Annotated in this window: 46 protein-coding genes (2 of these 46 running past the window's edge); 25 read left to right on the top strand and 21 right to left on the bottom strand. The window is 45.3% G+C overall.

Going from position 1 to position 57671, the window contains the following annotated elements; genetic code table 11:
* Window positions 1-984 carry the 3' portion of a trans-sulfuration enzyme family protein gene (locus tag AC07NA_RS16745; RefSeq protein ID WP_494898748.1) on the top strand. The gene continues 180 nt to the left of window position 1, outside the view, so 984 of the gene's 1164 nt are visible here — the last part of the coding sequence; its start codon lies off the left edge, out of view; it ends in the stop codon at window positions 982-984.
* A 183-nt stretch (window positions 985-1167) separates the two neighbouring features.
* Here the strand turns inward: AC07NA_RS16745 and AC07NA_RS16740 are convergent, their stop codons facing one another.
* On the bottom strand, window positions 1168-2556 hold the full coding sequence (locus AC07NA_RS16740) for an MFS transporter (RefSeq protein WP_494898747.1): 1389 nt from the start codon (window positions 2554-2556) through the stop codon (window positions 1168-1170).
* A 125-nt stretch (window positions 2557-2681) separates the two neighbouring features.
* Between AC07NA_RS16740 and AC07NA_RS16735 the strand changes: the two genes are divergently transcribed.
* Window positions 2682-3173 carry an Lrp/AsnC family transcriptional regulator gene (locus tag AC07NA_RS16735; protein ID WP_494898746.1) on the top strand — a complete coding sequence of 164 codons (492 nt, stop codon included), beginning with the start codon at window positions 2682-2684 and terminating at the stop codon, window positions 3171-3173.
* Here the strand turns inward: AC07NA_RS16735 and AC07NA_RS16730 are convergent, their stop codons facing one another.
* From AC07NA_RS16730 to AC07NA_RS16710, 5 genes are all read right to left on the bottom strand, one after another.
* Complete coding sequence (locus AC07NA_RS16730; RefSeq protein ID WP_494898745.1) at window positions 3174-3632, bottom strand: GNAT family N-acetyltransferase; 459 nt, start codon at window positions 3630-3632, stop codon at window positions 3174-3176.
* 188 nt (window positions 3633-3820) lie between these two features.
* Window positions 3821-6532 carry a PQQ-dependent sugar dehydrogenase gene (locus AC07NA_RS16725; protein ID WP_494898744.1) on the bottom strand — a complete coding sequence of 904 codons (2712 nt, stop codon included), beginning with the start codon at window positions 6530-6532 and terminating at the stop codon, window positions 3821-3823.
* A gap of 168 nt (window positions 6533-6700) precedes the next feature.
* Window positions 6701-7045 carry a hypothetical protein gene (locus AC07NA_RS16720; RefSeq protein ID WP_494898743.1) on the bottom strand — a complete coding sequence of 115 codons (345 nt, stop codon included), beginning with the start codon at window positions 7043-7045 and terminating at the stop codon, window positions 6701-6703.
* Window positions 7046-7401: 356 nt separating this feature from the next.
* Window positions 7402-8271, bottom strand: a complete 870-nt coding sequence (locus AC07NA_RS16715) for a YitT family protein (protein WP_494898742.1) — start codon at window positions 8269-8271, stop codon at window positions 7402-7404.
* Entirely contained in the window at window positions 8271-8822 is a 552-nt protein-coding gene (locus AC07NA_RS16710; RefSeq protein ID WP_494898741.1) for an HD domain-containing protein, read from the bottom strand. Before AC07NA_RS16710 ends, AC07NA_RS16715 begins: the two co-directional genes overlap by 1 nt.
* 373 nt (window positions 8823-9195) lie before the next feature.
* On the opposite strand from AC07NA_RS16710, the gene AC07NA_RS16705 reads away from it, so the two are divergent.
* Genes AC07NA_RS16705 through AC07NA_RS16695 form a run of 3 tightly spaced genes read left to right on the top strand, consistent with a single transcriptional unit; the run spans window position 9196 to window position 11944 of the window.
* Window positions 9196-10506, top strand: coding sequence for a sensor histidine kinase (locus tag AC07NA_RS16705; protein WP_494898739.1), 1311 nt, complete (start codon window positions 9196-9198; stop codon window positions 10504-10506).
* Window positions 10507-10520: 14 nt separating this feature from the next.
* Window positions 10521-10901, top strand: a complete 381-nt coding sequence (locus AC07NA_RS16700; RefSeq protein ID WP_494898738.1) for a response regulator — start codon at window positions 10521-10523, stop codon at window positions 10899-10901.
* Window positions 10901-11944, top strand: coding sequence for an adenylate/guanylate cyclase domain-containing protein (locus tag AC07NA_RS16695; protein ID WP_494898737.1), 1044 nt, complete (start codon window positions 10901-10903; stop codon window positions 11942-11944). The genes AC07NA_RS16700 and AC07NA_RS16695 overlap by 1 nt, the downstream gene beginning before the upstream one ends.
* Window positions 11945-12026: 82 nt before the next feature.
* On the opposite strand, the gene purL is transcribed toward AC07NA_RS16695, so the two are convergent.
* Window positions 12027-15692 (bottom strand): phosphoribosylformylglycinamidine synthase, encoded by a 3666-nt coding sequence (gene purL / locus AC07NA_RS16690; protein WP_494898736.1) that lies wholly within the window; start codon window positions 15690-15692, stop codon window positions 12027-12029.
* Between the two features lie 206 nt (window positions 15693-15898).
* Window positions 15899-16876 (bottom strand): alpha/beta fold hydrolase, encoded by a 978-nt coding sequence (locus AC07NA_RS16685; RefSeq protein WP_494898735.1) that lies wholly within the window; start codon window positions 16874-16876, stop codon window positions 15899-15901.
* Between the two features lie 109 nt (window positions 16877-16985).
* On the opposite strand from AC07NA_RS16685, the gene AC07NA_RS16680 reads away from it, so the two are divergent.
* Window positions 16986-17852 (top strand): LysR family transcriptional regulator, encoded by an 867-nt coding sequence (locus AC07NA_RS16680; protein ID WP_494898734.1) that lies wholly within the window; start codon window positions 16986-16988, stop codon window positions 17850-17852.
* A gap of 2 nt (window positions 17853-17854) precedes the next feature.
* Here AC07NA_RS16680 and AC07NA_RS16675 read toward each other — a convergent pair whose 3' ends face one another.
* Both AC07NA_RS16675 and AC07NA_RS16670 read right to left on the bottom strand, forming a co-directional pair.
* Window positions 17855-18409 (bottom strand): hypothetical protein, encoded by a 555-nt coding sequence (locus tag AC07NA_RS16675; protein ID WP_494898733.1) that lies wholly within the window; start codon window positions 18407-18409, stop codon window positions 17855-17857.
* Between the two features lie 24 nt (window positions 18410-18433).
* The gene (locus AC07NA_RS16670; protein WP_494898732.1) at window positions 18434-19750 is read right to left on the bottom strand and encodes a gluconate:H+ symporter; all 1317 of its coding nucleotides are present in this window, start codon (window positions 19748-19750) and stop codon (window positions 18434-18436) included.
* 434 nt (window positions 19751-20184) lie between these two features.
* Here AC07NA_RS16670 and AC07NA_RS16665 point away from each other — a divergent pair, with 434 nt between their 5' ends.
* Window positions 20185-22239, top strand: a complete 2055-nt coding sequence (locus tag AC07NA_RS16665; RefSeq protein ID WP_494898731.1) for a glycoside hydrolase family 97 protein — start codon at window positions 20185-20187, stop codon at window positions 22237-22239.
* 20 nt (window positions 22240-22259) lie between these two features.
* Here AC07NA_RS16665 and AC07NA_RS16660 read toward each other — a convergent pair whose 3' ends face one another.
* Both AC07NA_RS16660 and AC07NA_RS16655 read right to left on the bottom strand, forming a co-directional pair.
* Window positions 22260-23501, bottom strand: coding sequence for a sensor histidine kinase (locus AC07NA_RS16660; RefSeq protein WP_494898730.1), 1242 nt, complete (start codon window positions 23499-23501; stop codon window positions 22260-22262).
* Complete coding sequence (locus AC07NA_RS16655) at window positions 23498-24172, bottom strand: response regulator transcription factor (protein ID WP_494898729.1); 675 nt, start codon at window positions 24170-24172, stop codon at window positions 23498-23500. The genes AC07NA_RS16660 and AC07NA_RS16655 overlap by 4 nt, the downstream gene beginning before the upstream one ends.
* A gap of 184 nt (window positions 24173-24356) precedes the next feature.
* Here AC07NA_RS16655 and AC07NA_RS16650 point away from each other — a divergent pair, with 184 nt between their 5' ends.
* The 14 genes from AC07NA_RS16650 to AC07NA_RS16585 all read left to right on the top strand — a co-directional run bounded on the left by AC07NA_RS16650 (window position 24357) and on the right by AC07NA_RS16585 (window position 39084).
* A complete protein-coding gene (locus AC07NA_RS16650) occupies window positions 24357-25565 on the top strand; it encodes a DUF4856 domain-containing protein (protein WP_494898728.1) in 1209 nt (402 codons plus the stop codon).
* 85 nt (window positions 25566-25650) lie between these two features.
* Entirely contained in the window at window positions 25651-26802 is a 1152-nt protein-coding gene (locus tag AC07NA_RS16645) for an imelysin family protein (protein WP_494898727.1), read from the top strand.
* Between the two features lie 24 nt (window positions 26803-26826).
* Window positions 26827-28176, top strand: a complete 1350-nt coding sequence (locus tag AC07NA_RS16640; protein ID WP_494898725.1) for an HTTM domain-containing protein — start codon at window positions 26827-26829, stop codon at window positions 28174-28176.
* On the top strand, window positions 28157-30580 hold the full coding sequence (locus tag AC07NA_RS16635) for a TonB-dependent receptor domain-containing protein (RefSeq protein ID WP_494898724.1): 2424 nt from the start codon (window positions 28157-28159) through the stop codon (window positions 30578-30580). Before AC07NA_RS16640 ends, AC07NA_RS16635 begins: the two co-directional genes overlap by 20 nt.
* 147 nt (window positions 30581-30727) lie before the next feature.
* Window positions 30728-31708 carry a sensor histidine kinase gene (locus AC07NA_RS16630; protein ID WP_494898722.1) on the top strand — a complete coding sequence of 327 codons (981 nt, stop codon included), beginning with the start codon at window positions 30728-30730 and terminating at the stop codon, window positions 31706-31708.
* Complete coding sequence (locus AC07NA_RS16625) at window positions 31698-32462, top strand: LytR/AlgR family response regulator transcription factor (protein WP_494898720.1); 765 nt, start codon at window positions 31698-31700, stop codon at window positions 32460-32462. The genes AC07NA_RS16630 and AC07NA_RS16625 overlap by 11 nt, the downstream gene beginning before the upstream one ends.
* A 95-nt stretch (window positions 32463-32557) precedes the next feature.
* On the top strand, window positions 32558-33328 hold the full coding sequence (locus tag AC07NA_RS16620) for a sterol desaturase family protein (protein ID WP_494898719.1): 771 nt from the start codon (window positions 32558-32560) through the stop codon (window positions 33326-33328).
* 105 nt (window positions 33329-33433) lie between these two features.
* Window positions 33434-33817, top strand: coding sequence for a hypothetical protein (locus AC07NA_RS16615; protein ID WP_494898717.1), 384 nt, complete (start codon window positions 33434-33436; stop codon window positions 33815-33817).
* A 31-nt stretch (window positions 33818-33848) separates the two neighbouring features.
* Window positions 33849-34583 carry a hypothetical protein gene (locus AC07NA_RS16610; RefSeq protein ID WP_494898716.1) on the top strand — a complete coding sequence of 245 codons (735 nt, stop codon included), beginning with the start codon at window positions 33849-33851 and terminating at the stop codon, window positions 34581-34583.
* Window positions 34584-34603: 20 nt separating this feature from the next.
* A complete protein-coding gene (locus AC07NA_RS16605; protein WP_494898715.1) occupies window positions 34604-35005 on the top strand; it encodes a DUF4890 domain-containing protein in 402 nt (133 codons plus the stop codon).
* A 48-nt stretch (window positions 35006-35053) separates the two neighbouring features.
* The gene (locus AC07NA_RS16600; RefSeq protein WP_494898713.1) at window positions 35054-36034 is read left to right on the top strand and encodes a serine hydrolase domain-containing protein; all 981 of its coding nucleotides are present in this window, start codon (window positions 35054-35056) and stop codon (window positions 36032-36034) included.
* A gap of 122 nt (window positions 36035-36156) precedes the next feature.
* Window positions 36157-37209 (top strand): sensor histidine kinase, encoded by a 1053-nt coding sequence (locus tag AC07NA_RS16595; protein WP_494898712.1) that lies wholly within the window; start codon window positions 36157-36159, stop codon window positions 37207-37209.
* A 13-nt stretch (window positions 37210-37222) separates the two neighbouring features.
* Window positions 37223-38383 carry a redoxin domain-containing protein gene (locus AC07NA_RS16590; RefSeq protein WP_494898710.1) on the top strand — a complete coding sequence of 387 codons (1161 nt, stop codon included), beginning with the start codon at window positions 37223-37225 and terminating at the stop codon, window positions 38381-38383.
* Window positions 38380-39084, top strand: coding sequence for a LytR/AlgR family response regulator transcription factor (locus AC07NA_RS16585; protein ID WP_494898709.1), 705 nt, complete (start codon window positions 38380-38382; stop codon window positions 39082-39084). The genes AC07NA_RS16590 and AC07NA_RS16585 overlap by 4 nt, the downstream gene beginning before the upstream one ends.
* 79 nt (window positions 39085-39163) lie before the next feature.
* Here the strand turns inward: AC07NA_RS16585 and AC07NA_RS16580 are convergent, their stop codons facing one another.
* From AC07NA_RS16580 to AC07NA_RS16570, 3 genes are read right to left on the bottom strand one after another with little or no spacing between them, the layout of a single operon-like run.
* Window positions 39164-41263 carry a beta-galactosidase gene (locus AC07NA_RS16580; protein ID WP_494898708.1) on the bottom strand — a complete coding sequence of 700 codons (2100 nt, stop codon included), beginning with the start codon at window positions 41261-41263 and terminating at the stop codon, window positions 39164-39166.
* An 11-nt stretch (window positions 41264-41274) separates the two neighbouring features.
* Window positions 41275-42747 (bottom strand): glycoside hydrolase family 30 protein, encoded by a 1473-nt coding sequence (locus AC07NA_RS16575; RefSeq protein ID WP_494898707.1) that lies wholly within the window; start codon window positions 42745-42747, stop codon window positions 41275-41277.
* Window positions 42748-42749: 2 nt separating this feature from the next.
* On the bottom strand, window positions 42750-44951 hold the full coding sequence (locus tag AC07NA_RS16570) for a TonB-dependent receptor (RefSeq protein WP_494898706.1): 2202 nt from the start codon (window positions 44949-44951) through the stop codon (window positions 42750-42752).
* A 180-nt stretch (window positions 44952-45131) separates the two neighbouring features.
* Between AC07NA_RS16570 and AC07NA_RS16565 the strand changes: the two genes are divergently transcribed.
* Both AC07NA_RS16565 and AC07NA_RS16560 read left to right on the top strand, forming a co-directional pair.
* Window positions 45132-45869 carry an NUDIX hydrolase gene (locus AC07NA_RS16565; RefSeq protein ID WP_345210841.1) on the top strand — a complete coding sequence of 246 codons (738 nt, stop codon included), beginning with the start codon at window positions 45132-45134 and terminating at the stop codon, window positions 45867-45869.
* Between the two features lie 100 nt (window positions 45870-45969).
* The gene (locus tag AC07NA_RS16560) at window positions 45970-46992 is read left to right on the top strand and encodes a nucleoside hydrolase (protein ID WP_494898705.1); all 1023 of its coding nucleotides are present in this window, start codon (window positions 45970-45972) and stop codon (window positions 46990-46992) included.
* 162 nt (window positions 46993-47154) lie between these two features.
* Here the strand turns inward: AC07NA_RS16560 and AC07NA_RS16555 are convergent, their stop codons facing one another.
* Entirely contained in the window at window positions 47155-48564 is a 1410-nt protein-coding gene (locus tag AC07NA_RS16555; RefSeq protein WP_494898704.1) for a sugar MFS transporter, read from the bottom strand.
* A gap of 94 nt (window positions 48565-48658) precedes the next feature.
* A complete protein-coding gene (locus AC07NA_RS16550; protein WP_494898703.1) occupies window positions 48659-51016 on the bottom strand; it encodes a glycoside hydrolase family 3 N-terminal domain-containing protein in 2358 nt (785 codons plus the stop codon).
* A gap of 486 nt (window positions 51017-51502) precedes the next feature.
* Here AC07NA_RS16550 and AC07NA_RS16545 point away from each other — a divergent pair, with 486 nt between their 5' ends.
* Entirely contained in the window at window positions 51503-52933 is a 1431-nt protein-coding gene (locus AC07NA_RS16545) for an NAD-dependent epimerase/dehydratase family protein (protein ID WP_494898702.1), read from the top strand.
* Between the two features lies 1 nt (window position 52934).
* Here the strand turns inward: AC07NA_RS16545 and AC07NA_RS16540 are convergent, their stop codons facing one another.
* Together AC07NA_RS16540 and AC07NA_RS16535 are read right to left on the bottom strand one after the other, a co-directional pair.
* Window positions 52935-53342, bottom strand: a complete 408-nt coding sequence (locus tag AC07NA_RS16540) for a DUF4345 domain-containing protein (protein WP_494898701.1) — start codon at window positions 53340-53342, stop codon at window positions 52935-52937.
* 24 nt (window positions 53343-53366) lie between these two features.
* Entirely contained in the window at window positions 53367-54182 is an 816-nt protein-coding gene (locus AC07NA_RS16535) for a CPBP family glutamic-type intramembrane protease (RefSeq protein ID WP_494898700.1), read from the bottom strand.
* Between the two features lie 164 nt (window positions 54183-54346).
* Between AC07NA_RS16535 and AC07NA_RS16530 the strand changes: the two genes are divergently transcribed.
* Window positions 54347-55810 (top strand): hypothetical protein, encoded by a 1464-nt coding sequence (locus AC07NA_RS16530; protein WP_494898699.1) that lies wholly within the window; start codon window positions 54347-54349, stop codon window positions 55808-55810.
* Here the strand turns inward: AC07NA_RS16530 and AC07NA_RS16525 are convergent.
* Both AC07NA_RS16525 and AC07NA_RS16520 read right to left on the bottom strand, forming a co-directional pair.
* Window positions 55807-56682, bottom strand: coding sequence for a hypothetical protein (locus tag AC07NA_RS16525; RefSeq protein ID WP_494898698.1), 876 nt, complete (start codon window positions 56680-56682; stop codon window positions 55807-55809). The genes AC07NA_RS16530 and AC07NA_RS16525 overlap by 4 nt on opposite strands.
* Window positions 56683-56694: 12 nt before the next feature.
* Window positions 56695-57671: the 3' portion of an FAD-binding protein gene (locus AC07NA_RS16520; protein ID WP_494898696.1), read on the bottom strand. The gene runs 514 nt beyond the window's last position; the window shows 977 of its 1491 coding nt (coding positions 515-1491); its start codon lies beyond the right edge, outside the window — the gene reads right to left on this strand; its stop codon occupies window positions 56695-56697.

Below are 57671 nucleotides of genomic sequence, written 5' to 3'. Positions count from 1 at the left end.
AACATCTTGCGTAAAAAACTGGCAGCATTAGATGGTGCCGAAGATGCCTTACTGTTCAGCAGTGGTATAGCCGCCATAGCGGTGCCGCTTATTAGTTTGCTTAAACAAGGCGACCATGTGGTGGCCATCAAAAATCCTTACAACTGGGTAGAAAAACTATTTAGCAATGTGCTTGGCAAATACGGCGTAACCGCCACGTTTGTTAATGGCAATGATGTGCAAAATTTTATTGATGCCACTCAATTCAATACGCGCCTCATCTACCTCGAAAGCCCTAACACGCTCACCTTTGAGTTGCAGGATATTACCCGCATAGCGGATTTTGCAAAATCGAAAGGGATCATCACCATGATAGATAATAGCTATTGCAGTCCGCTGTTTCAAAAACCGATAAGTATGGGTATTGATTTGGTAGCGCAATCGGCCACTAAATATATTGGCGGGCACTCTGATATTGTTGCAGGTGTACTTACCGGCAGCAAAGCGCTGATGGAGCAATTGTTCAATAATGAGTTTATGAACATCGGCGCGGCCTTGTCACCTCAAACAGCATGGCTCATGATCCGTGGATTACGCACCTTGCCGCTGCGCATTCAGCGTAGCTTTGAAACCGCTAAACTGGTTACGGCTTACTTACGCACGCATGATGCCGTTGATAAGGTATACTGGCCTTTCAACCCCGATCATAAACAGGCTGAATTAGCGCGCAGGCAAATGCAGGGTTGTGGCGGTTTGTTCAGCTTCACGCTCAAAAATTCATCCGAAGAAAAGATAGAACGTTTTTGTAATGGTCTCAAACATATACTAATGGGCGTATCATGGGGCGGGCACGAAAGCCTGGTAATGCCGGTACTGGCATCTATAAACAACCATGAATATGACGTTGCTAACGAACGTCACCAAATGATGCGCATGTATGTAGGGCTGGAAGATCCGGAATATATTATTGAGGATTTGCGGCAGGCATTGAGCTTGTGTGATTAAGTAGTTGATCAACTCACCCCGACTACGCTACGCTGGTCGACCCTCTCTACTTCGTAAAGAGGGCGTGGAAAAGAAAAAGCTGAAAGCGGAAAAATCAATAATTCTAAAAAAACCTTCTTTGCGCAGCAGAGAAGGTGGTCGAGCGCAGCAAAGACCGGATGAGTTAATTAACGCGTACTCCTTCTAAGATTTACCCGCCATCCCCAGTTTATAAGCGTTGCCCCGGCTGATGAAGATCACCAGCCAAGCCAAGCCGATAAAGGCATAAGCGCAAAGTATCACCATAGAAATATGGTTAACCGCGGCCGCGCTTGCATCCTGCTGCATAAAAAGGCTTAGGATGGACAGGCCGATACCCGCGCCTAAAAAGTAAGAAGTGCTGGTAAGGCTGGATGCCAGGCCGTAATGCTGCGTGGGCACACCCTCAACCGCCAGTACGGATAGACTGGTGAAGCAGATGGTCATACCGATGCCCGACACGCAGGCTGCCGAGAGCAATAGCAGTAGTAATGAATGTCCCGACAAGATGCTCATGAAAAGCAACAGTCCGCCGATAGCCATCATAGCCATACCCAGGGTACCCAACTGACGAATAGTGATTTTCTTTATCATCAGCGGAATAATAAATTTGGCCACCATGGCCGATAATATGCTGAAAGGTACCAGTAAAATACCCGCTTCGGCCGCGCTGTAGTGCATGTCTTTTTGCAGCAGCAGCGATATAATGAACAGGTAACCTGTAAAGAAAGCCCCCAATAAAATAAACACCCCGTTAGCCGTTGATATAGTAGCCGAACGAAAGATAGACAGGTCGATAAGTGGTTGCGCCTGTTTAGTAAACCGTCGGTAAAGTATCACGAAGCACAGCACAGCCCCGATAAGTATGGCGCTTATAGAAAGGTAATGTTCTTTAATTTCGCCTAACTGGTGCACGCCATAACTTAGCATTAATAACCCTGCTACTAATAATAACCCGGAAGTTATATCGGCCATTTTGGGTGGATGAAAATGCAGGTCGTTGGCCAGGTAAAGCCAGGCTGCTACAATTACAAAAGCAAGGATAGGCACATTGATGAGGAATACCCAATGCCAGCCCCAATAAGTGCTGATGATACCGCCAATTGATAGCCCGCTGCCCGAACCCACCGCAGCGAACGAACTGAAAATGCCGATGGCCTTACTGCGCTCATGCTTTTCGGTAAAGGTGTGGGTAACTATGGAAAGCGCCGCCGGCATGATCAGTGCCGCCGCCAAACCCTGCACCGCCCTGAACACGGCCAGCATAATAAACGAACCCGACAGCCCCGCCCCCAAAGAGGTAACCAAAAACAGGATGGCCCCAGCTATAAATACCCGCTTGCGGCCAATCAGGTCGGACAGTTTGCCGCCGATGATCAGGAAACCGCCATAGAGCAGCACATATAAAGTTTGCAGCCATTGCACCTCATCGTTACTCAGGCTGAACTGGTTTTGGATGGATGGAATGGTGAGGTTAATGATCGCTATATCTAAAGCTTCCACAAATATGGCCATGGAGGCTATAATGAGGATGCTGTTCTTTTTTAAACTCATAATATCGAATTTTGTTCCGACAAAATTAATCAGGTAGATTTTATAATTATTTTTTAATAATTATTTGGAACAAAATTTATAAATTGGATAAACGAAAAGAACAAAAGTATTCTTTGCCATAAATTATGACATCAGCAAAAGAACAAACTAAAAAGGTGCCCGTGCCGTTAGATGAAAAAGACCACGATATATTGCGTTTACTGGAAACCGATCCCAAGCTAACCGTGCGTGATATTGCCGCCAGGATCAACTTAAGCGCCACGCCCACCCACGAGCGTATAAAAAGGCTGGAAAAAACAGGCGTAATTAAGCACTACGCGGCCATATTGGATAAGCGCATGGTGAACAAAGGCATTATGGTAATTTGCATGATCACCCTGCGCGAGCATAATAAAAAGGCGGGTGCCGAATTTATCAACGCCGTAATGCAATTTAAGGAGGTGCTGGAATGCTACAATATTTCGGGCGACTTCGATTTTATGCTCAAAATAGTATCAGAAAGCATGGATAGCTACCACGATTTTTTTGTGAACCAGTTGGGTGAAGTTGCCGGTCTTGGGCAAACCAAAAGTATTTTTGTGATGGATATTATTAAGGAAACCCATCAGCTGCTATAGTTATTTAGCAGCCGGATCAAGGATCATTTCAACGTGATCGATACCGTCTTCATCGTAAATTTCGCCTTCTTCAACAAAGCCTAAACCTTCGTAAAACTTTTTGGCGTAAAGTTGCGCCCCTATGCGGATAGTTTGATTACCGTATAAATTAAAGCAGGCATCAATAGCTGCCTGCACCAAAATTTTGCCCATGCCCGTACCCCTTACCGTGCTGCCGGTAACAATTCTGCCGATGGATGCCTCGGGGTAGGAGATACCCGCCGGTACAACGCGCGCGTAAGCCACCAATTGATCGTTTTTATAGAGCAGCAGGTGATGGCACTTCTGATCCTTATTATCCATATCCAGAAAAATGCAATTCTGCTCCACTACAAAAATCTCGCTACGCAGGCGCAGCATCTCGTAAAGCTCTGTTGGGGTTAACTCGTTAAAGTGTTTAAAAACCTGTACCGTATCCATAAGGTAAAGCTATAAAAAAAGATGAGCGGTAATATTGCCCAATGCAATTTTACCGCTCATTTCTATACTTGTCATTGCGAGGTACGAAGCAATCTCGTCGCGTTAAGTCCCAATCGCTGTCATTTCAGCTTTGACAACTTTTTGAAAGTTGTCAAAGCTCTCTAATCGCCGTCACAAGTTACACACCACTATTCCTTATCAGCAAACCGAATCCCGTTTAACCGCAACGGAGCACCGTTAAATACCAGGTACAAATCGGTTACTCCCGCTGCACCTGTTAGCGGTATGTTTACCGATTTCAGATCGGTATAAGTACCTGTATACTTACCCAGCAATTTGCCCTGTGCCGAGCCCGAATAAACTTCGATATTGCCTTTAGCCGCAGCATCCTTTACCGGGTTAACAAGTAATTCGAGATGATTAATATCTGTCAAATCGATCTTTTTAAATTTCAGCGCGGCGTTTTCGCCTTGCGGACGTGCAACCGTACTATCGCGGTTAAATGCAAAATTGGTTGATTCGACCACTTGCGATACCGGCAATAGCGGGCTGTGCAATACCATTATTTTCTCGCTCATTTGCGCCGGGGCCAGTTTGCTGCCCCTATCCGTGTAAGCGGCACGGAGTATAAAGGTACCGTCGGGATTATCACCCTCTGGCACAATCGGGGTGTAAGTGCTGCGTACAGGTAATGATTTGGCTGCGCGCGGTGTAGTGCTCAGGCTCAATATATATTTTACAATGGCATTGGCATCACTTTCCTTTAACGCAGGGTGGGCAGGCATCATGGCATCGCCCCAAACACCCGAACCTCCGGTGATGATCTTTTTAACCAACGCGGTTTGCGCGCCGCCATCATCTTTGTATTTCTTGGCAACCTCGGTAAATGATGGTCCTAATATTTTATCCTTCACCGAATGGCACGATTTACAATCGCTTTTATTCATCAGCGCTATCGCGCCTGCGAATTGTGCATTAGCATCGGCACTTAACTGCCTTTGGGCAATATCGGTAAGGTTATATCCTTCTGATAAGTAATTGGCCGTTACCGAAACCTGTGCAGGCAATATCTTTTTATTGGCGAGACTGCCGTCTTCCTTATCGCTCACGCTTACATTGTAGGCAATGCTTTTACCCGGAAAGAAGAAACTCGAATTGCCCGCTGTTACATTGAAGTTAACCACCGGCGGTTCGTTGCCTGCTTTAATATCAATGGTTTTGCTGTTTTTAGCGCCTTTTAAATCGGTTACGGTAAGGGTGGCCTTGTACACGCCCGGCGTAGTAAAGGTCAGCGACGGATCTGCTTGTTTCAGCACCTTGTATATCGCTCCTTTTTTGGTGATTTTCCACTCATAGCTCAATACGTCGCCTTCGTCGAAATCCTTTGTTCCGGCAGATGAAAAACTCACTTTAAGCGGTACCGCGCCTGCTGTTTTATTGGCGGTTGCCTGCACCTGCGGGCGCCTGTTGCCGCCGTTAAACTCAATCTTTATCAGCTCGGCTTCGGGGTTATCCCTAAAATAACCGTTACCATATTCCAGTACATAAAGGTCACCATCGGGACCAAACTTCATATCGATAGGTCCGCGCAGTTTCAGGTCGGGTAAAAAGCGTTCCATTGATTTGTAGTCGCCGTTCTCGTCCATTTCTACCGCGTTTATCCAGCCACGTACCCAGTCGGTAATGAGCCATTTGCCCTCGTAATAGTCAGGGAAGGGGCGTTTCGCGCCTTTAAAGTCATCTTTGTGAAATATAGGTCCGCCAACGGCACTGTTACCGCCGCTTTCTAACAGCGGAAATTGCGTGTTGGTAGCCTTGCCGTACCATATAAACGCAGGCGTTGCAGGGGGGAGCTCATTTAAGCCGGTGTTATTAGGCGAATTGTTAACCGGGTGCTCGGCGCTAAAGAAATCGCCCGATTGTTTGGTAGCGAAATCATATTTGCGGTAAGCCTTGTTATCGGCCACAAAATATGGCCAGCCAAAAAAGCCTGGTTTTTTTGCGCGATTAAACTCATCGTATGATTGTGGCCCGCGTTTTTCCAAATCATCCGCTGATCCATCCGGACCAACCTCGCCCCAGTATAACCAGCCGGTTTTGCTGTCGATAGTTAAACGCCATGGGTTACGGTTACCCATGGTATAAATTTCGGGGCGTGTTTTTGGTGTTCCTTTCGGGAAAAGGTTTCCTTCGGGAATGGTATAAGTACCATCGGCCTCGGGGTGGATCTTCAGGATCTTACCGCGCAGATCGTTACTGTTCGGTGATGATTTTTGCGAATCCTGCTCTGATTTTCCGGGGCGCTCATCCAGCGGACTAAAGCCGTCAGACGCGCGGGAGAAAGTGTTATCGCCGGTGCTTAGGTACAAGTTCTTATCTTTATCGAAAACCATACCGCCACCCACATGGCAGCACTCAAAACGTTGTACATCTACCTCCAGTACCACCTTTTTTGAGGCGGCTATCAGCTCTTTACCCAACCAGGTATAGCGTACCAGTATATTCTTTGATTCGGTACCGGCAGGGGAATAAAAGAGGTAGATCCAGTGATTTTTTTCGTAATCGGGATCTAAAATTACGCCTTGTAAGCCATCCTCGGCATCAGATACCTCGCCGGTGCGGCTTACATATTTGGTGCTCACCGGTATGTCGGCTACTACGGTCACTTTGGCTGTGGCGGGGTCGTAAACTTTGAGCTTGCCTTTGCGTTCGGCATATATTACGCGGCCGTCCTTAAGTATCTGGAACTGCATGGGTTCTTCAACGCCTTGTGCCAGCACTACTTTGGTGAAACGGTTATCTTCGGGCTTTTTTGCCGTTTGGGCTACTGTGTTGAACGAAACAGATGCCGCAAGGAAAATAGTGGGCATCACTTTTGAAAAGAATGACTTTTTGTGCATTACGTGGTAAAGATTCAGAATAATTGGGTTTAAATTAATTATCCCAATAATACCGCTTTTTTTCGTTAACCCGCTAATGCAAATGGCGCATATTTAAAACGTCACAATAAGTTTACAAGCTGATAACTAATAGATTATTGTAATTACAACACTTTATAAAACGTTTAACTAAGCAACCAGATCGTACTGTTTACGGGCAGTTTTGGCAGTAGTTTTGCGTTTTTTAACCTTCAATACTTTGGTTTCGTAAGCTTGCCAGGTGGTGATGTCCATGTCAACTAAAACAATGGTATCGTATAGTCCCTGTGCCATTACTACAGGTTCGGCTTTAATGGCAAAAAAGTTATCGAAGAGGCCGGTACTGCGATCAGGCATGGAATCGAATTTGGCTGGGGTTAGCGTGGTACAAAACCTGGCCTTCTTGGTAAAAATAGAACTTGTTTTAGAAAGGCATATCTGGAAACCTTCATCTACCAGGAACTGGAGAACGGTTGGAGTGAGTGCTGTTTTCATATTGATAAGTTTGAAGGCTAAGTTAATGAATATTCCTAAAGGTTGTAAATAAAAAATGAAATATTTTCAGCTAATTGCTTCGTTATCAATTAAATGTCGTAAAAGTGGCGTAGCTGGCGATAAACAAGCTTTTTAACTGATGTTATAACGTGTATATCGGGTTAAAACGTATTACCGCGAAAAGATTTTATTGAGTTTTATAGTTTAGGAGATGCACAAAGACGCATCTTATTTTAGATTTTTTGACGCGTATGTTTTTAAGTGTGCACGATAAATTCATAGGCAATACATTACCGGCTTAAAGGCAACGGTGCCCCTAATCAGTTTAACAGAATCGTATTAAATAAAAAGAATAATTAGTGCCTTGCCCTGCGTTTAAGTACGCCGCCGGCTGCTTCTTTAATAGTGCTGGTAAATACAAAAGCCTTTGGGTCAATTTCGTGTACCAGGTTGCGCAGGCGCCTTACCTCTAAACGGGTAATTACCGTAAATACAATATCAACCGGCTGACTTATATCAAAGCTCTCTTTTAAAAAGCCGCGCTCGCCTTTGTATATGGTAATACCACGACCGAGTTCCATCACCAAACGCCTTTTAACTTCTTCGCTATCGGCAGAAATTATGGTTACGCCGGTATACTCTTCCAATCCCTCAATAACAAAACTGATGGTTCTGGAAGCGGTATAATAGGTAAGTATAGAGTATAGTGCAGTGGGTAAACCCAGATCGATAGCGGCAATGAGGAAGATGATGATATTGATACCCAGTATAATTTCGCTCACGGTAAAGCTGATGCGCCTGCCGGTATAAAGTGCCAGCACCTCAATGCCATCTAAAGCGCAACCACCGCGTATGGCCAGCCCCACGCCTATCCCCATAAACACACCGCCGAAGATGGATACCAGTAATTTATCTGACGTGATCTGCGGGTATGGGATAAATAACAGGCAAAGCCCGAGGCCTACAACCGCTACCAAAGTTTTAATAGCGAACGTGTTATTCACCTGGAATGCCCCCATAATAATGAAAGGGATATTCAGCAGAATGATCACATAAGCAATGTTAATATGGTAGATCTCGTGTATGAGTAACGACATCCCCGTAACCCCGCCATCAAAAAAGGAGTTGGGTATTAAAAAGCTTTTAAGGGCAAAACCGCAAAATAATATGCCCAGTACGGTGTAAAATACGTCGGTTATCCAGTGGGATACGGCTATCTTTTTCATTACTCCGCTAAGTTAGAATTTTGACTTTTAATCTGCTCTATATTCTGTTCTTTTTTAGCTTGCCTTAAATTTATTGCTGTTTTTGTAAAATAACGATGGTTTTCCAGAAAATCTATCTGTTTTTTATTCCACTCATTTTCGTTGGTTACCGCGCCCGTATGCGCAAGCTCCAGGTAGAGTTTATGGCTGATGGTAAAAAAATCATCACGGCCCAGGTAATCCAAATCGGCATCGGCAATAATCTGCTCCAAATGGTTGGCGGGCGACTGCGGTAAGCGGGTAGCCCTTATTATACCGCAGATCTGTTCAATTTGTGCCGGGGTATAACCGTAATTAGGCAGAGTTTTCCCGGCAATAAGGCACGATTCCTCTTCATGGCCTTCGCTCTTCACAATATGCCCGGCATCATGGTACATAGCAGCTGTAAGCAGCAGCTGTGTATCATCGGCATCAACATTTTCAAGCTGGGCAAGCTGTTTAGCCGCATTGACCACATCGCGCGTATGCTCAACATCGTGATAGGTAAGATGTGCAGGCAGTTCCCTTTGCATCTTATTCAAAATAAATTCCGCTGCCTGTTCAAATTGCATTGGGTATACATGTTTAGTGGCTAAATATAAAGGTTTATCTTAGTCATTCGGCATTTTGTCATTTGGCATTTAGTCATTGACCTTTTACCTTTCCGCCTTTCAGCTTTCACCTTTCCGCTTTCAGCCTTTTCCACTTCAAATTTGTTTATTAGCTAATATTTTAAGTTATTTATTGATAATTAACACCGACCTGCTTCTATACAATACCTCTTTGCCCGGTTTACACTTCGCCGGCACTGGATCAAGGCATTTTATACTGCTGTGTCGGCAGATAAAAGTTACAACGATAATCAACAACTTAGGTTACCTTTAGTCACATAAATAAATTGTAAGCATGTTCTTTTTTACATACCTGGCCATTGTTTTGCTGATAAGGCGCATACAAAAAGAAATTGCCTTTTTGCCCGATATTAAACTTAAATGGAACAATACGCTGCGTTCGGCCATTGGCGGTTGCATAGGGGCTTTTATTGTGCTCAGCATTTACTCGAGCGATGTGGTTAATTCGTTTATTTCGGGATTGCTGCTGCTGGGCGCTGTTTATTATTTGAGGGAGGAAGACGACTTTAAGCGATTCCAGTTTTTGGCTAAGGCACACTATCCTTTAATAATAACTACACTGCTGTCCGCCGTTGTAGAGCTTGTTGCGAGTAAGTTTTACCATAAGTACGATGATTCTTTTCAGCTGGCTAACCTGGCTGCTTTTGCCTGGATCTTTGTGCTTCGCGGCTATTCAAAAAAGCAAATGGACGAGCTGCGCGTGGCCAGTATCCGTAATAATGAGCTGGATATGATGGTGGCCGAACGTACCGCCGAGCTTACCAAACAAAAGAACGAACTGCAGCAAACCGTAAAGCTGCTTAAAGAAACCCAGGCGCAACTCATCCAGCAGGAAAAACTGGCATCATTAGGTGAACTTACCGCCGGTATAGCGCATGAAATACAGAACCCGCTGAACTTTGTAAACAATTTTTCGGAAGTAAGCGTGGAGCTGATCGATGAAATGGGTGAGGAGCTGCAAAAGGGCGATATGGAAGAAGCCATGGCTATCGCGGCAGACATCAAGCAAAACCTCGAAAAAATTCGTCACCACGGCAAACGTGCCGATGGTATTGTAAAAGGCATGCTGCAACACAGTCGTGCCAATAACAACATAAAGGAGCCTACTGATATTAACAAACTGGCCGACGAATACTTACGTCTCTCGTACCACGGCTTACGCGCTAAAGACAAAACCTTTAATGCCGAACTGATCACCGATTTTGGACAGGGATTACCGATGGTGAACATTATTTCGCAGGATGTGGGCCGGGTGTTGCTCAACCTGTTTACCAATGCCTTTTACGCGGTACAGCAAAAGCAAAAATCGCTGGGCGGCAGTTTCAGGCCCGAACTGAAGCTGACCACATCGGTAAGCGGTAAAAACCTCATCATAAAGGTTTGGGATAATGGTATCGGTATTCCCGATGCGGTGAAGGATAAAATATTGCAGCCGTTTTTTACCACCAAGCCAACCGGCGAGGGTACAGGTTTGGGGCTATCGCTTAGTTATGATATTATAGCGAAAGGCCATGGCGGCAAACTCGAAATTGATAGCAAAGAAGGCGAATACACACTGTTTACTATTATTTTGCCTGTAGCCTGATTAAAAATATTGAAATGAAAATACTGGTAGTTGACGACGAAGAGGACGTGCAATCGTTATTTTTGCAGCAGTTTCGTAAAGAGATACGCAATCACGAAGTGGAATTTGATTTTGCCCTGTCGGGCGAAAAGGCGCTGGATTATTTGAAAGATAAACATTCGGAAGTGGTGCTCATCCTGTCGGACATTAACATGCCGGGCATGAGCGGTATCGAACTGCTGTCGCGCATCAGGCACGATTATGACGCGCCCCCACCCATTGTGGTAATGATGATCACCGCGTACGATGATGAAGAGAATAAAAGGCAGGCGATGGAAAATGGAGCCAATAACTATTTAACCAAGCCGCTCGATTTTAAATTGTTAAAAGAGAACTTGAAAAACTTAAAAACATAATGGCTAAGATATTAGTAGTGGATGATGAAGCTGATCTGGAGCTGCTGGTAAAACAAAAATTCAGGCGCAAGATCAGGGAAAATGTATATGAGTTTATTTTCGCGCAAAATGGCGAAGAGGCGCTGGAAAGGGTAAAAGAACACCCCGATCTGGATATTATTCTTAGTGATATCAACATGCCCGTAATGGATGGCCTAACCCTGTTAAGCCGTCTGCCCGAAGCCAACCCCATGCTGAAAGCGGTAGTGGTATCGGCCTATGGCGACATGCAAAATATCCGTACCGCCATGAACCGCGGCGCTTTTGATTTTGTGGTAAAGCCGGTTGATTTTGCCGACCTCGACCTCACCATGGAGAAAACCATACAATACGTAAAGCAGTTGCAGGAAACCATGAAGGCCATTAAGGAGAACAACATCCTTAAAATGTATGTGGACGAAAATGTGCTCAATTTCATGACGCACAAGGAGTTTGAGCAAAGCCTGTTGTCGAACAACCTGGTTGATGCCACCGTAGTATTTATTGATATATGCGGCTTTACCGCCATTACCGAAAAGGTACCGGCCAACACGGTAGTAAAATTGCTCAACGGTTTGTTTGATACTATGGTAACCGAAATTATAGCCCACAATGGCCACGTTGATAAATTTATAGGCGACGCGGTGATGGCCGTTTTCAGGGGTGATTATCACCTCGACCGTGCTATTGAAGCCGCGCTTGCCGTTAACGCCAAAATAAACAGTGCCGAAGAGATCAACAGTGATGGTGAGGTTTACAAACCGGCCGTATCTATCGGTATCAATTCCGGAGAAATGATCTCGGGCAATATCGGTTCGGCCTCCTTAAAACGGCTCGACTATACCGTAATTGGCGACGTGGTGAATTTGGCACAACGCCTGCAGGCAGCAGCCAAGGGCGGGCAGATATTAATTACCGAAGAAGTTTACGAAAAAGCCAAAGAATCTTTCAGCTGCGAAAAAATAGGCGACGTAAGCCTCAAAAATAAATCAAAACCGGTAACTGTTTACCAGGTGGTGGCTTAAAAAAGATATTCTCTTATAACAAAAAATGCCCTGGTCAATACTGATCGGGGCATTTGTATGATTGTATGTATTTCGCTGTAGCTTATTTCGCTTTGTTTTCCAACCAATTTTTGGCGTTAACAAAAGCGGCCATCCAAGGGGTTACTTCGTCTTTGCGGCCTTCAGGGTAGTTAGCCCAGTGCCATTGGAACAATGAACGCTCAATATGCGGCATCATTACCAGGTGCCTGCCGGTGGTATCGCACATCATGGCGGTGTTATATGCCGAACCATTAGGGCTTGCCGGGTAGCTTTCGTAAGCGTATTTGGCTACAATGTTGTATTGATCTTCGCTGTATGGCAAATGGAATTTACCTTCGCCGTGTGATACCCAAACACCCAGTGTGCTGCCTGCAAGGCCCGATAGCATTACCGAGTTGTTCTCCTGCACCGTTAACGATGTAAAGATGCTTTCGTGCTTGTGGCTATCATTATGCAGCATTTTTGGCTTATCGGCATGTGTTGGGTTGATGAGGCCCAGCTCAACAAAAAGCTGGCAGCCATTACAAACGCCTACCGATAGGGTATCTTCGCGTTTAAAGAAATTCTCCAAAGCTATCTTAGCTTTCTCGTTATAAAGGAACGCGCCTGCCCAGCCTTTAGCTGAACCCAGTACATCCGAATTAGAGAAACCACCAACCGCGCCGATAAATTGTATATCTTCCAAAGTTTCACGACCCGATATTAAGTCGGTCATGTGTACGTCTTTTACATCAAAACCGGCAAGGTACATGGCGTTGGCCAGTTCCCTTTCGGAGTTGCTGCCCTTTTCGCGCAGTATGGCGGCTTTCGGGCGAGGTTTACCTGCTTCAATAGCCGGTTTTTTACCGTCAAAAGCAGCCGGGAAAGTATATTTCAGTACCTGATGTTTGTAGTTATCAAAACGTTCTTTGGCTTTAACCGGTCCACTTTGTTTTTGATCGAGCAGGTATGAGGTAGTTGCCCATACATCGCGTAAATGATCTATATCAAAAGCCCATTCGCCGGCGGCGTTTTTAACTTTTAAAGCGGCTGATGAAGTGACGTTACCAATTTTATGGTGAGCTACGTTATTAGCTTCCAACACAGCCTCAGCGGCAGCATCTGCCTGGAAAACGATACCGATGTTTTCGGCAAATAAGGTTTCAATAATATCCTGCGAACCCAATGAGCTCAGGTCGATATCGGCACCCAGATCACGGTCAGCAAAGCAAAGCTCTAACAGGGTAGTGATCAAACCACCGCTGCCAATATCATGACCTGCCTGTATATGGCCTGCCTTAATTAATTGCTGTATAGTATTAAATGTATTTTTAAATGCCGCGGCATCGGTAATGTCAGGGGTTTCGGTACCTATTTTGTTCAGTATCTGCGCGAAAGAAGAACCGCCCAGTTTATAAGTATCGCCTGATAAATTGATGTAATAAATAGCGCCGCCGCTTTTGCGTAAAACAGGTTCAACAACCGCGGTAATGTCATCGCAATGGCCGGCTGCCGATATAATAACCGTACCCGGTGCAATAACTTCGCCGTCTTTGTACTTCTGTTTCATCGATAAAGAATCTTTACCGGTAGGAATATTGATACCCAAATCGATGGCGAAAGCCGAGCAGGCTTCAACCGCACGGTATAAGCGGGCATCTTCACCTTCATTTTTACAAGCCCACATCCAGTTGGCCGATAACGATACGCTGGTTAGGCCATCTTGCAAAGGTGCCCAAACAATGTTTGAAAGTGATTCGGCAATGGCATTGCGGCTGCCCGCTGCCGGGTTAATCAATGCTGATAAAGGCGCGTGGCCTATTGATGTGGCTATACCATCTTTACCCTGAAAATCAAGTGCCATAACACCCACGTTGTTTAGCGGTAATTGCAGCGGACCGGCACATTGTTGCTTGGCAACACGGCCGCCTACGCAACGGTCAACCTTATTTACCAGCCAATCTTTGCTGGCTACGGCTTCCAGTTGTAATACTTGTTCAAGGTAAGTTGCAAGCAATGCCGGATCGTAAGTTACAGGCTCGTATTGGCGCTCAATGGTGCTATCGTGCATTACCACTTTTGGCGAGCTGCCAAACATGTCTTCCATTTTCAGGTCCATTGGTTTGGCGCCTGTAGTGGCCGATTCAAAAGTAAAGCGATGATCGCCGGTTACGTCACCAACGGTATACATCGGCGCGCGTTCGCGGTCGGCAATGCGTTGTAGGGTGTCGATATTCTCCTGGCCTATCACCAAACCCATACGCTCCTGCGATTCGTTGCCGATAATTTCTTTGGCCGAAAGGGTAGGGTCGCCTACAGGTAATTTATCCAGGTCAATTTTACCACCGGTTTCTTCCACCAGTTCCGACAGGCAGTTCAGGTGACCACCCGCGCCATGATCGTGGATTGAAATAATGGTGTTATGATCGCTCTCCACCAAGCCACGAACGGCATTGGCAACCCTTTTTTGCATTTCGGGGTTTGAGCGTTGTATAGCGTTAAGCTCAATACCCGAGCCAAAGGCACCGGTATCGGCCGATGATACTGCCGCGCCGCCCATACCAATACGGTAATTGTCGCCGCCCAGTATCACAATTTTATCATCAACCTGCGGGCTTGCTTTGGCAGCTTGGTCGGCTTTGCCGTAACCAATACCACCTGCCTGCATAATTACCTTATCGTAACCCAATTTTCTTGAGTTTTCCTCGTGCTCAAAGGTAAGCACCGAGCCGGTAATAAGCGGCTGACCAAATTTGTTACCAAAATCAGATGCACCGTTTGATGCTTTTATCAATATATCAACAGGGGCCTGGTATAACCACTGGCGCTCTTGCACGCCGTTTTCCCATGGCCTGTCTTTCGCTAAACGCGATAAGGCCGTCATATAAACAGCGGTACCGGCCAAAGGCAACGAACCTTTACCACCTGCCAGTCTGTCCCTGATTTCGCCGCCCGAACCGGTTGCCGCGCCGTTAAAAGGCTCAACAGTGGTTGGGAAGTTATGGGTTTCAGCTTTTAATGATATTACCGATTGAAAATGTTTTATTTCGTAGTAAGCAGGTACATCGGCACGTTCGGGTGCAAATTGCTGTACTACCGGGCCCTTAACAAAGGCCACATTATCCTTATAGGCCGAAACAATGCCGTTAGGATTGGTTTCGGATGTTTTACGGATCAGTTTAAATAGCGATACCGGTTGCTCTTCGCCATCAATAACAAATTTGCCGTTGAATATTTTGTGGCGGCAATGCTCGGAGTTTACCTGCGAAAAGCCGAATACTTCCGAATCGGTAAGTTTACGGCCCAGTTTGGTTGCCAGTTCGTTCAAATAAGTAACCTCTTCGTCGCTTAGCGATAAACCCTCTTGTTTGTTATAGGCCGCGATGTCGTCTATTTCAAGTATGGCTTCAGGCTGCAGGTTAATGGTATAAATATCCTGGTTAAGCTCTTTGTATTTTTGCGATAGCATAGGGTCGAAGCCCGAGAAATCGGCATCAACCTTAGTAAATTCTTCTATCCTCAAAATGCCGTGGATATCCATATTCTGGGTTATCTCTACCGCGTTGGTACTCCATGGTGTGATCATGGCAGCGCGCGGACCCACATAAAAGTCGTTTAATACACCGGCTTGCTCTAATTGAGCGCCCCCGAATAACCAGCTTAATTTTGAAATATCTGATGGTTGGAGCGATTGTTCCATCTGTACGGCAAATACGATACCTGCCTTATTTGAAAAGAAATAGATCATGGTACTAATTAAGGCGCAAAGGTACGGTAAAAAGTAATAAAATTACGCTGGAAAAGCGGGAAATGTTAAGGCAATTTCATAATTGTTAACACTGGCTTTATTTAGCGCGTTGAGGCCATAATTTGCTGAATTTGCGATTAATTCCGGATGAAAAAAATACGCCGCCTTGTTATTAAGGCGGCGTATTTAATAGACGAGACAAGTTATTATTTAGGCAGTCCCTGCATAAAGTTCAATATATCCGCGCCTATTTCTTTACTATGGGTTTCTAAAGCGAAATGGCCTGTGTTGTAAAATTTAACAGTGGCATTAGGATCATCACGTTTGTAAGCTTCGGCTCCGGCGGGTAAAAAGAACGGATCGTTACTGCCCCAAACCGCCAGCAATTTTGGTTTGTATTGGCGAAAGTAAGCCTGAAATTGAGGGTAGAGCGCAACGTTGGTGCGGTAATCTAACAATATATCCATTTGTATATCCAGGTTACCCGGGCGATCTAAAAAGTATTGATCCATGGTGTAAGTTTCGGGTGCAATTAAAGTTGGGTCGCTTACCCCGTGAACGTATTGGAACAAGGTAGCTTCTTTTGATACGAACTGTTTCAGGGAAGCCCTGTTCTCTGCCGATGGATATTGCCAGTACTTTTGTATCGGGTTCCAACCGGTGCTTAGGCCTTCTTCATAAGCGTTACCGTTTTGTGAGATAATGCCGGTTATCTTTTCGGGATTAGCCAACGCCAGGCGGTAACCTGTAGGCGCGCCGTAATCAAACACATATATGGCAAAGCGTTTAATGCCTTTGGCATCAATAAATGCCTGCATGGTTTTGGCAAAGTTGTCAAAAGTGTATTGAAATTGGGTATGGTCTGGCGCGTCGGAAAAGCCGAAGCCGGGCAGGTCCGGTGCTAATACATGGTATTTTGCGCTTAATATTGGTATCAGGTTCCTGAACATGTGCGATGAGGTAGGGTAGCCATGCAGCAGTAAAATAGTGGGTGCCCCGGCCGGGCCGGCCTCGCGATAAAATATGTTAAGGCCGTTTGCCTTAATGTTGTTGTAGTGAATTGCTGAAGTTTCCATTGTTGTTGATTTATTGGTTTGTGTTTGTTGCGCGTTTGCCTGTAATCCACTGATCAGCATGGCTGATATGGCGAGTACAGATATGCCGGCGTTGATGAGATTTTTCATTTTCTGTTTGTTTATGTCAAAATTAATCTCAATATTTAATTATTAAAAACGATTTAAAATGATGTTTTAAATCTTTAAAAGTGATTAATAGAATTATTGCAGACAGGATATGAATACCAACGACCTTAAAATATTTGAAGCGGTAGCGGCACACGGCAGTTTTACCAAGGCTGCCGAAGCTACCTTTACCGTACAATCAAACGTAACGGCACGCATTAAAAGCCTGGAGGATGAGTTTGGGGTAGAGTTGTTCACACGTACATCGCGCAAGGTGGCGCTTACAACGGCGGGCGAAACGTTGATGCAGTATTGCAAAAAAATAAATCACCTGATTGATGAGGCTAAGTACGATATTAAAAATGCAGGGCAAATAATAGGCCAGTTAAAAATTGGCTGCATTGAAACCACCATGGCATTAAAGGCCCCCGAAATTATCAACTATTTTGCCGAAAACTACCCGGATGTCGACCTGGAATTCCGGTCGGCTATGCGGAGTACGCTGATCAGCGAGGTGTTGAATTTTAAGCTGGATGCGGCTTTTGTTTCGGCTCCGGTAAGTCAGCCCGAACTGGATCAGATCCATATCAGGGATGAGCAATTGGTGATCGTATCATCGGCCCAAACGGCTAAAATAAGCGAGGTGCTGAATAAGCAACCGGTAAAAATTATAGTGTTTGATCAGGGCTGCATTTTCAGGGCAAGGCTGGAATCGTGGTTAAGCGCGAAGGGGATCATTAAATATAAAAGCATCGTGCTTAACTCATTGGAGGGCATTATCAATTTTGTGGAAGCCGGACTGGGCATTACTATTTTACCAGCCGAAGTTATTGAGCATTATTATGCAGGGCGCAAACTGATTGCTTTTCCGCTGAATAAGGAACTGGGCACCATGACCACCGTACTCATTTACCGCAAAGATGTACCGCCTTCGCGGGCATTACAGGTTTTTGCAGATATGCATAAGGTGCAGGGCTAATCTTATTCGTGTTCAGTAATAACCGTTAATTTCAGGCTTGGATTCTTTAACGATGTTATAAGTTCTTCGGTGAGCGATTGGTCATGAGAGATCTCTTTCAGGTTTTTGAATTTTGCAATTGCTTCGATCAATCTTTTATCGTCGTTAAACTTAATATCCTCAAATATTAAATGTTGAACAGGCACATCTGTAATATCCTCCAAATGGTCTAATGTCACATGTCTGAAAATTAGTTCTTCAATGTTTTTGAAGTCGCTTATCCATTTTGGTATAACTGCGTAGTCCTTTTTTATTAAGTCGGGCTTTGAGAAAGTTGGTTGAAAAATAAACCTCTTTAATTCGTAAATACGCTCAGTAATATTTGGAGGTAAAGCCACTTCCTGAAATTGCGGGGTAGTAAACATGGTATGTGGGATATCGCCCATTCCCAAGATAGTGCACACCGGGTTTAAAAAAAGTATTTTTCCTTTACCATCTAAAAAATTGGCATCAATGCCAATGCCTCCTCCTCCTTTTATTATTGATCTGGGGATTTCTTTCTGTGTGATATTCCGCATAAGCGTAAGTTAAAAAGAATAAAGTTAACCAACAAACACATTAAGCAGCATCACCCCACCCAAGCCCACCACGGCTATTAATGATTCCATGGCCGACCACGACTTGAAGGTATCCTTAATAGTAAGGTTAAAATACTCTTTATATAGCCAAAAGCCCGAATCGTTAACGTGCGAAAAGGCGAGGCTACCCGCGCCAATGGAAAGTACCATCAGGTTAGGGTCTACATGGTTTTGCTGCATGGTAGCGCCTATAATGCCCGCGGCGGTAAGCCCGGCAACGGTGGCCGAACCCAAACTCGCCCTGATAATGGCCGCTATTAACCAGCCGAGGATAAGCGGGTGCAGGTGCAGGTTTTGCAATTGCAGGCCTATCTCGTTACTCGCGCCGCTATCGGTCAATACCTGTTTAAACGAACCCGAACCACCTATAATGAGTAAGATAACGGCAATATCCTTTATGGCATCAACATAAATAACGTTGAGCTGCTTCATGCTTTTGCCCTGTTTTATACCTAAAAAATAGGTGGCCACAGCAAGGGTGATCAGCATTACCATAGATGGCTCGCCTATATAAGTCAGCCATTTTAACAGTTCCGGCGGGATGTTGGAAATGTAAGGTAAGGCGGCCGTCATCATGAGTAAAAGCACCGGCAGCAGTGCTATAAAAAAGCTTTTAAAAGCGCCGGGCAGTTTATCGGCAGGCATATCTTCCGGGCGAAAGGTGTCGAGCGGTTTTGAGGGGATATTTTTTAACAGCTGCGCGAATAAGGGCCCCGCGATAATGATAGCCGGGATAGCGATCATCAATCCGTAAATCAGCGTTAGTCCCATATTGGCGTTAAACTGTACTACCAACGCCGCGGGCGAGGGGTGGGGCGGCAAAAAACCATGCGTTACCGAAAGCGAGGCCAGCATAGGCAGGCCGATGTAAACCGCAGGCAATTTATACTTATATACTACCGAAAATATCAACGGCACCATCAACACAAAACCGATCCCGTAAAACAGGGGAATGCCTATGATGAAACCCGCGAACACCAATGCCCATTGTATATATTTTTTACCCACGGCGTTTACCAGCACTTCGGCAATTTTTTGCGCCGCGCCGCTGGCGGCTATCAGCTTGCCCAGCATAGCCCCAAGGCAAATAATGATCACCAGTGATCCAAGCGTATCACCCAGTCCTTTTTGTATGGAGGCCATTAGCTTAAGCGGGGGGATTTTGAGCAGCAAACCCGCCGTTACCGATACGATGAGGAAGGCCAGGAAAGGATTGATCTTAGCCCAGCTTACCAGCGCGATAAGCAAAATAATACAACATAAAATAATTAGTATCGCCATAGGTATTTGTAATAATTGGATTTACAGGCAGCTCTAATGTAACTATTATCCGTATAAATTAAACACGGTATAACCATTGCAATTTAACATACCCGTATTTAAGTATGGCATTTATCACATAAAAATTACCATGGCTTTTAAACCTTAAAACGCCCTTTTCATACTGCTGTTTTTTCCATTATCCCCAGTTTCTACATAAAAAACTTTTAAATAAATCAAGGATAATTGCTGTGTGATATTTATATATAATATTGATATATAGCTAATTGATTCAAAACAGGGTTTAAATTTTTTATATTATCAATAAAAAAAAGGCACTCCGCCTAAACGTTTACAAATTTTGTATCAACCAATTAATATTCTTAATGCAAAATCTGTTTAAAACAATGCGTAGATCTTTACTTGTTATCCTGGTAATTTTAAGTAGTACTTATATGTTAAAAGCCCAGGTTATTACATCGCCCGACAAAAATCTTACACTTACTTTCGGGTTGCAAACCGGTGGCGTGCCCACGTATCAGTTAACCTATAAAAAGAAGGACGTTATTAAAACCAGCAAGCTGGGTTTAGAAACTAAAGATGTTCCCTCGTTTTTAGATGGCTTTACCATCACCAAAACCGAACAAAGCACCTTTGACGAAAGCTGGAACCCGGTTTGGGGCGAGCAAAAAACTATCCGTAACCATTATAACGAGTTGCTGGTAACCTTAAGCCAAAAGGCCGTTAAAGACAGGTTTATCCGCATCCGTTTCCGTTTGTTTAACGATGGTTTGGGTTTCAGGTACGAATTTCCGTCGCAACCTAACCTTAATTACTTTATTATTAAGGAAGAGCATACGCAGTTTGCCTTAGCAGGCGACCATAAAGCCTTTTGGCTGCCCGGCGATTTTGATACGCAGGAGTACAGCACCGTAACGTCAAACCTATCGGAAGTTCGCGGAAAAATGAAAGCCGCCGTAACACCCAATGTATCGCAAACCACCTTTTCGCCAACCGGGCTGCAAACCCCGCTGATGATGAAAAGCAAAGATGGTTTGTACATCAACATACACGAAGCCGCGCTGGTTGATTACTCGTGCATGTCGTTAAACCTGGATGACAAGAACTTCGTGCTCGAATCATTTTTAACCCCCGATGCAATAGGTGATAAAGGCTACATGCAGGCGCCTACCCAATCACCTTGGCGTACGGTTATAGTAAGCGATAAAGCGGGCGACATTTTGTTATCAAAACTGGTTTATAACCTGAACGAGCCTACTAAGTTTAAAGATGTATCGTGGATAAAACCCGTAAAATACATTGGCGTATGGTGGGAAATGATCACCGGTAAAAGCACCTGGGCCTATACCGACCTGGAGAATGTGCAGCTGGGCATTACCGATTACAGCAAAACCAAACCTAACGGTAAACATGGCGCCAATACAGCGCATGTAAAAGAATATATCGATTTCGCGGCCAAAAACGGCTTTGATGCCGTACTGGTTGAGGGCTGGAACGAAGGCTGGGAAGACTGGTTTGGCAAAACCAAAGACTATGTTTTTGATTTTGTAACCCCGTATCCTGATTTTGATGTGAAAGAACTGCACCGCTACGCGGCCTCAAAAGGCGTTAAAATTATTATGCACCACGAAACTTCTGGTTCGGTACGTAACTATGAGCGCCATTTAGATACCGCTTATAAATTTATGGTGGAGAATGGTTACAACGCTGTAAAGAGCGGCTACGTAGGGCAGATCATTCCGCGTGGCGAGCACCATTACGGCCAATGGTTGGTTAACCATTACCTGTATGCCATTACCAAGGCTGCCGATTATAAAATTATGGTGAACGCCCACGAAGCCATCAGGCCAACGGGTTTGGCACGTACTTATCCTAACCTCATTGGTAACGAAGCGGCACGTGGTACCGAGTACGAATCATTCGGTGGTAACAACCCCGATCACACCACTATTTTGCCTTTTACCAGGTTAGTTGGCGGGCCGATGGATTATACACCGGGCATCTTCCAAACTAAAATAAACGCGTACAATCCGGATAATAATTCGTTTGTGCACACTACGCTGGTTAAGCAACTGGCGCTGTATGTAACCATGTACAGTCCGCTGCAAATGGCTGCCGACCTGCCCGAAACCTACAACAAGTTTTCGGACGCGTTTCAGTTTATTAAAGACGTAGCCGTTGATTGGGATGATACCTATATACTGGAAGCCGAACCCGGCGATTACATCACCATTGCCCGTAAAGCCAAAGGTAAAGACGAGTGGTACGTAGGTAGTGTGACCGACGAAAATGCCCGCACAGCGGTAGTTAAATTTGATTATCTGCCCAAAGGCAAAACTTATGAAGCTACCATTTACGCCGATGGCAAGGATGCCGATTATGATAAAAATCCGCAAAGCTACACCATTCGTAAAATGAAGGTTACCTCAAAAACAGTACTGAAACAGGCTATAGCACCGGGTGGTGGTTTGGCTATCAGTATAAAATAATTTTAGGCGAATGCCGGGTATTAATCAGCTTTAAGATATACAGTGAAAATGTGAGTTTGGTTGGTATAACTGTATTGAATATCCCACTGATGTACCTGGCAAATTTGCCTTACTATAGAAAGCCCGAGGCCTATACCGCTTTGGGCTTTCTTGTTCTTTTTAAAACGGGTAAACAGCATATCTTCCGCGAATGGCAGCGGTTCTCCCTCGTTTTTAAAGATCAGTTTATCCGCATCAAGGCTTACCGATAAAGCCGCGTCCGGCCGGGTGTTTTTCAGCATGTTCGATAATAAGTTCGATAGCATGATATTCACCAAATGCGGACTTGCCTTTACGCTTACCTCGGCTATATGCTGCTGTAATTGGAGCCCGCGGCTCAAAAACAATTCTTCCAACTGACTAATAACATCATTAAGTGCAGCCGATAGCGACATCTCCTGCTGATCGGGAAAGCTATCATGAGTGAGCTTGGCCAGCAGCAATAAACCCTTGTTTACCTTGCTGAGCCGGGTAAGCGATCTTTTCGCGTCGCCAAGGTAACCGACCGCTTCGTTGGGTAAAGGGAGCTGGCTGATACTATCGAGCCGGGTTCTGATAATGCTGATAGGCGTTTGCAACTCGTGCGACGCGTTTTCGGAGAACTCCTGCAAGCCCTTGTATTCCTTACGTGCATGGTCGGCAAAGCTGAGCATCACGGCGTTAAGCTCCTCAAACTCATTGATGTTTGATTTGGTTAACACCAGATCTTCGTTTTTAGCTACCGAAAAGTTTTTTAACAGCTGCATGTTAGTGAAGAAGGGCTTCCACACGTTACGGCTTATCAGGTAATTAACCACTGTTCCGGCTACTATAAGCAGTACGGCCAGTACAATAAATATAGTGGTAATAGCTTTTAAATATTCATCCCAGCCTATGTAGGTGGTCATTACGGTGATACGGTAATATTTGCCGTTGATCAGTTTAGATTGTGTGAGCATGTAATAATCTTCGCTCACATTTTGCCTGGCATCGTGCATCACCGTATCGCTGAATACGGCATCGGTGCTTTTGCTTTTTTCGGGCTTTACCATCACCAGCGGAAAATTTACGGGGTTACCTTTTTGTATTTCGGCGGTAACCATATCGTGCTGTAATTCCAGCTGTTCTTCTATCTCGGCAGATACATCACGCTTTAATAATGAAAAAAGCAGCACGCAGGTGATGCTTAAAAGCGACATGCTTACCCATAAGTAATGTAAACTGGTTTTGGTAAGCAGTTTCATGCAGTAAATTTATAGCCCATGCCGTATACGGTTTTTATATAATCTTTATTGGCGGCATTGCTTAGCTTTTTGCGCAGGTTCATCAGGTGCACGTACACGGCATCGAAGTTGTCCGACTGATCTACATGATCGCCCCAGATATGTTCGGCAATGGCGGGTTTGCTTACCACACGGTTACGGTTCACCACAAAATACAGCAGTAACTGGTATTCTTTTTTAGTGAGGGTGATCTCCTCCTCGTTATACAGCAAAACTTTCGATTGCGGATCTATCGTAAACTCATCAAACCTGATATTGCCGGTTCCCTTCAGCATTTTACGGCGAAACAGCGCGTGCAGCCTGGCGCTCAGTTCTTCAAGGTAAAAAGGCTTGGTGAGGTAATCGTCGGCACCCTGATTTAAGCCCTGCAATTTATCGTGCAGCGAGTTTTTGGCCGAAAGTATGACAATGCCGGTTTCTACATTTTGCTTAAGTATGCCGGGTATCAGCTCCATGCCCGAACCGCCGGGCAGGGTAATATCCAGTACCACAATATCATAAACATAGCTGTCTATCTTTTCGGCAGCGGTTATATGAGTATCGGCATGCTCTACCAAAAATCCCTGCGACGAAAAATATCCCAACATTTCGTCGGCCAGTACAGGCTCATCTTCTACAAGTAATACTTTCATATTTAACGCGTAAGCGCACCCATCCAATAGGATTACGCCGGTTCATAACCAATGGTTGCCTGCAAAAAAAATAAATTTTAAAGTTTTAATCTTTAGAATTTCTTTAGAATTCGCCGACATATTTGCGACAAATTAACGATTTATTTAGACTGATTAAAAATAAAAACGTATAAAACAAGCAATTATGAAAAAATACATCTATTATTCTTTAACCCTTGCCGCCTCGGCAATAATGGCTACATCTTGCAATAGCGATAAAAAAAGCGATCCTACACCTACGCCGGAAGAAAAACCTTTACGCGCTAAAATAGATTACGCTAAACTTGATGACGCTACTTTAGAATACACAAGCGCTAACCCGCTGTTTGTTGACGCTGCCGGTGCATCTACCATTGATATCAGCACCGGTAATTTTCGTTACAGGGTATTTCAGGGTATTAACACTTACGGTGGTTTATGGAAAACTCAGGATGTTGATGTTAACGTGTTGAAAAACATGTATGCCAATACGGGTAACCCATTCACTCTTGAATCAAACCCGCTGCCTGCTGATTTTGCGGCTATCAATAAATCAGGAGTGCAATTGCGTAACGTAACCGCGTCATCATGGCCTGCTGCCGATGCCGAAGCTGTACGTAAAAAGGTAGAAGCAGATTTTGCTGTGCTGGCAACCAGCAGCAGCAAACGCGAAGTGCCTGCGGTAAAAGGCACTGCCGGTTTTGTTATTACCGGAACCACCAAATATTTGGTTGATGCTAAAGGTTTGGAAATAATACAGGTTATTCAAAAAGGCCTCATCGGCGCTTTCGACCTGGATTACATCAGCAACGTTTTATTGGATAAAGGCTTAGCGGCTGACAACAAAACTGTTGTTACCGGTAAAAAATATACCCAGCTTGAGCAAAACTGGGATGAAGCTTACAGCACCTTAACGCTTAACCCTGTTTATTTGAAAGGTTCAACTGACGCGGCAAGGGGTACAGCTGAATCATTTATCGGTTCATACATTTGGGAATACAACAAAGCCAACTACGCTAAAATTTTCCCTGCTTTCTTAAAAGGTCGCGCCGCCATTGCTAATAACGATGCTACCGAATATAAGGCACAAGCAACTTTTATCCGTACCCAAATGGAAAAATCAATAGCAGCCGCTGCTTTAGGTTACCTTGGCAAATGGAAAACCGGTACTGATGACGCTATACGTGTACACGCTATTGGCGAAGGTTTAGGTTTCATTTACTCTTTACGTTTTGCTAAAATACACGGTGCCGATGCTAAATTCTCTGACGATATCTTAACTGCTTTAGTTGGTTCAGATGGTGGTTTTTGGGATTTAACAGTTGAAAAAATTAACGCTGCCGACGCTGCTATCCGCGCTAAGTTCGGTTTATAATCCATAGTGAATGTAAGTTACTAAGTGGGTTGCTTTTCCGGTTACGGAAAGGCAACCCACTTCTCTCGTTTTATAAGTTATCAAAATGAAATCATTAAAAATTAAACAAATTGGTATTGCCTGTTTATTAGTGCTGGGTATATACGCTTGTTCAAAAAGTAAATCATCGGGTCCGGATAATAACAAACCCGAGCCGGTTGGAGTTGACAGGAAAGCCCTGCTTACCTACCTGGCCGATGATATTATCATTCCATCATACGCCAACTTTAAAACTAAGTTTGATGCCATGCTTACCAAAGCCGATGCCTTTACAGCCGCGCCTACTACAACATCGCTGGCCGATTTTAGGGCGGCGTGGGTTACCGCTTATATTGAATGGCAAAAAATTGAGCTGATAGATGTGGGTCCTGCAAACGCTCAAAGTCTGCGTTCGTTCTTTAATATTTACCCGGCAAGCGTAAGCGGTATCAATGCCAACATAGCAAGCGGTAGCGCCAATTTCGATCTGCCTGCTACTTACGCGCAGCAAGGCTTCCCGGCGCTGGATTACCTGATCAACGGCCTGGCTGCCAATGATGCCGATATCGTAGCGTTTTACACTACCGCCGGTGATGCTGCCAAACGTATAGCCTACGTTAAAAAGATAACCGCGCAAATGAATACCGTATTTACCAAGGTGAACAACCCATGGGCAACAGGCGACTACCGTACCCAGTTCATCAGTAAATCGGGCGTTGATGCAAGCTCTTCACTGGCTGTTATGGTGAATGGTTATGTGTTAAATTACGAGCGTTATATCCGTTCGGGTAAGTTCGGTATCCCGTCAGGTGCCATGATGAACGGTGTGGTAGCTGCCGATAAGGTAGAAGGTCTGTACAAAAAAGATATCTCCTTAACGCTGGCCAAAACCGCCGCGCAGGCATCGGTTGATTTTTTTAATGGCAAAAGCCTTAAAACCGGCGCTACCGGCCAATCCTTCAAAAGCTACCTGGATGCGCTTGATGCTAAGGACAGCAAAACGGGGACAAAGTTATCGCAGGTAATTACCGATCAGTTCGCGGTAACTGCGCAAAAGCTTAACCTGTTATCAGAAAACCTGAACAATGAGGTGAAAACCAACAATCAGAAAATGATAGATGTATATACCGAAATGCAAAAATCGGTACGTATGATAAAGGTTGATATGACATCGGCCATGAGTATCACCATTACTTATACCGATAACGACGGCGATTAATCGCCGCCCTCCTCTTCATAAAACATGAACGCTTATTTTAAACAGCATACCCACGCAGCCCCGCTGGCCGTTTACCGGATGGCCATCGGGCTGATGCTGTTTTTAAGTATAGCGCGTTTTTGGTATAAAGGCTGGATAAGCGATTTGTATATAAAGCCTTTATATTTTTTCCCTTTTTACGGGTTTGAGTTTGTAAAACCTTTGGGTAATTACACTTATGCGTTGTTCTTTATTTGCGCGCTGGCAGCCTTAATGCTTGCTTTCGGTTTTTTATACCGCATGGCGAGTGTAACCTTATTCCTGAGTTTTACCTACATCGAACTGATGGATAAAAGCACCTACCTGAACCATTATTACTTTATGAGTTTGGTGCTTTTTATGCTGATGTTTTTACCGGCGCACCGCTACTTTTCGGTAGATGCCAAACTGAAACCGGGCTTGCTGGCTGATGCCGTACCCCGCTGGACTATAGATGTGCTGAAGCTGATGATGGTTATCCTGTATTTTTATGCAGGCCTGGCCAAACTTAACAGCGACTGGCTGCTCAATGCGCTTCCGCTGAAAATATGGCTGCCCTCCCGTAATGATATGCCGCTCATTGGCTGGCTGTTTAACTACCCGGCTACCTGGTTTGTGTTCAGCTGGTTTGGCTGCGTGTATGATCTTTGTATTGCTTTCTTATTATGGAACCGCAGCACACGTTTGCTGGCTTACATTACCGTGGTGATGTTCCATGGCCTTACAGCTTTACTTTTCCCTATCGGGATGTTCCCTTATGTGATGATAGTGGCGGCATTAATATTCTTTTCGCCCGGTTTTCATATCCGCGTTATCACGTTTATTAACAGGCTGTTTAAAATGCCGCAGGCGTTTATCAGTCCTCATGTTCAGTTCAGTTACAAAGCCGGCACTCAAAAGGCATTGCTTGCGGGTTTTGCACTGTTTTTTACTATCCCGGTGCTGCTGCCATTCAGGTACCTGCTTTATCCCGGCGAATTATTTTGGACGGAGCAGGGCTACCGTTTTTCGTGGCGGGTAATGCTTATTGAAAAAGCAGGCTACGCGCAGTTTACTATTAAAGATGCCACCGGCAAAGCCGAAGTAGTCAATAACAGCGAATTTTTAACCGTATTGCAGGAGAAAATGATGAGCACCCAGCCCGACATGATGCTGCAATATGCCCATATACTCCGCGACCATTACACCCGCAAGGGTTTCAAAGCGCCCCGTGTTTATGTAGATTCTTACGTGGCCCTCAACGGCCGTGGCGGAAAAGTTTTTATCAACCCCAATACCGATCTGGCTAACATTGAAGATTCTTTCGCGGCCAAATTATGGATTTTACCCTTAAACGATGACATCAAAGGTTTTTAGTTTTTTCTTCTTTTTGTGCTTATCAGCAACCGCTTTCGCGCAGCATACCATAAAGGGCACTGTATATTCAGGCCGCGATAGCAGTGTGTTAAAAGATGGCAGCGTTTACCTTAGCGATAACAAAAGCGCCGCCAATACCGATAAAAAAGGCGGCTTTGTATTTGAAAATGTAGCCAACGGTACTTACAGCATTTTGGTAACTGCCATAGGTTATGCTGATGCTAAAACTATGGTTACCGTTAACGGGGGCACAGTGAACGTAAAGATATACCTCGAATCGGAGGCTAAGCAACTGAAAGAAGTTACTGTAAAAGATAAAAAGAACGACTTCGGGTTTTCGCATCTGCGCGCGGTAGAGAACCTGGGGATCTATGAAGGCAAAAAATCAGAAGTGATCATTCCCGATCAGCTGGTGGCCAACCTATCAACCAATAACGCGAGGCAAATTTATTCGCGGGTAGCGGGGCTGAATATATGGGAGAACGAAGGATACGGTTTACAACTAAGTATCGGTGGCCGCGGCCTTGATCCTAACCGTACCTCTAACTTTAACGTGCGCCAAAATGGATACGATATCAGTGCCGACGCGCTGGGCTACCCCGAAAGCTATTACACCCCGCCAACCGAGGCCATTGGGCAAATACAGATAGTGCGGGGCGCGGCATCGTTACAATACGGTACGCAGTTTGGCGGCTTGCTCAATTTTATAATGAAAAAGCCTGTCCCAGATAAAAAAATAGAATTAACGGTTAGGCAAACAGCCGGGTCGTACGGGTTTTATAACTCATTTACCAGCGCCAGTGGTACGGTGAACAAGCTGAGTTATTATGCCTTTTTTCAGTACAAAACAGGGAATGGGTATCGCGGCAATTCCGATTTTAATGCTTATACCGGTTTTGCCAATGTAAATTACCAGTTTTCGCCCGATACAAAACTCGGTGTCGATTTTACGCACATGAATTACCTGGCCCATCAGCCGGGTGGTTTAACCGATGAAATGTTCAGGGACGACCCGACCCAAAGTAACCGCGACCGCAACTGGTTTAAGGTAAACTGGAATTTATACGCCCTGCATTTCGACCATAAGTTTAATGCCTCTAACGAGATCAACCTGCGGGTTTTCGGTTTATCGGCATACAGGTATACTGTAGGTTTCAGGCCCAACCGTGTAGCCACGATTGATTATGGTACCGAGCCGCGCGATCTTATAAAAGGCGATTTTAATAACTGGGGAGCGGAAGGCCGCTACCTGAAACGTTATAGTGTATTAGGCAAAAAATCGACCTTATTGGTGGGCACACGTTATTACTACGGCCATAACCATAGTGTGCAGGGGCAGGGCAGCACAGGTAAAAATGCCGATTTTAACTTTGTTGATCCCGGTACATTTACCGCTAACGATTATACCTTTCCTAACCATAACACCTCGCTGTTTGCTGAGAATATTTTTTACGTAACCGACAATTTTTCGGTGATACCGGGTTTACGTTACGAAAACATCCATACCCAGGCAAATGGCTTTTATGGCGCTATCTCTTATGATTTGGCCGGGAATATTATTTCAAGCGTACGCACACCCGAAACAAGGATAAACAACCGTAATTTCCTGCTTGCGGGTTTGGGTTTGAGCTATAAGCCAACGGCCAATATCAATATTTATGGTAACCTGTCGCAAAACTATCGTTCTATCACATTTAGCGATATGCGCACATCAAACCCGTCATCGGTTATTGACCCTAACTTGCAGGACGAAAAAGGTTATTCGCTCGACCTGGGTATTCGTAGCGAGCAAACAAAACTATACGGGTACGATATAAGCGGTTTCTACCTTAACTACAACAACCGCATAGGCGAAGTGCAGTTTTCAGATGCCAGCGAACGCATATTACGCATGCGTACCAATATTGGCCGCGCGGTTATTATCGGTGTTGAATCTTATGTGGAGGCCGATGTGCTAAGACTCATGAAATCTGCCGATAGCCCCTGGAGCGGCGTATTGTTTGCCAATACCGCCATAATTAAATCAGATTACCGCAAAAGCCAGATCCCCGGTGTGCAGGGCAACGAGGTAGAGTTTGTGCCGACGCTAAACTTTAAAAGCGGTGTGCGCCTGGGCTACAAAAACATAAAGGCATCGTTCCAATACACTCACCTGTCCGACCAATATTCCGACGCCACCAACGCTACCGATGGTGGGGTATCGGCGGTGGTAGGCCTAATTCCGGCATATACCATTATGGATGCCAGCCTGTCGTACGAGTATAAACGTTACAAGCTGGAGGGTAGCGTAAACAACCTGGGCAACGCCTATTACTTTACGCGCAGGGCAACGGGCTACCCGGGGCCGGGTATATTACCTGCCGATAACCGTACCGTTTATTTAACGCTGCAAGTAAAACTGTAAAATCATTTTGGGCGGGGAGTACATAAGTTCACCCCGCTTTATTGCAGCTTCACCTTAAAATTATTAGCACAGGTAGCCGAATATATTGCATATTGGTGTATGCAAATAGCGGCCCGCGGCAAACTTGTTATATATAGTGCTGTTTTTATGGCTTTCGCCATAAACGCCCCGCTGCTGCTTACGCTGCGCGAAAACCGGTTGTTTTCGCGTTTTAACGATTTTAACTTTTACGAATTTATATTCAGGGTGCTGTATAGCTTTGCGTACTGCACCCTGTTTTTTTATTATAACACCGGTAAGCAATTTTATAACAGCTACCCGGTGTTTGCACGGCGCTTAACAGGTGTGCTTATAAACTTTGTTGGCTGGGTGCTATTTGCCAGGATAGGTTCGCTTATTGATGATGCCTTGTTTAACAACAGCATGGGCTTTTTGCCTAACTCGGGCTATGGCATACGGCTTGGCATTTGCGCGGTGCTGATGGCGGTTGAAATAAAGGTGATCGCGTTAATAAATGTCAACAGGCAAAAAGAGCTCGAAAACCAGTATCTGCGCAATGCCTACCTTAAAGCCGAACTGGAAGTACTGAAGGGGCAGCTGAACCCGCATTTCTTTTTCAACGCGCTCAGCAGCCTTTCGGGGGTGATACGTGAGGATGCCGATAAGGCGCAGCATTACGTTGGGCAGCTTTCCAAGTTTTTTAGGTACAACATGCAAAAGAACGCCAGCCCGTTGGTGCCCCTGCGCGATGAACTGGCGGCCATTAAAAACTATTTTGAAATATTACAGATGCGGCACGAGGGGGGAGTGATGCCGGATATTAAGGTAGACGACCAATACTTTAATAAGCTGCTGCCGCACATGGCCCTGCAACCTGTGATAGAAAACGCGGTAAAGCATAATCAAACCCATGTTTCGCAACCGCTGGTAGTAAAGGTTTTTATTGACGGAGACCGGTTGGTGATCAGCAATAAGCTGCAAGCCCGCCCCATGCCCGAACCCGGGAGCGGTATAGGCCTTGCCAACCTGAGCGAGCGTTACCGTATATTAACGGGCAAAGAGATAGGTATACAGCAAACCGAAACCGAATTTATTGTACAACTACCATTAATTAGCCATGCCGTTTAACGTAATTATAATTGAGGATGAACCCGCCACCGCCCGCAACCTGGAGTTTATGCTGCGCCGGGCCGAACCGGGTATTCATATCATTGCGGTTTACGATAGTGTGCAAACAGGTGCTGCCGGACTAAGCGAACAAGCCGGGCAGTATGATCTTATTTTTTCGGATATCCGCCTGGGCGATGGCTTGTGTTTCAATATATTTGAACAGGTTGCCATAACCGCGCCGGTAATTTTTGTAACCGCTTATGATGATTACGCTTTGCAGGCCTTTAAGGCTAACGGCATCGATTATATATTAAAGCCCTTCGATCAGCAGGAGATAGAAGCATCGCTGATTAAATTTAAACAGCTGTGGCAACCGGCGGCCTTACCGCAAATGGATGAACTGGTAAAGCTGTTACGTAATGTACCGGTTACCTACCGCCAATCTTTTTTAATACACTATCGTGATAAGTTGCTGCCTGTCGCGGTAAATAATATCGCCTGGTTTTTTACAGAACACGAACTGGTATACCTGCAAACCGTCGATAATAAAAACTACACCATTGAATTTACGCTGGAGCAATTGCAGCAGCAACTTGATCCGCAGGAGTTTTTCAGGGCCAATCGTCAGTTCATCATCCGCAGGGGCGCGGTAACCGAGGTTGATTTTTATTTTAACGGGCGGTTGTCGGTAAAGCTATTACCTGAAACACCCGAAAAGGTACTGATCAGTAAAGCCCGCGTGCCCGAGTTCAGGCAATGGCTGGATACCTGACGATAGTTCGCCCCGCATTTTAGCAGCTTCACCTTGTTTGCAGCCTTAAAAGAGTTGAGTTACACCCACCTTTGAACTGTATTTAAACAGTAACAATGGAAAATATAACACATTACAGGGGCTGGGTATTGGGCATAGTGGCTATACTTATTTTAGCCGAAGTGATATGGAGCTGGCGCACCGATAAAAAAGTATATCGCCTTAAAGAAACCTTTGCCAATACAGCTATACTGATCGGTTTTCAACTCTCTAAACTGATTTTCGCGGGCTATCAGTTAACTGTACTGGGCTTCGCTGCCGGTTTGGCAATCTTTAATATCCCGCGCAACGGCTTTACGTTTATTATCACCTTTATCCTGTCCGATTTTGTTTACTACTGGTTTCACCGGGCTTCGCATGTTTTTAAACCCTTGTGGGCTTTTCACCTTGTGCACCATTCCGGCATCAGCATGAACCTTACTACCGCTTACCGCCTCAACTGGTTTAGCGCGCTGGTTAGTCCGCTGTTTTTTTTGCCGATAGCCCTGCTGGGTTTCGCGCCCGATTATATCATTATTTCTTACGCTTTAAATCTTGTGTACCAATTTTTACTGCACACCGAAGCGATAGGCAAGCTTGGTATTGTTGAAGGGGTACTGGATACGCCATCGGCGCACAGGGTACATCATGGTTCAAACCCTTTGTATATCGATAAAAACTTTGGCGGGGTACTCATTGTGTGGGACAGGATTTTTGGCACCTATCAACCCGAAACCGAAAAGGTACGATATGGCATTACTACCGGCTTTATCAGTAATAACCCGTTCAGGCTCATCTTTCAGGGGTTTATTGATCTGTTCCGTAAAAAGATGACCTATAAGGGCTGAAAGTTCGGCCCCGGTTTTAGCAGCTTCACCCCGAAAAGACCCGCGGCTGTATTTGAACCCGCATAATTTAGCATCATCATTAACAAACAATAAAATTGATCTGTCATGAAAACAACAAACATCATCACGCTGAGTATATCGGCACTATTGCTTAGCAGCGCGTCATTTGCGCAGGTGAGGTATCAAAACTCGCTTAATCGCAGGGCTACCGCCAACACCAACAGCGCCAACCGCCAAAATAACCGCGACGAAAGGCAGGAGGTAAAAAGCGAGACCTTTCAGGAAAATTCCGCCGAACGACAAACCCTTAAGAACGACCCTGCAACTACCGCCTCTGATGTAAAGAACACCGCCATCAACAACTCGACCGAGCGTAAAAGCAACCGACAGTATAACTACGCCAATACCAAAGCCACAGCGCAAACAAACGCCGTTAACAGGCGCTCAACAGCGGTTACAAACTCCCGCAACAGGAGGGGACTAAACTAAGTATCTATCAAAAAAAAATATACATCTACCTATGAAAACAATTAACAAAAACTACGGCAGCAAGGCTGCGCGTGTACTCGGTATTTTAATGGCGGCATCGCTGGCCTTTACCGCATGCAAAAAAGACAGTACCTCAACCAATGACGCTGCCATTACCAACGATGAAGTGGCCGAAGTAGTAACCCAGGCCATTACCCCCGATAACGGCGGCATGGTAATGCAAACGGAATACGCGGTTTCAACCTCGCTGTATGATGACCTATCGGCCTATTGCGGGGTAACTAAAGATACTACTGTGAGCAAGCAGTATAATTCGGCCAATCGGTCGTACAGCTTTACCCATAGCTGGGAGCGCGAGCTTATTTGTTCGCCAACGGCAAAATATACCCATAGTTTTAGTGGTAACGATAGCTACAGCGGCCCACGTATGGCATCTGCCGATACGGTGTCCGGGAGTTTTGCGGTAACCGGTATCGATAACGCGTCGGCACAGGTAACGGTAAATCAAACCTACGCGCGTAAAGGCACACAGCAATCAAAAGTGCGAAAAAGCCGTACTTTTACTTCAACCACTACGGTAACAACAAATAACCTGGTGGTTGATAAAGCCAGCCGTAAAATAGTATCGGGTACGGCAACAGCTACCGTTACCGGTTCGGCATCAACCGGAGGGGCCTTCAGTAAAACGGCTACCGTTACATTTTTAGGCAATGGCAAAGCTACCGTAACCTTACAGGGCAGCAGCAATTATACAGTACAATGGTAAATACAATTATTAGCACACCCATGAAAAAACAACCATCATTCATTATAACAGGGGCGCTGGCCCTTGTTATGTTATTTGTTATGCAACTTTCGGCCTGCGCGCAGGATGTTAGCAAGGATGCCTTGCGCAACACCACACCGCAGCAGCGCGCCGATATGCAAACCCAAATGATGAAAAAGGAGCTTAACCTTACCGATACGCAGTATACCGCGGTAAGTAAACTCAACTTGGAGTACGCGCAAAAAATGCAGCCGGTACTGGTATCAGGCGATGGCCGCATGGCAAAAGCGATGAAAGCGAAATCCATCATGAAAGAAAAGGATAAAAAGCTGAAAGCCATTTTAACCGAAGAGCAGTACAACCGCTACGAGGAGGTTATAAAAGAGAAAATAAAGAAGCTGAAAGAAATGAAAAAAGACTAAGCGATGTTAAAGTGGGCTTTCATATACCTTTTATTGCTGCTTGCAACCATGCCCTCCTTTGCGCAGGTAAACAAGCTGGATAGCATTTTTAAAGCGGGCGCGCCCGGTATTGCGGGCAAAGGCGGCGGCGCTACCCTGATTATTATGCAGCATGATAAACCGGTGTATAATAATTCTTACGGCACGTTTAATGCCGGTAAACAGGTACTGATCGCGTCGGCATCCAAATGGTACTCGGCGGCGGTAATTATGGCCTTGGTTGATGAGGGCAAGTTATCACTGGATGATAAGGTGAGCAAGTACATTCCATCTTTTACGGGCGATAAGGCCAATATTACCATTCGGCAGTGCTTTAGCCACACTGGCGGCTTGCCTGCCGAAAAGCATGGTATGGACGAGGTGATGAGTAAAGGCAGCCAAAGCTACAGCCAAATGGTTGATGATATAGCGGCAATGAAACTCATTGCTAAACCGGGGACCGAATTTAATTACGGCGGCCTTTCAATGCAGGTGGCCGGGCGCGTTGCCGAAATTGTAAGCGGGAAGGAGTGGAATATCCTTTTTAAAGAAAAATTAACCGGTCCGCTGGAAATGAACGATACCTTTTTTGCCGGTTACCGACTTGGGCGGGTGCCGCGACTGGCAGGTGGGGCATTGAGTACCGCTAATGATTATTTAAAGTTTTTGCAGATGCTTTTGAATAAAGGCATGTACAAAGGCAAAAGGATACTATCAGAAAGCGCGGTAAACACCATGCTGGCCGACCAAACCATGAACGCCGCCATAGGCTACAGCCCTTTTACTAAATATAAGAAAATAAGTCCCGGCAAGCCCGATCCGCGTTATGGAATGGGTAACTGGATATTGCCGGCGGAGGGGAACCGGCAGGTAAACAGTTCGCCGGGCTTATTTGGCTTTACCCCATGGCTCGATAGGGAACACGGTTACATAGGAGTGATAGCCGTGTTTAGCCAAAATCAAAGCGTAATGCCATTCTTTACACAGGTACTAACGGCTTTGGAGAAATAGCTTTGTGCACATGTATATCCACACTTCAATACCATTCACCACAAATATTAGCAGGTTGGCCACATAAATTATAAGGTGTGCAAATGCTTCATTTACTTTGATCCGGAAAAAGTAAAAAGAATATGAATCGGAGCATTCGCAAAATAGCACTTAGCTGGTTACTGCATTTTGGTGTGGTGTTGGTAATGATCAACCTGTTTACGGTTGTGCCTTACCTGTACAATGTTAGCCGTTATGGCAATTACCTTTTTCATGAAGACAAAACACCGGTAAGCGGCTGGGAGTATTTGCTTATGGAAAATTTCAGTTACGATGTTATTGTGGCAATGGTGTTTATATTACTCGTAGAGCTTGTTTATCACTGCGGTTTTAAACGCTTACGGTGGTATACCTTCGCTATGGTTTGCTTGTTGATCAGCATACTGTCGTTTACGATGCTGCCTTTGTATCATCCCGATACGTTAAAGATAATGGGTGTACTTTCAGCTACTAAGCCTATACTCCTGATGACTGCTTATGCCATAGTGTACGGCATCATTCGCGATTATTTTGATCAGCTAAAACATAAAAAAGCACTGCATCTGCAACAAACAGAAAACGAGCTGAATGCCTTAAAATCGCAGTTGAACCCTCACTTTTTGTTTAACAGCCTTAACTATTTATACGGAACAGCATTAAAAGAAAAGGCAACCTTAACGGCCGATGGTATCGACTGCTTATCAGACCTTTTACGATATACCATTACCGGTATGCACACCAATTTGGTGCCCCTTGCAGATGAAATACAGTTTATTAACAACTACCTGGCCTTGCAAAAGGTACGCCTGCCCGATAAGGAACATATCAAGATTGATGTACACATCACCGCTGCCGAACCCGGCTGGAAGATTGCCCCCCTGCTGCTGCTCACCTTTGTCGAAAACGCTTTTAAATATGGTATCAGTATGGATGAGGCCAGCGAGGTAAGTATTCAACTGGATCTCAGCAATGGCTACTTAACCTTGCGGGTAGTTAATAAGATAATTAATGGCCTCACCGAAGTTAAAGGCAGCAACACCGGGATTAAAAGCACCGTTAAGCGGCTGCAACTGCTATACCCGGAGAGTTACCAACTTGAAAATGTTAATACCGGTACCGAATACAAGGTTTTACTTCAACTTCAACTAACTCAATAAACCCCTCAATTTCATGAAAAAGTACATGTTTTTACTGGTAGCGCTGCTACCGGCCTTAACGATTATTGCCCAAACAAAAACCGATAGTGCCTTTAAACTAACCATCAAAACAACAGGAATAAAAAATGATTTGCCCATATTTTTGGCTTACCAGGTAGATGGTCGCAAAATAATTGATTCGGCAAAACGTGATCCGCATACTGGTGTTTACGTGTTTCGTGGTAAGGTAGACAGGCCCTCATCGGCTACTTTATTAGCCGATGAGGGCAGGGTAGGTTTGCAAGGTTTGATAAAAAAAACCAATACCGGTGCCAAGATTGATTTGCTGCGGTTTTACCTGCATCCTGGTAATATCAGCATTACAGCCAAAGGCGCATTGGCGAATGGTAGTTTTACAGGGTCGATAATCAATCACGATAATCAACTACTGCAAAAATCATTAAAACCCATATATGACCGGCAATTAGCCGTAAGTGTACAATTGCGAGCCACGCGTGATACCCTGTTATCGCGCCGCTTAGGCAGGGAGCTGGATAGCTTGAGCAGGCTTCGCAAACCAATTTTGAAGCAGTTTATTGTAGATCATCCGGATAGTTATATAGCACTCACGAGTTTATCGGAATATGCCGGTTCCTTTCCGGATATTGATGTTATTTACCCGATGTTTCAGAAGCTTAGTCCGGCTGTTAGGGCAACTGCGCTTGGTAAAGAATACGAGCAGTTTATAATGAGTAAAAAGAACCTGGTTGCCGGTACAAAAGCGCCGGAGTTTACACAAAACGATACCGAGGGCAAGCCGGTTAGCTTGTCATGCTTCAGGGGCAAGTATGTGCTGCTCGATTTTTGGGCATCGTGGTGTGGCCCTTGCCGCGAGGAAAACCCGGCCATCGCAAAGCTATATGCTGATTTCAGCGATCGTAATTTTACTATATTAGGTATATCTTTAGATGCTGCCGACGGAAAAGCTGCCTGGTTAAAAGCCATAAAAGATGATGGCCTGGTATGGACACAGGTATCAGACCTTAAACATTGGAGCAACCGTGTGGCAAAGCTGTACAGCATATACGCCATACCGCAAAACTATTTGATTGACCCTAACGGGATTATTATTGGTAAAGGGCTTAGTCACGATGAATTACGGAAGAAGCTTAACGAAGTATTACCCCAAAAATGATAAAAGCGATAGCGATAGACGATGAACCTGTAGCACTGGATATTATACAGCTGCATGCCCAAAAGGTGCCTTACCTGCAACTGGACGCCGTATTTGTGAGCGCTACCGAAGCTTTGGCCTATATGGCAGCAAACCAGGTTGATCTTGTTTTTGTGGATATTCACATGCCCGATATTTCGGGGCTGGAGTTTGCCGGGTTAATTAAACATAAGGCACAGGTAGTTTTTACTACCGCGTATGCGGAGCATGCGCTGAAAGGCTTTGACCTGGCGGCTACCGATTATTTGCTGAAGCCTGTCAATTTCAGTCGTTTTTTGCAGGCTTGCCAATTGGCCAACAGCCGTAAACCGACGGCTTTGAACAGAGATGCTGAACATGCAAAAAGCCTGTTTGTTAAAGATGGCCATAATTGGGTGCAGATAGTTTTTGATGATATACTGTACTTACAGGCGCAGGATAACTACGTATGTATAGTGGAGCAAAACAGGCAAACACTTACCCGCATTACCCTGGCCGAAATGCAAACTAAACTACCCGGCGACCGCTTTTTGCGGGTGCATAAATCATATATAGTGGCATTGCCGAAAATAGAAAAGGTAGAGAATTATCAAATAGTAATTAACACGGAAAAAATCCCGTTATCGCGAACCGCGCGGGAGGAATTGTTAAAGCGCTTAAATACAATCACTAACGAAGTTTGACGGCACAAGCATCCCATAAAACAAGAAAAGCCCGGGTCACCGACCCGGACTTTCCTAATAAAACAAACATTGACCGGAGCTAACGTTCCTCCAGTATTTTTATACCCCATGCGGGTATGGATAGCTGTGTGCCCGAAGCGGTTTCGGCATCTGTCAATAACTCCTTACCTGCTTTGTGCGGGTAAGTAAATGTTTGCGGCTGCGCCGAATAATTAAAGTAATAATGGATGGTTTTGCCCTGCTGGTTCACGCCCGATTTTACAATGAGCGGGAAGTGCAGCTGTTGATCGGCACCCCAAAGTCCGGCAGTTTTTACGGCGTTCTCCATTATTTTTTCGGTAAGTACATCGCCTGTCATGCAACCTATATAGGTTGCCACTCCCTTGCCGTAATTGTTTTGGGTGATGGCCGCGTACTTGCCCCAAACCGGGTGATCATAAGTGGCCAGCACTTTGGCAGTGGTAGGAGTGATCAGTTCCATCCATTTCTGTATGGTGTTGTTTTCCTTACCCACATTAAACGGATCGCCTTTTAACGATACATTTTCGGGGAAGGTAAACTGGCTGTAGCTGATACCGCAGCCTTCGCTGATAATACCCGGTTGCTTAACCGAACGCACCTTTACGTTCTCGTTGGAGTAGCCGCTTTTAAAGGTATACACAATATGGCCGCCGTTTTTTACAAACAGGTTAAGCCTTTGCAACAGGCTGTCGGGCGCGGCATATAGCGCGGGTACAACCAGTAACTTATAATTTTCGAGCTTGCTGCTTGGGTCAACAAAATCAACACCAACATTGAGGCGATAAAGCGCGTCGTATAAGGGGCGCAGTATATCGTTGTAATTTTCGGTACGGCCCCAGCCGAATGAGAACGCGTTGAAAGCCGTTAATGCTTCATTGCTGAACAGTACGGCAACCTTATTGGTCTTTTTCAGGTTGACCAGTTTATCGCTTAGCTTTTTAAAATCGGCACCAATGGTTTTGGCTTCATCATAGGTTGGATTTGGTTCAAAATCCTGGCTCAGCAAACCCTTCCAGTAAGTTTCTGCCGAATTATGGATGGAGTGCCAGTGCCAGTACGACAGCATGCTTGCACCCGAAGCCAAATGGCTGAACGCCTGTAAACGTAACTGCCCCGGATACGGAAGCCATTGCGGAAAGCCCTGTGCCTCAGTTTCAATCACCATATAGTTTTGGCCGTTCTTCATGGAGCGGGCCACATCACCGCCGAAAGAAATTTCGGTACCGGTAAGTTGATCCTGCGATGGGTGATAGATATCTACCCCGGCAATATCCATGGCTTTTGCTGCCGCGAAGTGGTCAACATCGGGCTGAATGCCGTACGAATAATTACGCCATTCAAAATCAAAGTTTTGTGTGATGAACTGCCCCGGCCGTTTGTATTCGCGTACAATGCCTGCCTGCCATGCCAGGTAATCGGTAACCAGTTTACGCTGAAATTTGGCGAACTCCGAGGTTAGGCTGGCATTGATGCTGCCGTTAACCGACGGAAAATCGTCCCAGCTGTTGATGCGGTTACTCCAGTAATTGAGGCCGAATGCTTTGTTCAGGCTATCCAAACTTGGATATTTAGCTTTCATGTACTCAACAAACTGCTTTTGCACATTGGGGCCGCTGGTGCCATAGGCTTTGGTTTCATTATCTACCTGGTAACCAATAATGGCCGGGTTATCCTTCACGTGTTCCATTATCTTGCGGACCACTTTTTCGGCATGTTCCCTGAAATGGGTGTTGGTGATATCCATGTTTTGCCTTGCCCCATACTGGTTTTGGCCCTTGGCGGTAATAGCCAGTACATCCGGATATTTTTTTGCCAGCCAGGTAGGCACGGCGTAGGTAGGCGTACCCACAATTACCCTGATGCCTGCTTTATGCATGGCGTTTAAAACCCTGTCGATATGCGTAAAATCATACACATCTTCCTGCGGCTCAACGGTGCCCCAGGTTGATTCGGCAATGCGCACCACGTTGATGCCCGCGGCCTGCATCATTTTTATATCCTTGTCCAAACGTTCATAGGGCATATACTCATCGTAGTAAGCCACACCAAATAATAGCTTATCGGGTTTGTACTGCGCGCTGGCTTGCGTTGCTACAGCAAAAAACAATGCCAGCATGCACCATAGCTTCAGCTGTTTTAAATGGAATATACTTTGCATAATACCGCTATTTAGTTTTTAATGTAAAAGGTATGAAACGAATCGGGCGCTAATTCAGGCTCCCAGGTTTTGCCGCCCGCGTTAATGCTGATCTTTTTGGCAGCTGTGCCCTCGTTATAAGCTACGATAACCATGCTCTTGTCGGGGTTTTGAAAGGCCAGTAAATTACCAAAGCTGCCATCGGTTTGCAGGCGGTACGCGCCCGGTTTTATATAATGGCTAAAGTGTTTCATTAAGTAATATTCGTAATTGTACTTATAGGTTTTGGCGGTGGTATCAACCGTAATTAACGAATTTTGGAACCAACCCCAGGTACTTTTGCCGCCGTTTTGCAAGGAGATGTTCCAGTACATGTAGGCATTGGCGCCGTTGGTTAAATAGTGTTTCATCAGGCTCCAGGTATAGGTGCAATACTTCCAGTCGTTAAGGCCGTTGCCGCATTCCTGTTCAGATTGATAGAGTTTCAATGCCGGGTACTTTTGATGTATAGTAGCTATGGCATCCTTACCCGCCCATTGAAAGCCCGCGCCCTTAATGTATTTGCCGCTTGCCGCGCTGCTGATCACCGTATCGGCCAGTTTAGGGTTGCCCCGCTCTACCGTACCCATAAAAACATCCACACCCAGCTTGTTCATTTCGGGGCCTAAATAGCTCACGAATTTCGATAGGCCATCGGCCGTCCAGGTGCAGCTGGGGAATGTTTGCGGCGAGTTAAACTCGTTTTGCGGCATCACCATATCAATGTTGATATTTTGCTTACGGTAAGCCTTAATGAATTCGGCAAAATAATTAGCGTAGCTTTTAAAATGCTGCTCATCCTGTATAAACATGTTGATGCCTTCTTTTCCTTCTTGTCCCGGTTTTACGCCATTATCCAAACTGTCAAAATCAAAACGCAGATCCTGCCATGCCTTAACACCCGTTTTAGGGAAGGGCGCGCCCGCGTATTGTTTATTCACCTTCATCCATACCGGCGGCGACCATGGCGAAGCCCAAAGTTTCAATTTCGGGTTTTGTTTAAGCGCGCTTTTGATAAATGGGATAAGTGTTTCTTCATCGTTGGCAATACTGAAATTGGTTAGCCCGAAATCGCCGTCGGTTTCATCATAAGAGTACCACTTGCGTGCAAAATCGTTAGCGCCTATGGGCATGCGGCAAATATTAAAATTGGCACCCGCGCCCGGCGAAAACAGTTCCTTAAAAATAGCCTGCTGGTCTGCAGCCGGTAATACGTTCAATGATGTCCATCCAAGTTCGTTAAAGCATCCGCCCCAGCCATCAATTACCTGTAACTTTTGGTTGCTAATGGTGGCATCAGCCGTTTTGCCTGCCTTACCTGTCGGGATATTATGCTGTACCTTCCAGTTTTCGGTAGCGCTTGAGGTAACCCATTCCATGGTTTGCGCGCCTGCATTGGCAGTCAATAATTGCGCAATGCCGACGGTTGCCAGTGTGCGCGCTAAAAATTTCAATCGATTGCTCATAGTTAAAATTTAAAGTTAACAGTTGCTTCTACAGTAAATGGCCTGATGTATGAACCGGTTAAAATACTGTTGTAATACGGCGACGGATCGGTGATGAGTTCCGCGCCTGAGATAGTGCCCTTAGCACCGCGCTGATTAAGCGGATTCACTACCGTCAGCCCAAAATCGTAATGTTTATTAAGGGCAAAGGTAGCGCCTGCAAAAGTTTCCCAGCGGCTTTTAAAGTACAGTACGTTGGTAAGGTTGGCAAACTGCTGGCTGTACGAACGTAAACTTGCCCAAAAGCGCCATTTGTTCATGGTATAGCTTGGGTCAATTTCCATCAGTACTTTTGATATTTCCAGTACGCTTTTGCCATTATAATTATAATCGTTACCAAACGCGCTGAAGGTATAGTTGCGGTAAACCGGATCTTGCAGGGTAATTAAATAGTGCAGGTTAAAGTTTTTGAACGGCGAAGTAACAATGTCGGTAGTCCAGCCGATGGTTCTGATACCGTAGTAAACCGTTGCGGCCTGTGCCTGGCTGCTGTTGGTAGGGTTAACCAGGTTTAAACGGGTTTGCACGTTATCCCTCGTTAAGTAATTCACTGCCGATACCAGGCTGAATTTATCGCTGTTAAGGTAAATACCGAAGCTACCGTAAGGGCTTTTGCTTACACGAACCATAGGGTCAAGCGCGCCCGAATAATTTTCGAGCCTGCCGCTTTGCTCGGTATACATGGCCTCTGCCAGTAAACCAAACTTAGGGGTTATTTTATATACCGCGTTTATATCAAAGGCCTTGTTAAAGTAGTTCTTATCAAAATTGGTGGTTTGCAAATCGCCCAGTACAATACCCGGACTGCGTTGCTGCTCGTAATAATCGCCTTTTACCTTGTTATATTTTAAGTTTAAGCCGTATGTAACGGTAAGCTTGTCAGACACCGTCCAATCGTCGGAGAAAAATGCGGCTACCTTGTTCTCATAGCCATTGTGGTATTCGCCGGCTATGTTGTAGTTGTAAAAGCCCGCGTCGTCGGTGTTAGAGCCATCGGTAGCGCCGCTTCTGTACAGCTGCGCCGGGTTGGCAGCTACTTCCTGGTAATAAAAACTACGGTTCGAGGTAAATTTGTTTACATTATAGTATGATTCGGTAAGGCCTATGCGCCAGTTATGTTTATCGGTTTTCTTTACAATTTCTACCCGCGACATCAGCGTATGCGTAGGTACATTCGGGCTATACATGCCCATTACTGATTGCACATCGCCGGTATACCTTGATCCATCAGAATAAGTAAAATTATCTGCCGATGATTGCGATACCGTACCTAACGGAATGGCGTAAAACAAGGTAGCCTTGGTGGCATGGTAACGGGCGTTAAAGTTCAGTTTCCATGAGTCGTTAAGGGCGTAGTTACCTACCAGGTCGATAGTATGGGTTGATGAGGTAGCATCGCTGCCCAGGTTTTTATCCATGTATTCGCCGGTTAAAATATCCTTAAAGCGAATGGTACCACTGTTTAAGAAGTACGAATCGCGGCCGATACGGAAGTTTGATAGCTCCTGCGCCACACCGCCCTCCTGGTACCTGAATACGCTGTAATTGGTAAGCGATGCCGAACTGGAGTATTTATAAAATAAGCTCACCTCGCCTTTATTGTTGTTGAACAGCTTGGTTAAACCCGCGCGATAGATCTGCGTTTTATCAACATAGCGGGCAAATTTCATGTCGTAAGTTGATGGGTCGAAGTTTTCGTATACGCCTGCCGTATAAAACCAGTTGTTTTTCAACGGCCCCGATAGCGTGATGTCACCCTTTAACCAGCCAAACTGATTGGTTGATAAGCTACCCAGCAGTTCGGTTTTAGCGGTGCCTTTGCGGGCATAAGAGTTTACGGCATAACCTAAGTCGCCTTGTGTAATGGCAACTTCGCCCAGTTTAAGCAAACCTACTTTGCCCAGGCTATTGCTTTGGCGCCATGAGGTGGTAGGCAGTTCGGGCCAAAAGAAGTGCACAACCGGCATATCATTCTCTAAAATAGTGATACCGCCAACGTTTGATGGTAAGCCGATGTTCACCTCGCGCGGGCCAGTATTGCTGGCGGCGTTTAGCATTACGTTACGGTTTTCTTCTTCTTTGGCAGGCGCTTTCGTTTTTTTAACGCGGGTAGTATCTGCCGGTACCGGTTTCTCTGTTTGCTGGGCTACGGCAAAAAATGGCATGCTATGAACGGCTATGCACAGTAACAACTTATGTTTCCTTATCATAATGGGGAATAAAAAATTTTATAGGTTGGTAATAATTGGGGCAATGATAAATTTTATTGCTTCAATATGAAGCAATAGTAAAGTGTTTTTATGAAACTTCCAAATTTTTATGCTACGAATATTACATTTGTGGTAATGAGCATTAACGAAAGGATTTTAGCTAATAGTAAAACGCTGTGGGAAACTTGCATTCCTCACTTATCTGTTGATAGCGTGGTTTTTGGTTTTCATGACAGCCAGTTAAATGTTTTATTACTGCGTATAGGCGGCGATCAGAAATGGATACTGCCCGGCGGTTATGTACAAAAGCAGGAAAATATTGACGCGGCAGTTGAGCGTGTTTTAAAAGAGCGTACCGGCGTAGACCACATATTTTTGCACCAGTTTGCCACCTTTGGCGAAGCAAACCGTTCCGAAGCTTACTTTAAAGATTACCCTGATGACCTTTGGCACAAGCAGCGTTTTATATCAACCAGTTATTATGCCCTGGTTGACCATACCAAGGTAGTGCCCGTAACCGATGAATTTTCGGATGCCTGTGAATGGTGCCCGGTAGATCAGATCCCCGAAATGGTGATGGACCACCGCCGCATACTGGATAAAGGCCTGGAGGTACTACGCGAACAGCTTACTTATAAACCCATCGGTTATAATTTATTGCCCGATGAGTTTACCCTTACCGAACTACAAAATTTATACGAGGCCATATTAGGCACCACGCTTAACCGCGGTAATTTTTACAGGCGTATAATGAAGTACGATATTTTAATTAAGCTGCCAAAAACCCGCAAGGGAGGAGCCCACAAAGCACCCGACCTGTACAAGTTTGACCCGGCTAAGTACGGTGAATCTTTAAAGAACTTTAACTGGTAAGCTATTAATTAAAGGGAAGTACCGCTATTATTATTGTGATAATAGTTTGATTTAATGAAATATTCTTTATTATTGCTTCTTTATAAAGCAATAATAAAGAATGCAAAAATTTATCTTAATGGTATCGCTGCTGTTGCTGGCCGATACTACTATTGCCTTTAGTCAGAAACAAACAAAACCCGAAAGTGCCATAACGCCGCGTATGCGGGTTATTGTGGATAACGATTTCAGCGGCGACCCCGACGGGCTTTTCCAGCTCGCGCACTTGCTGCTGTCGCCATCGGTGGAGGTAAGGGCTATCATTGGCTCGCACCTTAAGGTGGGCGACGGCTTTGATAACTCCACCACCCAGGCCGATAACGCCGCCAAAAAAGCCACCGAACTGCTCAAGGTAATGAAGCTGGATGGCCGTATCCCGGTTATCGCGGGTTCAAACACGGCTATGGTGAATGATAGTACGCCCGTTAAAAGCGCGGCCGTAAATGCCATTATTAAAGAAGCCCTGCGTACCGATACCCAACAGCCGCTGTACATACTTTGTGGCGCGGGCTTAACCGAAATAGCTTCGGCCGCGTTAACAGATCCGCAAATTGCGGGTAAGCTTACGCTGATATGGATAGGCGGCCCGGAATATAGCGATCTGGCTTTGCCACCGCCTAATTACTCCAACCCCGAGTATAATTTAAATATTGATATAGCCGCTGCTAAAGCCTTGTTCAATCGTAGTAATGTATCAATGTGGCAGGTGCCGCGTAATGCTTACCGCCAGGCTTTGTTGCCTTACTCGCAGCTGCAAACCCAAATAAAACCAAAAGGTGTTTTGGGTAGCTATTTAAGCGGAGTGATTGATAACCTGATGGTGATGCTGAAAAAATATCAGCTCAATATTGGCGAAACCTATATCATGGGCGATAGTCCGCTGGTGTTGCTTACGGCTTTACAATCCTCTTTTGAGGCCGACCCATCATCAAGCACTTATGTATTAAAAAACGCCCCGCTTATTAACAACGCGGGCGCTTACGAATATAATGCCAAAGGCCGCAATATAAGGGTATACACCCATTTGGATATCAACCTCATGTTCAACGACTTTTTCGCGAAGCTTGCTCTGTTGAAGAACTAATTTATCAATACCCCCGCCTTATAGTTAGTTCTATGGGCGGGGATTGATGTTAAGTTGGTCGACCTTCTTCGGCTTTGCCTTGAAGAGGGTTGAAAAAATAAAGAAACCCTTCTTTGCGAAGCAGAGAAGGTAGTCGGGCGAAGCAAAGACCGGATGAGTAATTTAATGCCCTCCCTTTGCAGCGCCCATGGTTACATGGCTAAACTTGCGCCAGCAGTAATAACCAAAAAATATGAGGTACAGGTAATTTATTACAGGCAACAGCAAGGCTGTTTGTATTCCCACCACATCGGTAAGGGCACCCTGCGCCAGCGGGAACACCGCCCCGCCAAGTATAGCCATTACTAACAGCGACGAGCCCTGGCTGGTATATTTACCCAGATCGGCAATGGCCAGTGTGTAAATATTGGAGTACATGATTGAGTTAAACAAACCTATCGCGATAACCGACCACATGGCCGTATGCCCGCCCGTAAAAACGGTGATAAGCAGCAATACCACGTTAATCGATGCAAACAGCAGCAATGTGCGGCCCGGTGATGATTTGCCCAGCAGAAATGCCAGCAGGTTGATAACGATAAATATCAAAAAGGGCCGGGTTTGCGCGAAGGTAAGATCAACAATAGAAAATATCACCCCGAAAACCAGCACGGCCGTTACCACCATATACAGTATCTTTTTTACAGCAGTTAATGATTGATTGAGCGATATAGCCCCTAAAAACCGGCCCAGCATGGCACCTCCCCAGTATAAGGCCAGGTAGTTTTTGCTTACGGTTTCGTCAAGCCCGGCAATATCCCCGTGTTTAAGCAGGCTGATGATGAAACTGCCAATGGCAACTTCGGCACCCACGTAGCAAAATATAGCTACCACACCCAGTTTAAGGTTCATGAATTTTAAAGCGCCAAGGCCCTGGGTTTCCATTTCTTCGGATGCGAACTGCGGCAACTTAACCCGGTAGATCAGTAACATCAGCAGCAGAAAGATCCCCGCGAAAATAAGATAGGGCATACGGGTTGATGCCGCGGTGATCACCCCATTATCTGAAAAAAATTGCAGTATCAAAAAGCCGCCCAATACCGGGGCAATGGTTGTACCCAAAGCGTTAAAAGCCTGCGTTAAGTTCAGCCTGCTCGAAGCGCTTTCGGGCGAACCCAACAAGGATACATAGGCATTGGCCGCTATTTGCAGCAGCGTAAAGCCTAAGCCCAAAACAAACAGCGCGGCCAAAAATAAGCCATAAACCCCTGCCGTAGCCGCGGGGTAAAACAAGGCGCAGCCTATAGCCGATACCAGCAAACCCAGTAAAATACCGTTCTTATAACCTATGCGGTTAATAGGGTCACCTTTGTAATAGGAGATAAAGAAATAAATGAGCGAGCCGATAAAGTAAGCGCCAAAAAAGCAAAACTGTATCAGCATTGATTGGGTGTAGGATAGTTTGAACAGCTCTTTGAGGTGCGGTATCAAAACATCATTCATGCAGGTGATAAAGCCCCACATAAAAAAAAGCGAAGTAAGCGTTACTAACGGAAGGGTATAGTTAGTAGATGCCGGTTGATTTTTAGCCATGTTATTCAAAAAAATATAGAAGTGTGCAAAATCTGCATAAAAACAAACAAAGCAACCCTTTCGGGCTGCTTTGCGGCTTTAAATTACAATAGTTTTACTTTTTAAGTTCCTTAATTAGGGTTAAGGGAGTCAACACATGTTTCAGTTTAGCGGCTTTAATAGCCTGTGCCAATTCAAAGTCTGCTGTTTGTTTTATATTAAGCGATGACGCGCCGATCTTTACCGTATAAGCGCCCGCGTCGGCCACCCATGCGGCCTGATCCGGATCATACGAAGCCAGATCGGCCGCGTTTATGGTAAATATAAGCGTTGCCGATTCGCCCGGTCTTAACAGGATGGTTTTGGCGAAACCTTTCAGCTCGATAGCCGGTTTGTTTAAGCCTTTACTCGGCGCGCTGATATATAACTGCGCTACCTCTTTACCGGCTACCTTACCGCTGTTGGTAACGGTTACTTTTGCTTCCAATGATTTTCCGTTGAATTTGCTATCGCTCAAAACCAAATTGCTGTACGCGAAGGTGGTGTATGATAAGCCGTAACCAAACTCATAAGCCGGTTTAATATTAAAGGTATTGTAGTAACGGTAACCTACATAAATACCCTCATCATAAGTAACCTCTGCCGGTTTACCCATCAGCGGGTTGGCCGGTGTTTTATCATTAGGGTTTAACAGTTTACCCGGGAATGTTTTAGCCGAAGGCACATCACTGTATTTAACCGGGAACGTGGTAGCCAGTTTACCTGATGGGTTCACCTTGCCGCTTAGTACATCGGCAATGGCGTTGCCGCCCTCAAGGCCCGGCTGCCATGCCAAAAGTATAGCATCGGCATTATCGCGCCAGCTGGCAATTTCGGTTACGCCGCCTATGTTAAGTACCACAACCACTTTTTTACCTTTGGCATGGTAGGCCGCGGCAATTTGTTTAAGGTTTTGCCTTTCAGCAAAGGTTAAATCAAAATCATCGGCTTCCTGCCTGTCGCCGCCCTCGCCTGCGTTACGGCCAATGGTTACGATGGCTATATCGGTATTGGTGGCTTCGTTTTGCAATAGTGCACCCGTTACCGGTATTTCGGCAATAGGTTTAGGCGCGAAGAAAGCAATAGCCGCTTTAGGCTGTTTCGCTTTTTCATCGGCAATATATTTTTGATATGCTGCCTGTAAACTTGCTTCGGGCGCGTAACCTGCATTGGCCAGGCCCTGGTGTAATGATATTACGTATTGCTTGTTTACATCTCCGCTGCCGGTACCACCTGCTATCAGGTTGTATGAGGTATTACCAAACAGGGCCACTTTTTTACCTGCTGTAAGCGGTAAAGCATCGGCATTGTTTTTCAGCAATACCATACCTTCGGCGGCAGCCATGCGGCTAACGCCCGCGTCTTTTTCCAGGTCGGGTTTATCAGAGTAAGCATATTTATTAAACGACGGCGATTTTAAAATGATGTTCAAAATGCGCTCCACGTTTTCATCCAGTTGCGTACGGCTAACTTTGCCGCTTTTAACAGCAGCCATCAGATCTTCAGTTTGCGCGGTAGTGCCCGGCATAATCATATCGTTACCGGCATTCATTTGGGCTACTACGTTTTTGCCGCCAAACCAGTCGGTCATTACAAAGCCTTTAAAGCCCCACTCATCACGTAAAACAGTGGTCAGCAGGTCGCGGCTTTCAGAGGCATAAGTGCCATTGATTAGGTTGTACGATGACATCACCGTCCACGGGTGCGATTTGGTTACCGCTATTTCAAAACCCTTCAAATAAATTTCGCGCAGGGCACGCTCGCTTACATGGGTGTTCAGCTGCATACGGTTAAACTCCTGGTTATTAGCCGCGAAGTGTTTAATGGATGTACCCACGTTGTTTGATTGTATCCCGTTTACAAAGTAAGCGGCCATATTACCCGCTATCACCGGATCTTCGGAGTAATACTCAAAGTTACGGCCACCCAACGGGTTGCGGTGAATGTTCATGCCCGGAGCCAGCAGGATATCGATACCATAATCGCGTACCTCGCTGCCGAATGCTTCGCCCACTTTACGTACCAGGGTGGTATCCCAGCTTGAGGCCAGCAGGGTAGCGGTAGGGAAGGCCGTAGCGTAAAAAGTACTATCATTTCCCTTACGTTTTGGGCTGATGCGTACACCGGCAGGCCCATCGGACAATACAATAGATGGGATACCTAAACGCGGAATAGCATGCGTACGCCCTGCCGCGCCGGGCACTTTTTCGGGGACTTTGGCATCTTCAGGATCGGCCGGAGGCAGAATACCGTCGGGAATACCGTCGTAATTCATGCCCATGCCTATAAGTAGTTTAACTTTTTCTTCGGGTGTCATGGCGGCAACCACTTCCTTAACGGGGGCTTCGCCTAATTGGGGTGCTTGATTTTTGTCGGAGCACGACAGCAATGGTAAAAATATTACCAATGGTAAGAACCGGGATGCTTTCATCATTTATGTTGCAGTTAAAATTGGTTAAAAATTATTATTGCTTCAATATGAAGCAATAATAAGATGTTTTTTCAGCAATTCCTAAAAAAATAAAAGCGCACAAATAAATAAAAGCGGTATTCAGGCTGAAAGCGGGTATATGAGTAAGAGAGGTAAAGAGAATTTTACATTGATGTTATTTGGGGGGGAAGTAGATATCCTTGTTAAGATAAGGATATGGCTTGCCGGGGGTGTCAGTTGTTGGGAAGCACACAAAAGGTCATGCTGAATTTATTTCAGCATCTCACGAGCAGGTTAAACACTTCGTCTATTTGAGACCTTTCCAATGGGATATCGAAATAAATTGCATCTGCTTAAATAACTGAAAATTAGCCTATTGTTAATTAAAAATGTATATTAGCGTAACAATAAATAAACCCGAATTAAATATCCGGCATAGCAACTATCCATCGCCGTGTATTTTGTTTGCCTAACCTAATCTTCATTTTTATGGACAAAGTAATTGTTACCGGGGCCAACGGCTTCGTGGGCTCGCATTTGGTGCCTTTGTTAATTGAAAAAGGTTTTGATGTGCATTGCCTGGTGAGGTATACCAGCGATATATCCTCATTACGCGGACAAAACGTTACGCTCCACATTGGCGATACCCGCGATATTACTACGCTAAAAGCACCTATTGAAGGTGCTAAATATATATTTCACCTTGCTGCCCGCTTACTGGTTACCACCGAAAAAGATTTTAACGAAACCAACATAGAAGGCACCCGCAATGTATTTGACGCAGCCGAACGTTACGCCAAAGATAGCCTTGCCCGCCTGGTATTCGTATCCAGTTTGGCATCGGCAGGGCCCAATCCATCTGCCGAACCCTATACTGAAACCGCTACGCTCAACCCCATATCCATGTATGGCCGCTCAAAAAAACAGAGTGAGGCTGTTGCGCATAGTTATTACGACAGGTTGCCGGTAACCATAGTACGCCCCGCCATTGTGTACGGAGAGCGCGAGCAGGACTTAAGCCAGATCTTCCCCCTGGTAGAATATCGCTTGCAGCCCAAGCTGGGCCTAACCGAAAAGCTATCCAACGGTATTTATGTTGGCGATTTGGTGGAGGGCATTGTTGCTGCCGCGCTTAGCGACAAAAGTATCGGCGAAACCTATTTTCTGAACAATGCCGAACTGCTTACCTCGAAAAGTATAGTGCAAAAAATAGGCGAGGCCATGGATAAAAAAGCCGGACTGGCTATTGGAGTGCCCGATTTTTTGATACGGGGAATGGCACCCATAAGCGAACTGGTTTACTTTTTTAACCGCGACAGGCCCAAGATGACCAAAGACAAAGCCCTCGAAGTAACCCGCAAATACTGGCTCGCCGATCCGTCAAAGGCACAGCTCGATTTTGGCTGGGTGGCACGCCACGATATGGTAAGCGGTCTGCGCAAAACTTTGATACCCTATTTTGCCGAAAAAAAGATACTGCGCGAAATGGCGCTCGAAAACAATGGTATCCTGTGGTTAAAATATTTCCTTACCGCGTTCGCTTTGGGTTGTATTGTTGAGCTGATATCATTCATAGGCAAGTTTTACACCTTTACCCCCGGCTGGCTCATTTTTGTAATTATTATAGGGGCATTCGGGCTGCTTTTCGCCAGTTTGGCCAAGGCGTTGCGTAAGCAAAGCGCCTGGCTGCAATTTGTAGTGGGCGCTTTAAGCGCAGGCTCTATTGAACTGATCAACGTTCTGGGCATCTTGGGCAATTACCACTGGGATTTTGCCCCCGGCTGGCCGCTGGGCATTACCAATGTTTGGGTACGTACTGTAGTTTTAGCTTTGCCGGGTGGTGTATTTATATTGTTGTTGAACTTTTTAATGCGTGCCAGTTACAAAATGCGGCTTGATAAAGAGGGCGACAGGGCATAGATCAGCGTACCGATTTTTGCAGCCATATAAACAGCACCGGCATACCCACCAGTTCGGCGAGGAAAGAGCCGAGCACGGGCATGTGGAACGTTGCGCCATCCGGCTGAAACAGGCGGCATAACCCACCCACAAAAACAAGGATGCAGGCAAAAAGCAGTTGCGGCAAATAGCGGTACACATTAGTAACCGACCATATAAAGAACAGTCCAAGCGCCAGCCAAACCCCGCCCACAAAACGCACATGGCTATCCTGAATCAGGTAAGCCTTTTGATCGGTCACGGTGAAAAAATTCTTTGAGCCGCCCCAGCCCAGTGTGAGCATACCACCGGCCGCAATGTTAAGTCCGCTTAAAACAATATAAATGCCTGTAAGTACGAGTACTATTTTCAGGAAGATCAGTTTTTTCATGAGCTTGATTTTTTGAGTAGCTTTTTAAAAAAGGATATGTAAGCGGTGCAGTATCATGGCATCTAAAAATATATTGAGCCCCCAGTGTGCCAGCGTAACCGGCCATATCGAGCGCAGATGGTACGTAAAAATCCCGGTGACAAGTCCCCATACGGGTGTGCCCCAAAGTTCGGGCAGGGGTTTGCCCATGTGCCACATGGTATAGGCCAGCATTTGTATAATAAGGCCAAAGCCGATGAAATAATTGTTGCGCTGCGGATTTTCGCGTACGTAGGTATCGTGCATATCGGCCAGGCCAAAGAGAATATATCCCCTGAAAATAAATTCGATAGTGATAAAGAACGGGAAGTAGGCCAGCTCGTACCATACAAACTCACTAACCGAGGTAAACGGCTTATAAAAAGGGTAAACGGCTTGCATAGAACTATCACCGCTGATCATATAAAAACCGGGGCCGAGCACTGCCACCAAAAACAGGAAGATGAATACGCCCGTCCACCGTTTGCCTTTTTCGGGTAAGCCCAGTCCGTATTTACTTAATGGTTCTTTAAACAGCAAACGGATCAGCACAATAGGCACCACCACCAGCAATATGGCCCCGCCGATAAAAGAGATCAGTTCGCGATCCCAGGCCAGGCCGGGGATGATAGGCGCACGGCAGCAAACGTTTTCGCCGGGTATGGTCCACTTGGGAATAATAAAACGCAGCAGATCAAAATTACCATGATAACCATAGATCATCAGCAGCAAAAAAGCCGAGAACATGATGATGAAGTGGTTATTCCTGAAATAGCTTCCAAGGGTGCGTGGCACCAAACGGAGTAGGTCGATAAAGCTCATAATCGTAATGTTTCAGGTTTAATGGAAGATGTTTGCCGGATGGAAGAGGCAATTATCTGTTTATTAGTCACTTAAATTATAAATTTCTTTGACTAATCACAAATTTATTTTAAGTTTATGTAAATAAGCCTGCATTAGCATACCGTATTCCTAAACGTTTTACAATGACCCATCAACCCGAAACAGATACCCTTAGTTATGGCCTTCCCGTGGTTAATTACCATTTCGCGGGCGACGATATTTTTGTGATCAGTGACCTGCATCTGGCCGAGGGCAAGGATAAAGATGGTAATTATAACGGCGCGGAGAACTTTTTTGCCGATGCTTCTTTTCAGCGGTTCATCCACCGGTTAATGCAAAAACGAAAGGAGGGATCGGGCATGCTGATCATCAACGGCGACATGATAGATTATTTGCGGATTGGCCGGGTACCTGTGAGCGATGCCGATTTTACGCAGTGGCAGCAAGCCCTTGCCGCTATCGGTATCAGCAAAACCAAGCCGGAACTTACTAAAGCCGTAAACGATAAGGAACGAAAGTACGGCCTTAAAACAGACGATTATAAATCGGTATGGAAACTGCTGTTGTGCGCCGGGGGGCATGCTGTAGTGTTTGCCAGCCTGGGCGAATGGCTTGCGGGAGGCAACAAGCTGGTTATTGTAAAGGGTAACCACGATTTGGAATGGTACTGGCCTGCCGTGCGTAACTATATGGATCATTTAATGGCGCAAAACATAGCGGCACGGGCAACCATCAGCGCCGCCGAGGCGATGGATAAATACGTGCGGCCTAACCTAAGTTATGTTGACGACAGCTTTATCATCAACAACGAAATTTATGTAGAACATGGCCACCGTTACGAAAAATTCACCAGTGTTGACGGCCCCGCACAGTTGGAAAACTGTGATGAACTGAACCTGCCCTTCGGCTCGTTCTTTAACCGTTACCTGATTAACCGTATCGAGCTATCGTACCCCTACATTGATAACGTAAGGCCGAGCGAGAACATACTGCCGGTGCTGATACAGGAACGCTTTCCGCTGGCGGTAAAAATGCTGTTTCACTATTTGCCGTTTACCTTAATGGTGATACCCAAACGGCAGTATAAGTACGCGCTGAAATATCTTTTCCAGTTTTTACTGTTCATCGCCTTGCCTATTGTACTGGCTGGTTTGGTACTGTGGAGTTCGATAGGTTCATCAATAAAACTGCCCGAGTTTTCGGGAATTGGTAAGATGATCTTTAACGTGGTGAAGAGTTTGTCGCTATTGATACTGTCGTACTTCATGAGCCGGTTATTCGCCATGTTGCAGCTAAGTTCATCGGGCGGATTGAGCGAATTTGCCGCGAAATTATTTGAACGGAATAAGCACCTCAAACTGGTAACGTTTGGGCACACGCATAATCCGCAGCAAAAATCAATGCCGGGTGCTGCTCAAAAATACTATAACACCGGTACCTGGATGCCCGTTTTTGAAAACAACGCCGCCAGTGTACGGCTCGATAAAACGTATACCCTGCTGCACATCACGCTTAATGCCGCAGGCAGCCTCAACCGCTCGCAACTCATCCGCTGGAACGATGATGCCCTGCGGATAGATGAGCAGGTGCTGATTGAGCGTATTTAGTTTATACCCTGCGTAGCTAACGTACGGCGCAAAAGTGGTTCAAGATCCTCCTGCTGGCTTTGATCGCGGATGTTATTAGTAAGAGTGTCATATACTGTTTGATCTTGTATTTTATCAATATGGTAAGTTAGTATTTTTACTATACGTGCGTATTTGCGTCGTTGAAACCAAACAAAAGCAATAATAATTAGTGCTGCAATGGTTAAAGCTGCAATTAACCAGTAAGCGTGTTTTTGAATATAATCTACATTACCTTTAACAATATGATCAATGCGTTTAGTAAGCGTATCAATTGTTGGCTGTAAAGCGCCGCTAACCAGTCTCTGTGCTTTTTGAGTTGTATTTTCACTTAATATTGAAGTTAACGCCGAGTCTATTTTGGCTTTCGTTACAGGGGTTTTGAGTGTGTCAAGCGCTCGTATTAGCATATTGCTCAGCAAGTCTTTGGTTTGCCTGTTCAGTGAGTTTGTGAGCTTGATTAGTGTCGTATCTAAAAGGTTTATGTCGCCGTTTAATCGCCCTATTTGCCAATGTACATTGTTACCTATTTTTTTAATTTGTAAACTGGTAGTATCACCAATGAGGTTGATGGCGCGCATCAGTTTGTGGATATCCGGATTAAGAGTATCGATGGACCCTTTAAGGGCATTTGTTAATCTCATGATAGCCACTTTAGAGCTATCTGATAATCCCAATATCACATTTCGCCCAATGCTACGGCTTAAAGAATCAGTTGCCGGTTTTGCCTTTCTGATTACCGGACTTATATCAATTTTGCCTATTTGGCCTTGTAAGTTGCATGAGGATAAACTGATTAGCCATGCTGATGCAGCAAATAACATCAATAATTTGATAAAGCGATTGGTTTTCATGATTATGGTTTTTTAGTGTAAGGTTTCTTTGGCGATAATTCGGCAGCGTTCGGTAAAGTTGTTTTCAAAGGTGCCCTTTTTGCAAAAGCGGCGATAGTTGGCCATCCATTTATAAAATTGAGGATAGAGTTTGTCCAGCGTATGGTCCCCAATGCCTACATGGTTATACTGGCCCCAATGGGGGACGCCGCCATAGCGGTACATATCGTGCTCAATGCGCGATAATATTTCTTCGCCGCCAACTGTGCCTTTCAGCACCGGGAACTCTATCATACATACAAAATCATCCTTCGCCCCGTATTGCATAGCCAGGTAATGCGCGCTCGTTTTTACAAAGCGGAGCGAAAAAGGCGAGGTAATATATTGTTCACCGTCGGCGGCTATCTGCCCAAAAATTACAAAAAGCGCCTCAACCGCCTGCTGGTAGCTTGCCGACGGAAAAGCGATCTCCAGCGAGTAAGCAGCTATATTATTGGCCTTACCCAGATCGAGCACCTTAAAACTTTTATCAATATAACAACCATCGCGCAGGGTTTTTAGCGAAGCCTGTATAAGGTAGGGGGTAGATTTAGGGAAGGTATTAAACAGAAAACGCAATATAGCGTTCAGTAAAAAATTGGGCATCAGCCAGCCCACCAGCGTATAAAACCATGCCCTGTGCAGCCTGAACCAGGATGTGGATGTTTCGGGCTCGCAAATATTACGTTGCGTAATGAGGCAATCGTGGTCGCCTTTGGTATGGGTTTGGTAAGGGTTCAGCAAAACTTCGAGGTGGCGGTTAGCGCCCAATAACCCTTCACGATGTAGCTGTTTTTTTACCTTTTCCCAACTGCTAAAAGTTCGTTCTTCCTTTAATAAATAAGCATCGGTAACCTTCAATACCAAAGCGTAAGTAACACCCAAACAGCCCATACTCACTACAGACGAAAAGAACGCCTCGTCATCCTGAATAAGCGTAACCGGGATACTGCCCAACTGTATGGGCGCTG

The organism is Mucilaginibacter sp. GW821-FHT07G05, assembly GCF_059418565.1.
Note: the sequence above shows the minus strand (reverse complement) of the source record. Positions and strands in the feature narration are given on the sequence as shown.

Excerpts from the sequence above, each read along its gene's own strand:
- AC07NA_RS16740 (WP_494898747.1), bottom strand. The coding sequence starts at position 2,556 with ATGAGTTTAAAAAAGAACAGCATCCTCATTATAGCCTCCATGGCCATA.
- AC07NA_RS16735 (WP_494898746.1), top strand. The coding sequence starts at position 2,682 with ATGACATCAGCAAAAGAACAAACTAAAAAGGTGCCCGTGCCGTTAGAT.
- AC07NA_RS16730 (WP_494898745.1), bottom strand. The coding sequence starts at position 3,632 with ATGGATACGGTACAGGTTTTTAAACACTTTAACGAGTTAACCCCAACA.
- AC07NA_RS16725 (WP_494898744.1), bottom strand. The coding sequence starts at position 6,532 with ATGCACAAAAAGTCATTCTTTTCAAAAGTGATGCCCACTATTTTCCTT.
- AC07NA_RS16720 (WP_494898743.1), bottom strand. The coding sequence starts at position 7,045 with ATGAAAACAGCACTCACTCCAACCGTTCTCCAGTTCCTGGTAGATGAA.
- AC07NA_RS16715 (WP_494898742.1), bottom strand. The coding sequence starts at position 8,271 with ATGAAAAAGATAGCCGTATCCCACTGGATAACCGACGTATTTTACACC.
- AC07NA_RS16710 (WP_494898741.1), bottom strand. The coding sequence starts at position 8,822 with ATGCAAAGGGAACTGCCTGCACATCTTACCTATCACGATGTTGAGCAT.
- AC07NA_RS16705 (WP_494898739.1), top strand. The coding sequence starts at position 9,196 with ATGTTCTTTTTTACATACCTGGCCATTGTTTTGCTGATAAGGCGCATA.
- AC07NA_RS16700 (WP_494898738.1), top strand. The coding sequence starts at position 10,521 with ATGAAAATACTGGTAGTTGACGACGAAGAGGACGTGCAATCGTTATTT.
- AC07NA_RS16695 (WP_494898737.1), top strand. The coding sequence starts at position 10,901 with ATGGCTAAGATATTAGTAGTGGATGATGAAGCTGATCTGGAGCTGCTG.
- purL (WP_494898736.1), bottom strand. The coding sequence starts at position 15,692 with ATGATCTATTTCTTTTCAAATAAGGCAGGTATCGTATTTGCCGTACAG.
- AC07NA_RS16685 (WP_494898735.1), bottom strand. The coding sequence starts at position 16,876 with ATGAAAAATCTCATCAACGCCGGCATATCTGTACTCGCCATATCAGCC.
- AC07NA_RS16680 (WP_494898734.1), top strand. The coding sequence starts at position 16,986 with ATGAATACCAACGACCTTAAAATATTTGAAGCGGTAGCGGCACACGGC.
- AC07NA_RS16675 (WP_494898733.1), bottom strand. The coding sequence starts at position 18,409 with ATGCGGAATATCACACAGAAAGAAATCCCCAGATCAATAATAAAAGGA.
- AC07NA_RS16670 (WP_494898732.1), bottom strand. The coding sequence starts at position 19,750 with ATGGCGATACTAATTATTTTATGTTGTATTATTTTGCTTATCGCGCTG.
- AC07NA_RS16665 (WP_494898731.1), top strand. The coding sequence starts at position 20,185 with ATGTTAAAAGCCCAGGTTATTACATCGCCCGACAAAAATCTTACACTT.
- AC07NA_RS16660 (WP_494898730.1), bottom strand. The coding sequence starts at position 23,501 with ATGAAACTGCTTACCAAAACCAGTTTACATTACTTATGGGTAAGCATG.
- AC07NA_RS16655 (WP_494898729.1), bottom strand. The coding sequence starts at position 24,172 with ATGAAAGTATTACTTGTAGAAGATGAGCCTGTACTGGCCGACGAAATG.
- AC07NA_RS16650 (WP_494898728.1), top strand. The coding sequence starts at position 24,357 with ATGAAAAAATACATCTATTATTCTTTAACCCTTGCCGCCTCGGCAATA.
- AC07NA_RS16645 (WP_494898727.1), top strand. The coding sequence starts at position 25,651 with ATGAAATCATTAAAAATTAAACAAATTGGTATTGCCTGTTTATTAGTG.
- AC07NA_RS16640 (WP_494898725.1), top strand. The coding sequence starts at position 26,827 with ATGAACGCTTATTTTAAACAGCATACCCACGCAGCCCCGCTGGCCGTT.
- AC07NA_RS16635 (WP_494898724.1), top strand. The coding sequence starts at position 28,157 with ATGACATCAAAGGTTTTTAGTTTTTTCTTCTTTTTGTGCTTATCAGCA.
- AC07NA_RS16630 (WP_494898722.1), top strand. The coding sequence starts at position 30,728 with ATGGCTTTCGCCATAAACGCCCCGCTGCTGCTTACGCTGCGCGAAAAC.
- AC07NA_RS16625 (WP_494898720.1), top strand. The coding sequence starts at position 31,698 with ATGCCGTTTAACGTAATTATAATTGAGGATGAACCCGCCACCGCCCGC.
- AC07NA_RS16620 (WP_494898719.1), top strand. The coding sequence starts at position 32,558 with ATGGAAAATATAACACATTACAGGGGCTGGGTATTGGGCATAGTGGCT.
- AC07NA_RS16615 (WP_494898717.1), top strand. The coding sequence starts at position 33,434 with ATGAAAACAACAAACATCATCACGCTGAGTATATCGGCACTATTGCTT.
- AC07NA_RS16610 (WP_494898716.1), top strand. The coding sequence starts at position 33,849 with ATGAAAACAATTAACAAAAACTACGGCAGCAAGGCTGCGCGTGTACTC.
- AC07NA_RS16605 (WP_494898715.1), top strand. The coding sequence starts at position 34,604 with ATGAAAAAACAACCATCATTCATTATAACAGGGGCGCTGGCCCTTGTT.
- AC07NA_RS16600 (WP_494898713.1), top strand. The coding sequence starts at position 35,054 with ATGCCCTCCTTTGCGCAGGTAAACAAGCTGGATAGCATTTTTAAAGCG.
- AC07NA_RS16595 (WP_494898712.1), top strand. The coding sequence starts at position 36,157 with ATGAATCGGAGCATTCGCAAAATAGCACTTAGCTGGTTACTGCATTTT.
- AC07NA_RS16590 (WP_494898710.1), top strand. The coding sequence starts at position 37,223 with ATGAAAAAGTACATGTTTTTACTGGTAGCGCTGCTACCGGCCTTAACG.
- AC07NA_RS16585 (WP_494898709.1), top strand. The coding sequence starts at position 38,380 with ATGATAAAAGCGATAGCGATAGACGATGAACCTGTAGCACTGGATATT.
- AC07NA_RS16580 (WP_494898708.1), bottom strand. The coding sequence starts at position 41,263 with ATGCAAAGTATATTCCATTTAAAACAGCTGAAGCTATGGTGCATGCTG.
- AC07NA_RS16575 (WP_494898707.1), bottom strand. The coding sequence starts at position 42,747 with ATGAGCAATCGATTGAAATTTTTAGCGCGCACACTGGCAACCGTCGGC.
- AC07NA_RS16570 (WP_494898706.1), bottom strand. The coding sequence starts at position 44,951 with ATGCCATTTTTTGCCGTAGCCCAGCAAACAGAGAAACCGGTACCGGCA.
- AC07NA_RS16565 (WP_345210841.1), top strand. The coding sequence starts at position 45,132 with ATGAGCATTAACGAAAGGATTTTAGCTAATAGTAAAACGCTGTGGGAA.
- AC07NA_RS16560 (WP_494898705.1), top strand. The coding sequence starts at position 45,970 with ATGCAAAAATTTATCTTAATGGTATCGCTGCTGTTGCTGGCCGATACT.
- AC07NA_RS16555 (WP_494898704.1), bottom strand. The coding sequence starts at position 48,564 with ATGGCTAAAAATCAACCGGCATCTACTAACTATACCCTTCCGTTAGTA.
- AC07NA_RS16550 (WP_494898703.1), bottom strand. The coding sequence starts at position 51,016 with ATGATGAAAGCATCCCGGTTCTTACCATTGGTAATATTTTTACCATTG.
- AC07NA_RS16545 (WP_494898702.1), top strand. The coding sequence starts at position 51,503 with ATGGACAAAGTAATTGTTACCGGGGCCAACGGCTTCGTGGGCTCGCAT.
- AC07NA_RS16540 (WP_494898701.1), bottom strand. The coding sequence starts at position 53,342 with ATGAAAAAACTGATCTTCCTGAAAATAGTACTCGTACTTACAGGCATT.
- AC07NA_RS16535 (WP_494898700.1), bottom strand. The coding sequence starts at position 54,182 with ATGAGCTTTATCGACCTACTCCGTTTGGTGCCACGCACCCTTGGAAGC.
- AC07NA_RS16530 (WP_494898699.1), top strand. The coding sequence starts at position 54,347 with ATGACCCATCAACCCGAAACAGATACCCTTAGTTATGGCCTTCCCGTG.
- AC07NA_RS16525 (WP_494898698.1), bottom strand. The coding sequence starts at position 56,682 with ATGAAAACCAATCGCTTTATCAAATTATTGATGTTATTTGCTGCATCA.